At 50.6% G+C, this 43,009-nt stretch carries 43 protein-coding genes and 1 other annotated feature; of the genes, 5 read left to right on the forward strand and 38 right to left on the reverse strand.

Annotation, left to right across the window (positions count from 1 at the left end; translation table 11 throughout):
- Positions 1 to 737 precede the first annotated feature (737 nt).
- Together H8730_RS13730 and H8730_RS13735 are read right to left on the reverse strand one after the other, a co-directional pair.
- Positions 738 to 1,361: a hypothetical protein gene (locus H8730_RS13730; RefSeq protein WP_249289984.1), complete on the reverse strand. Its 624-nt coding sequence runs from the start codon at positions 1,359 to 1,361 to the stop codon at positions 738 to 740.
- Positions 1,362 to 1,506: 145 nt separating this feature from the next.
- Complete coding sequence (locus H8730_RS13735) at positions 1,507 to 1,893, reverse strand: PH domain-containing protein (RefSeq protein ID WP_177714904.1); 387 nt, start codon at positions 1,891 to 1,893, stop codon at positions 1,507 to 1,509.
- Positions 1,894 to 2,203: 310 nt separating this feature from the next.
- Here H8730_RS13735 and H8730_RS13740 point away from each other — a divergent pair, with 310 nt between their 5' ends.
- Positions 2,204 to 2,806: a phosphatase PAP2 family protein gene (locus tag H8730_RS13740; RefSeq protein WP_346726583.1), complete on the forward strand. Its 603-nt coding sequence runs from the start codon at positions 2,204 to 2,206 to the stop codon at positions 2,804 to 2,806.
- 103 nt (positions 2,807 to 2,909) lie between these two features.
- Here the strand turns inward: H8730_RS13740 and H8730_RS13745 are convergent, their stop codons facing one another.
- The 5 genes from H8730_RS13745 to H8730_RS13765 all read right to left on the reverse strand — a co-directional run bounded on the left by H8730_RS13745 (position 2,910) and on the right by H8730_RS13765 (position 7,926).
- Positions 2,910 to 3,923, reverse strand: a complete 1,014-nt coding sequence (locus H8730_RS13745) for a glycosyltransferase (RefSeq protein ID WP_177714908.1) — start codon at positions 3,921 to 3,923, stop codon at positions 2,910 to 2,912.
- A gap of 89 nt (positions 3,924 to 4,012) precedes the next feature.
- Positions 4,013 to 4,501 (reverse strand): VanZ family protein, encoded by a 489-nt coding sequence (locus H8730_RS13750; protein ID WP_177714910.1) that lies wholly within the window; start codon positions 4,499 to 4,501, stop codon positions 4,013 to 4,015.
- Positions 4,488 to 5,657, reverse strand: a complete 1,170-nt coding sequence (locus H8730_RS13755; protein ID WP_177714912.1) for an AI-2E family transporter — start codon at positions 5,655 to 5,657, stop codon at positions 4,488 to 4,490. The genes H8730_RS13750 and H8730_RS13755 overlap by 14 nt, the downstream gene beginning before the upstream one ends.
- A gap of 36 nt (positions 5,658 to 5,693) precedes the next feature.
- Positions 5,694 to 6,857 (reverse strand): zinc metalloprotease, encoded by a 1,164-nt coding sequence (locus H8730_RS13760; protein ID WP_177714914.1) that lies wholly within the window; start codon positions 6,855 to 6,857, stop codon positions 5,694 to 5,696.
- A gap of 229 nt (positions 6,858 to 7,086) precedes the next feature.
- A complete protein-coding gene (locus tag H8730_RS13765; RefSeq protein ID WP_177714916.1) occupies positions 7,087 to 7,926 on the reverse strand; it encodes an Mrp/NBP35 family ATP-binding protein in 840 nt (279 codons plus the stop codon).
- 450 nt (positions 7,927 to 8,376) lie between these two features.
- Here H8730_RS13765 and mgrA point away from each other — a divergent pair, with 450 nt between their 5' ends.
- Complete coding sequence (gene mgrA / locus H8730_RS13770) at positions 8,377 to 9,381, forward strand: L-glyceraldehyde 3-phosphate reductase (RefSeq protein ID WP_177714918.1); 1,005 nt, start codon at positions 8,377 to 8,379, stop codon at positions 9,379 to 9,381.
- Between the two features lie 180 nt (positions 9,382 to 9,561).
- Positions 9,562 to 10,842, forward strand: a complete 1,281-nt coding sequence (locus H8730_RS13775) for an MFS transporter (protein ID WP_177714920.1) — start codon at positions 9,562 to 9,564, stop codon at positions 10,840 to 10,842.
- Here the strand turns inward: H8730_RS13775 and H8730_RS13780 are convergent.
- The 8 genes from H8730_RS13780 to H8730_RS13815 form a co-directional block, all read right to left on the reverse strand.
- A complete protein-coding gene (locus tag H8730_RS13780) occupies positions 10,811 to 11,920 on the reverse strand; it encodes a THUMP domain-containing class I SAM-dependent RNA methyltransferase (RefSeq protein ID WP_177714921.1) in 1,110 nt (369 codons plus the stop codon). The two genes, H8730_RS13775 and H8730_RS13780, sit on opposite strands and share 32 nt — an antisense overlap.
- Positions 11,917 to 12,435 (reverse strand): dihydrofolate reductase, encoded by a 519-nt coding sequence (locus H8730_RS13785; RefSeq protein ID WP_177714923.1) that lies wholly within the window; start codon positions 12,433 to 12,435, stop codon positions 11,917 to 11,919. Before H8730_RS13785 ends, H8730_RS13780 begins: the two co-directional genes overlap by 4 nt.
- The gene (locus H8730_RS13790) at positions 12,435 to 13,226 is read right to left on the reverse strand and encodes a thymidylate synthase (protein ID WP_177714924.1); all 792 of its coding nucleotides are present in this window, start codon (positions 13,224 to 13,226) and stop codon (positions 12,435 to 12,437) included. The genes H8730_RS13785 and H8730_RS13790 overlap by 1 nt, the downstream gene beginning before the upstream one ends.
- A complete protein-coding gene (locus tag H8730_RS13795; protein ID WP_177714926.1) occupies positions 13,223 to 14,113 on the reverse strand; it encodes a metallophosphoesterase family protein in 891 nt (296 codons plus the stop codon). Before H8730_RS13795 ends, H8730_RS13790 begins: the two co-directional genes overlap by 4 nt.
- A gap of 133 nt (positions 14,114 to 14,246) precedes the next feature.
- Positions 14,247 to 15,458, reverse strand: a complete 1,212-nt coding sequence (gene hydF, locus H8730_RS13800) for a [FeFe] hydrogenase H-cluster maturation GTPase HydF (protein WP_249289986.1) — start codon at positions 15,456 to 15,458, stop codon at positions 14,247 to 14,249.
- Positions 15,459 to 15,506: 48 nt separating this feature from the next.
- The gene (locus H8730_RS13805) at positions 15,507 to 17,318 is read right to left on the reverse strand and encodes a MutS-related protein (protein ID WP_249289988.1); all 1,812 of its coding nucleotides are present in this window, start codon (positions 17,316 to 17,318) and stop codon (positions 15,507 to 15,509) included.
- Between the two features lie 16 nt (positions 17,319 to 17,334).
- Positions 17,335 to 17,709, reverse strand: coding sequence for a CoA-binding protein (locus H8730_RS13810; protein ID WP_177714930.1), 375 nt, complete (start codon positions 17,707 to 17,709; stop codon positions 17,335 to 17,337).
- 22 nt (positions 17,710 to 17,731) lie between these two features.
- Complete coding sequence (locus H8730_RS13815) at positions 17,732 to 18,445, reverse strand: DNA alkylation repair protein (protein ID WP_177714932.1); 714 nt, start codon at positions 18,443 to 18,445, stop codon at positions 17,732 to 17,734.
- A gap of 166 nt (positions 18,446 to 18,611) precedes the next feature.
- On the opposite strand from H8730_RS13815, the gene H8730_RS13820 reads away from it, so the two are divergent.
- The gene (locus H8730_RS13820; RefSeq protein ID WP_177714934.1) at positions 18,612 to 19,688 is read left to right on the forward strand and encodes a 6-phosphofructokinase; all 1,077 of its coding nucleotides are present in this window, start codon (positions 18,612 to 18,614) and stop codon (positions 19,686 to 19,688) included.
- 89 nt (positions 19,689 to 19,777) lie between these two features.
- On the opposite strand, the gene H8730_RS13825 is transcribed toward H8730_RS13820, so the two are convergent.
- The 14 genes from H8730_RS13825 to H8730_RS13890 form a co-directional block, all read right to left on the reverse strand.
- On the reverse strand, positions 19,778 to 20,932 hold the full coding sequence (locus H8730_RS13825; RefSeq protein WP_177718240.1) for a GNAT family N-acetyltransferase: 1,155 nt from the start codon (positions 20,930 to 20,932) through the stop codon (positions 19,778 to 19,780).
- 12 nt (positions 20,933 to 20,944) lie between these two features.
- Entirely contained in the window at positions 20,945 to 22,204 is a 1,260-nt protein-coding gene (locus H8730_RS13830; protein ID WP_177718242.1) for an HD domain-containing protein, read from the reverse strand.
- On the reverse strand, positions 22,201 to 22,422 hold the full coding sequence (locus H8730_RS13835) for a hypothetical protein (RefSeq protein WP_177718244.1): 222 nt from the start codon (positions 22,420 to 22,422) through the stop codon (positions 22,201 to 22,203). The genes H8730_RS13830 and H8730_RS13835 overlap by 4 nt, the downstream gene beginning before the upstream one ends.
- A gap of 132 nt (positions 22,423 to 22,554) precedes the next feature.
- Positions 22,555 to 22,998: an ACT domain-containing protein gene (locus H8730_RS13840; RefSeq protein ID WP_177718246.1), complete on the reverse strand. Its 444-nt coding sequence runs from the start codon at positions 22,996 to 22,998 to the stop codon at positions 22,555 to 22,557.
- 26 nt (positions 22,999 to 23,024) lie between these two features.
- Positions 23,025 to 24,299, reverse strand: a complete 1,275-nt coding sequence (locus H8730_RS13845) for a phenylacetate--CoA ligase family protein (RefSeq protein WP_249290001.1) — start codon at positions 24,297 to 24,299, stop codon at positions 23,025 to 23,027.
- A 57-nt stretch (positions 24,300 to 24,356) separates the two neighbouring features.
- A complete protein-coding gene (locus tag H8730_RS13850; RefSeq protein WP_177718250.1) occupies positions 24,357 to 24,932 on the reverse strand; it encodes an indolepyruvate oxidoreductase subunit beta in 576 nt (191 codons plus the stop codon).
- Positions 24,932 to 26,668 (reverse strand): indolepyruvate ferredoxin oxidoreductase subunit alpha, encoded by a 1,737-nt coding sequence (iorA, locus tag H8730_RS13855; RefSeq protein WP_177718254.1) that lies wholly within the window; start codon positions 26,666 to 26,668, stop codon positions 24,932 to 24,934. The genes H8730_RS13850 and iorA overlap by 1 nt, the downstream gene beginning before the upstream one ends.
- 52 nt (positions 26,669 to 26,720) lie before the next feature.
- A complete protein-coding gene (locus tag H8730_RS13860; RefSeq protein ID WP_177718252.1) occupies positions 26,721 to 28,025 on the reverse strand; it encodes a phenylacetate--CoA ligase family protein in 1,305 nt (434 codons plus the stop codon).
- Between the two features lie 115 nt (positions 28,026 to 28,140).
- Positions 28,141 to 29,664: a sodium/proline symporter gene (locus tag H8730_RS13865; protein ID WP_177717269.1), complete on the reverse strand. Its 1,524-nt coding sequence runs from the start codon at positions 29,662 to 29,664 to the stop codon at positions 28,141 to 28,143.
- A 153-nt stretch (positions 29,665 to 29,817) separates the two neighbouring features.
- A complete protein-coding gene (locus tag H8730_RS13870; RefSeq protein ID WP_177717276.1) occupies positions 29,818 to 31,914 on the reverse strand; it encodes an RNA degradosome polyphosphate kinase in 2,097 nt (698 codons plus the stop codon).
- Positions 31,914 to 33,470: a Ppx/GppA phosphatase family protein gene (locus tag H8730_RS13875; protein ID WP_249289989.1), complete on the reverse strand. Its 1,557-nt coding sequence runs from the start codon at positions 33,468 to 33,470 to the stop codon at positions 31,914 to 31,916. Before H8730_RS13875 ends, H8730_RS13870 begins: the two co-directional genes overlap by 1 nt.
- 5 nt (positions 33,471 to 33,475) lie before the next feature.
- Positions 33,476 to 33,988: a tRNA adenosine(34) deaminase TadA gene (tadA, locus tag H8730_RS13880; protein WP_249289991.1), complete on the reverse strand. Its 513-nt coding sequence runs from the start codon at positions 33,986 to 33,988 to the stop codon at positions 33,476 to 33,478.
- Between the two features lie 124 nt (positions 33,989 to 34,112).
- Positions 34,113 to 34,646, reverse strand: a complete 534-nt coding sequence (locus H8730_RS13885) for a spore maturation protein (protein ID WP_177717138.1) — start codon at positions 34,644 to 34,646, stop codon at positions 34,113 to 34,115.
- A 10-nt stretch (positions 34,647 to 34,656) separates the two neighbouring features.
- Complete coding sequence (locus tag H8730_RS13890) at positions 34,657 to 35,235, reverse strand: nucleoside recognition domain-containing protein (RefSeq protein WP_177717141.1); 579 nt, start codon at positions 35,233 to 35,235, stop codon at positions 34,657 to 34,659.
- Positions 35,236 to 35,501: 266 nt separating this feature from the next.
- Between H8730_RS13890 and H8730_RS13895 the strand changes: the two genes are divergently transcribed.
- A complete protein-coding gene (locus H8730_RS13895) occupies positions 35,502 to 35,765 on the forward strand; it encodes an AbrB/MazE/SpoVT family DNA-binding domain-containing protein (RefSeq protein ID WP_177717162.1) in 264 nt (87 codons plus the stop codon).
- Between the two features lie 115 nt (positions 35,766 to 35,880).
- Here the strand turns inward: H8730_RS13895 and fsa are convergent, their stop codons facing one another.
- The 9 genes from fsa to epsC all read right to left on the reverse strand — a co-directional run bounded on the left by fsa (position 35,881) and on the right by epsC (position 42,492).
- Complete coding sequence (fsa, locus tag H8730_RS13900) at positions 35,881 to 36,528, reverse strand: fructose-6-phosphate aldolase (protein WP_177717144.1); 648 nt, start codon at positions 36,526 to 36,528, stop codon at positions 35,881 to 35,883.
- 109 nt (positions 36,529 to 36,637) lie between these two features.
- Positions 36,638 to 36,859 carry a YdbC family protein gene (locus H8730_RS13905; protein ID WP_177717147.1) on the reverse strand — a complete coding sequence of 74 codons (222 nt, stop codon included), beginning with the start codon at positions 36,857 to 36,859 and terminating at the stop codon, positions 36,638 to 36,640.
- A 131-nt stretch (positions 36,860 to 36,990) separates the two neighbouring features.
- Positions 36,991 to 37,926, reverse strand: coding sequence for an SPFH domain-containing protein (locus tag H8730_RS13910; RefSeq protein WP_177717149.1), 936 nt, complete (start codon positions 37,924 to 37,926; stop codon positions 36,991 to 36,993).
- A gap of 39 nt (positions 37,927 to 37,965) precedes the next feature.
- The gene (locus H8730_RS13915; protein ID WP_249290004.1) at positions 37,966 to 38,409 is read right to left on the reverse strand and encodes an NfeD family protein; all 444 of its coding nucleotides are present in this window, start codon (positions 38,407 to 38,409) and stop codon (positions 37,966 to 37,968) included.
- Between the two features lie 114 nt (positions 38,410 to 38,523).
- On the reverse strand, positions 38,524 to 39,159 hold the full coding sequence (sigH, locus tag H8730_RS13920) for an RNA polymerase sporulation sigma factor SigH (protein WP_177717156.1): 636 nt from the start codon (positions 39,157 to 39,159) through the stop codon (positions 38,524 to 38,526).
- Positions 39,160 to 39,175: 16 nt separating this feature from the next.
- On the reverse strand, positions 39,176 to 39,928 hold the full coding sequence (rlmB, locus tag H8730_RS13925) for a 23S rRNA (guanosine(2251)-2'-O)-methyltransferase RlmB (protein WP_249289994.1): 753 nt from the start codon (positions 39,926 to 39,928) through the stop codon (positions 39,176 to 39,178).
- A gap of 4 nt (positions 39,929 to 39,932) precedes the next feature.
- Positions 39,933 to 40,364 carry a Mini-ribonuclease 3 gene (locus H8730_RS13930; RefSeq protein WP_177717159.1) on the reverse strand — a complete coding sequence of 144 codons (432 nt, stop codon included), beginning with the start codon at positions 40,362 to 40,364 and terminating at the stop codon, positions 39,933 to 39,935.
- 14 nt (positions 40,365 to 40,378) lie between these two features.
- Positions 40,379 to 41,776, reverse strand: coding sequence for a cysteine--tRNA ligase (cysS, locus tag H8730_RS13935; RefSeq protein WP_249289998.1), 1,398 nt, complete (start codon positions 41,774 to 41,776; stop codon positions 40,379 to 40,381).
- Entirely contained in the window at positions 41,776 to 42,492 is a 717-nt protein-coding gene (epsC, locus tag H8730_RS13940) for a serine O-acetyltransferase EpsC (RefSeq protein WP_177718095.1), read from the reverse strand. The genes cysS and epsC overlap by 1 nt, the downstream gene beginning before the upstream one ends.
- A gap of 67 nt (positions 42,493 to 42,559) precedes the next feature.
- Positions 42,560 to 42,778 (reverse strand) — a binding site (T-box leader).
- Between the last annotated feature and the right edge of the window lie 231 nt (positions 42,779 to 43,009).

A 43,009-nucleotide genomic window follows, 5' to 3' on the forward strand; every position in this document is an offset into this window, starting at 1 on the left:
TTGTATTCCAGTACCAAAGCCTTGTCAATCCTTCGGCCCGCATCGTGGGCGACAAACTGCCGGACATGGTGCAGGTATTTTTCCATAGTGGCCGCGCTTTTCTCCGCTTCCTGTAAGGCTGTCTCGTATGGCGGTATCATGCTTTCCTGTAGTTTTTGTCGTTTCATTTTTATCCCTCCGGCACTTAATATTACCCTCTTATTGTACCGATCTATTATACCGGATAAATAAACAGATTGTTTTTTGTTCCCACTATTTTCAAGATTTCACAAAACGGCTTGTTGGGGAGCCTCCCCAAACCCGGCACTTCGGACCTCGCCGCCGCTAAACTGCGCTATGCGACTTCGGGCCAAAATCGAGCTGATGACAAACCTTATATAATTTCTTTTCTCTACATAACCCAGTGTTTGTTGGTTGACAACTGACACAAAAAAAGATGCCTCCTGGCATCACTCCAAACATTTTATCATCCGTTTTAGATTTAAAGCCATAGCCGATAAGAGGCAGTGCGTTTCCGCTGCCTCTACCCCTCTCCTATATAGCTTTCTTACATTATGTCTCGCTTTCCGCACGGTAAACCCTGCAGATATTGAATTCCTCCCGTTCAAGGCTGCGCAGTATCAGCTGTTTCCAGGCGGGACGCTCCGCAGAACTTCTAAAATGCTGCTCTGCGGAGCGTATCCAGTTATCGGTTTGCTGTCGCTCCTGCTTGGAATCTTTTCAAAGAAAATTCGGACCTAAAGAACCTGGACCCGGAAGGCCACAGTCTGTGGTGGTATGCTCATTGTCTGAAAATCGGCATGTGTGACTTCAACCAACTGACCTGCGCGTAAGGCCTGCAATGGAATTGGCCTGCCATTTCTGTCTAAAATCACAGTTTCATTCGTGACAGTAAATCTCATTTGCTTGCTGATATCGCGGGGATCTCCTACAAGAAAAACATGATGTCTTGGATCGACATGGACAATCCGGTCCGTCCTTGTCAATCTTGAAGGGGGAGCTGGCGGCTGTGGATTCTGCCCTCTCCGCAGCACGACGATCTGGAAGGCATTGGTCTGCGGCGGACGGCTGTTTGGCAAAAATGGAGAAAAGTCAACATCCAGCCACATCCCAGGGCGGATCTCATGCAGACTCACCGGCAAGCCGATTTGATTCCTGATGAGTGTATTGCTCGTTACATTTAATCTCAGAAGTTCGATATAGGTCATGTTATTTTGTCCTCTGACCGCATAGGAAATGAGTATCGTACCAGTTCTTCTTCCGCTGTCCGTGTTAACTTCCTCGACCAAAGCATTTCGAATGTGCCAGACAAATCTGTCACGCGTTATTGTTCCACGAGAATCTGCGCCTATGGAATTCATGGGCAACCTCCATCCATACTATTGTCATATCTCAGTATATGTCGTGGCTGCGCTATATGTGTCAAATTTCAATTGAACCGCGGAGTATCAACAAAAGAGCGCCCTTCTCCCCTTTGGAAACGAGCGCTCTTCTGTTCTTCCAAACCTATTCGTGCATGTCCAGGTCATCCTCGGCGTCATCCATCAAATATTCGCGGCCCGCGATCCGTTTGCGGTCCCGCTCCTGCTCCACAAGATCGGATAGCAAATCCTTGACAAAAGACGGGCGCTTGACACTTTGAATGTCAAATTCAGGCGTCGACTTATCCGCTGAACAGCAATGAATTGTTCCCACTCCAAAAATCCGCTGTCCAAAGGACCGCTTCAATGTCAAATCCATAATGCGGTACAGGCGTACCTCCTCCTCGCGAATGCTGAACACACCTGTCCGAATCAGCAATTTTTCCACTGTAACCATGTACTTTGTAAAGGACCAGGGCAGGCCGAACAAAGTCCGCTTCCGATCACTCCACTGATATTCCGTCTCCGGCATTTCCTCATCTCCTTCTCATGCCACCGCGCGGCAACTCCACATCCTCTGCCGGCAATGCCTCTATTGACACTGTATCATATTTCGCCCTCATTTTCAATAGCTATGCCTCCGTCTTGTTTCTTAATTTAACCTTAAGTATCTTGCTTTTCAAAGCTGTGTTGTGCTATAATAAGGCATCGAAACATAGATTGCAGTGAGACTAAGAAAGGATTGACGCAGCTTGAAAGAATTTTTTAAGAAGTACCGTCATGCTTGGGTCCTTCTCTATTTTTTTGTATACATGGCTTGGTTTTTAATACTAGAAAACACAGTGACAACACAGTATCACAGCGTTCACATATGGTTGGATGACTGGATTCCTTTTAACGAGTTCTTTGTCATCCCCTACCTGTTGTGGTTTCTCTATATCGCGATCTCCGTGCTGTACTTCTTTTTTGCCGCGCCGCGGGAAGAGTACTATCGATACACGGCGTTTCTTTTCATCGGAATGACCATATGCCTCATCATCTACAGCATATGGCCCAATGGTCAGGATCTGCGTCCGAATCAATTTCCACGGGAGAATCTCCTCACGGATCTGGTGCGGTACCTGTATTCCACTGACACGCCGACCAATGTATGTCCCAGCATTCATGCCTTCAACTCCATCGCAGCCCATATCGCCATCTGCAAAAATAAAAAGTTGGGGACAAACCGATGGATTCGATACGGCTCCCTGGTCTTGATGGTCTCCATCACGCTGTCCACCATGTTTTTAAAGCAGCATTCCGCTTTCGACGTGATCTGTGCGTTGATTTTGAGTGGTATCATGTATAAACTTGTCTACGCAACTGATTACACCATGCTTTTTCGCCGCTTTCACAAAAGGAGAAACAGTACGGGGGTTGAGGCTGATATCCCCCCAAGATTATAGAATTATGTCCGCCCTCGGCGGACTTTCTCCAAAAAAAACTCCTCTAGGATGATGTTGCATCGTTCCATCCTAGGGGAGCTTTTTTGTCAAACTTTCATAGATTTTAATTAAACCCATAGATCTTTTGTGAGATCTTATAGCAGGCCAGCTGAAATTTCCGCCCCGCCTTTCCCTTCAGACTCACCCCGATTCCCATGACCGTGTGCCGAAGCCGCCGGTAGAGCCGAACATCTTTGGCCTTCATATACTCCCACAATTCTTTCTTTTTCGCCATATTTTCCGGCAGATCGGATTTAATCGCCAGGATTGAGGATACTGTGGTAATGATCGCCAGATAATTTAACATATATTTTCGCAGCTTCCGCGGCGCCAAATCCATAATCGGAATATCCATCATCAGTTTATTGACTAAAATCTGTTGGTCAATTCGCTTGATCATAACCTGTTCGTTGACCGACTGATCCTCCCGCCCGATGAAATAGCGGTAGAAATTCACATTTAGATAGTACATCGTCTTGACATGTGGCAGCGGCTCATAGACAAACAGATTGTCCACGTAGAAGGTATGTTTCGGCAGCTCCAGACCACAGTCCCGCAAAAGCTGCGTCCGATAGATAACGGAATGCATTAGAATATACTGGCCTGTGCGGAATAGACGGATATCCCGCCATGTAAAGATCCGATTCTGCGGAAGGGCCGACCGATAGCTCATGACGCGCTTGCGCTTCGCCCCCTGCTTCTCATAGACAAAATTCGAAATCAGCAAATCCAGATTCTTTTGCCCTTGGAGCATAGAGCGCAGAACGTCCAAAATCTGAGCGTAGGCTTCCGTATTCACCCAGTCATCGCTGTCCACAACCTTGAAGTAGGCACCTGTCGCGTTGCGCAGCCCAGCATTGACCGCCTCCCCGTGACCGCCGTTCTCCTGGTGAATCGCCTTGACGATCGTCGGATATTTCGCTGCGTAGGCGTCTGCAATCTGGGCTGTTTTATCCTTAGATCCATCATCGACGATTAAAATCTCAACATCGTCCCCGCCCGTCAGCAGTGTCGATATGGCCCGTTTCATGTACGCCTCCGAGTTATAGCAGGGTATTGCAATCGATAATACTTTCACAGATTTTCCTCCTCACACATAGTGGTTTCAAAATGACGGCCAGGCAAATCGGCTGCCGCTATACAAGGCCGCCGCAAGGCGGCCATCTTCTATTCCCCTGTCTTCATGTGTTGGTTGGCTCGCCGGCGCTGCCTCACACCATGGATCCCAAAGCGGGCTGCCAAATACAACAATAAGCCTGTCGCCGCACCGCATGTGTCAATGAATACATCAAAGGCACGCATCGCCCGGCCAGGCACGAAGTATTGATGGACCTCATCTGTGACCGCGTAGGCGGCCGATAGTAACAGCGCAAGCCCGATCCCTTTTCGCAGTGAGACCCCGGATGCGCGGAACGCGACTGCCAATAAGATGGCGAGAATAAAATAAACGCCAAAATGAGCCCCTTTCCGCAGAATCATTTCCCAAAAGTCCGTCTGTTCCGTTGAAAAATGAAAAAAGGCAAGGATCTTCTCCAGGAGGGATCCACTTAAATCGCCGGACTGCGCCCCATTCTGCGCTGAAAATAAGAAGATAACGACCATCCAAATCAATACAGCGGCCCACGATATGACGGCCCGCACTTTACCCTTTCTCATGACTCTGTGTAATCTCCAATCCATCCTTGATCGAGGATATTTTCTTATCATGCTTGTACTGGATCAGATCGAGCACAATGGTTTTCAGCAGCGCTGCCACAGGGATCGCCATAAGCATTCCCAATAATCCAAAATAGGCGCCGCCGACTGTGATCGCGATAATGACCAGCAGCGGATTGAGCTTTAGCGAACCGCTTAGCAGTTTGGGCTGCACGATATTGCCATCGATCTGCTGCGCCGCGATGAGCAAAATCCCTGCGATAATTGCCGCACTCACCCCGTCAGTCAAGAGGATGACGAGCACAGCCACGCCCCCGGCGATGATGGCGCCAAAGCACGGAATCAAATTTCCAACGCCGACTAGGGGCCCTAGCAGCGCTGCATACTCCACTCCGGCTAAATAAAAGATGACCGTCATAACGGCTCCCAGAAGCCCTGCATCCAACAACTGACAGAGCACAAATTTAGCGAAGTACTCATGGATCTTGCCCATATATCGAATCAATAACTCCTGATGCTTCTTCGGCATCGCCAAATCCAGTAGCATCACTGCCATCCGCTTTAATTGACGGCGGTAGAGCAATATATAGACCGCGGTGATAAATGCCAAAACCGCGTTTACGATAAACCTCGACGCGCCAACCAGCCCTTGTGCGTAGGCGGCGGCATTCTCAGATTTCATGATCGACTGAATTTTCTCTTCGAAGGAGACCCTCCCTAGAAGAGCATCGAGATCAATCTGAAAGTCTAGCAATCGACTGTTGTTGACGGCCTGTACCCATTTTTTGACTTGTCCATAGTATTCCGGCAGTGCGTCAATGACTCCTTGGATTCCCTTCATGACGCCCGGTGCCACGATGCTGACCATCGCGGCGAGGAGTAAGATCAGTCCAACGAGGACAGTCCATACGCTCAGAGTCCGGGCTCGCTTCTTTAAAAATCTATTTGAGGATGCTTGGAATCTCTGTTCAATCTTAATACAAGGGATCTGCAGGAGATACGCCAGCACGAATCCCACTAGAAAGGGTGCGATGATCCTAAAAAACCTACAAACCGCATCCACCAGAAGGGGCATATGACACGCTAACTGATACACTAGTATAAGGCCAGCAAAGAATAGAAACCACCGCACTGGACGCGACCATTTTTTTCCCATCGCTTTAGTTCCGCCTTTCGCTTACAGAATCTAAAGCTAGTATTGCCAATCCTCCTGCGTCCATTCTCGAATTTCAGCGCCCATCCCGGCAAGCATTTCCTTTTCCGCTTCCACTGCCGCGGGATACAGACTGTATTTTGCCGCTCTCCATGCGCTATGCAACATCTTCTCTCCCTGCTCTTTATCCTTTTCAACGAATAAAAGATACGAAGCCAAAATGCGCTTTTTCTCCAATGTTGCCTGCTTTACCAGGTATTCCTCCAGATCGTCGGTAAAGAGTTGACGAGCCCTCTGCCGGTCACGGCGGAGGTAGGCGTAATAAAACAATAGCTCCCCACTCAGCTCCTGCTGGATGAACATGGGAAGAGAGTCCCGCGCGCGGTAGAGCTCCCCTAGGAGTGCCCCTGCTTTCGTATACTCCTTTTGATAGAAACGAATCGAATATTCCATCATCTTGAGTGTCGCTATATTTTCTTCTGAAATATCCGGTGTTTCTGATGGAAGCTGAAAGAGCGAATCCGGAAAATCGGTCAGCGGCTGCCCTTCTGAGAGAAGAACCGCCAATCTTGTCTGGTGGAAAACCGCTTGCCGCACATCCGCGCTGTGTGACATCTTTCGGACGTTCATCCCGTCATTCGCTATTCCACCGATATGTAAAGGGATTCCGTTTAAAAAAGCAAACAAGAAGCCGACGATAGCCATACACAGGAAAAGAGAGGATAGCAGGGATCCCTGGCGATGCGGCAAGAAACCATAGGCCGCCAAAGAAATACCTCCTGTCAGGAGATTACAGAAGCATCCCCCCAAAAAGTAGGCGACAAATGGAGTATTCTCCAGCGCTCTGTCCGGAGGACTCATCAGACATTGACCACTGGTACCAGGCACGTTCAGCCTTCTTATCCGCAGATGCCCGCCTTCCCTCGCGACGGTGCAGGATGCAAAACGAAAAAAGATAAAACGATAGCCGCTAATTTTTCCCCAAAAAAGATGTCCCAGCTCATGAAACAAAATCTGCGCATAGACAGCCACATATAGAGAAGCAACCAGCAGAACAATCTTCCCCAGAAACAGGACAGCCCCGTCCCCAGGCCGATAGCGAAAGGCCACAATATAACCGAGCACACCGCCAACCAGCATATATGACAGATAGATCACTATGTCCAGCAGTCTGCTCTTCCAGCGGCCCTGTTCTCTCTCCATCTCTCCTATCCTTCCTCGCCCTAAGATTCACACCCATATTTATTATAGCACAGCCTGTTTTTTTTCACAACTGTTGCCCCTTTTTTTAATAAATCTTAAGAACCTCAAATAAGGGGGGAACTACGAAAACCCGCGTCAGACCTTCCTATAGGATAAAAACGGACGCCACTGCGATTGTTGCGGCAATAGCAGTGGCGTCCGTTTATCACTCCAGTCAGGGCAGCTTGGCTTATTCCTCCGAAAGCAGACCTTTCAGGGCTGAGACTGCGCCGGGAAGATACTCACACTCCATCGCCTCTATCTCACCTCTGTCACAGGTAGCCGCGAGTTCCGGGTCGATGGGCATTCGGCCCAGAATATCCAGCTTGTATCGAGCCGCCGTCTCATCCAAATGGCTCTCCCCGAACAGTGCGATCTTCTTGCCACAGTCGGGACATTTGACATAGCTCATATTTTCAATCAGACCTAATACAGGAATGTTCATCATTTTCGCCATATTGACGGCCTTGGCCACGATCATCGACACCAGCTCCTGTGGGGATGTCACCACGATGATCCCGTCCAGCGGCAAAGATTGAAAGACCGTCAGCGGTACATCGCCTGTTCCTGGCGGCATATCCACCAGGAGGTAGTCAACGGAATCCCAAATGACGTCGGTCCAAAATTGTTTCACCGTTCCGGCCAAAATCGGACCTCTCCACACGACAGGGTCTGTCTCATCGTTCAACAGGAGATTGACAGACATGATTTGAATACCGCCATTGCTTTTTCCAGGCAGAAGCCCCTCTTCGCAGGCGGCTGCCTCCTTTACGCCAAAGGCTTTGGGAATCGAGGGCCCCGTAATATCCGCATCCAAAACACCGACGGCATACCCCGCTTTCTTCATCGCTACAGCCAGCGTCGAGGTTACCATGGACTTTCCGACCCCACCCTTTCCGCTGACAATCGCAATTACCTTCTTTATGCTGCTTTTTGCATGGGGCGCTTCGATAAAACTCTTCGGGTCTCGGGAGGAACAATTCTCGCCGCAGCTTTCACAATTATGGGTACAATTTGTTTCCTGTTCCATGATCAATCCATCTCCTTCAATTATTTGTCTTGACATCTATTCGTCATGGTTCACTTCGACGGCGCAGGCCAGGTCTGCCCATCCGCTCGTTTCCTTATTCTTCCCATCCTTATGCATTGGATATCATCATACCATTGATAGGAAAAAAATGCAAGTCCCAAAGCACGCCATAAGTCCAATCAATGTGCAAATTCTGTTCCGAAACTCTCCATTATTTCGAGAATCCTTGTCACAGGCTAGCAAATATGGTATAATAATCGCATTAGCGATTATACGCGCCGGCCGCGCGGTGAGCGAAGCGAACAATCCGCTGCGCGGACGTGTGCAAGCTGCGGAGCTATATCATGGCCGGAGGCCATGGTATACTATATTTCAATTGTACCGATTGAAAAACAGGAACCATATCTCAGGGTTGAAGGAATTCAAAATTAAAGAAAGAAGGGATTGCACATGCACTATACTCCCGACGATACCCGCTATGACAGCATGACCTATAACCGATGCGGCGTCAGCGGTCTAAAACTGCCAGCTCTCTCTTTAGGGCTCTGGCACAACTTCGGCCGCGCTGACTCCTTTGAGGTTAGCGCCGCCATCGCTCGAAAGGCCTTTGATCTCGGCATTACGCATTTTGATCTCGCCAACAACTATGGTCCCCCTCCCGGTGGGGCGGAAGAAACCTTCGGCCGCATTTTGAAAGATGACTTTGCCTCTCACCGCGATGAACTTATCATCTCCACCAAGGCAGGGTATACTATGTGGCCCGGCCCGTACGGTGACTGGGGATCGCGCAAATATCTCATATCGAGTTTAGATCAGAGCCTTCTGCGACTGGGATTAGACTATGTGGATATTTTTTATCATCACCGCCCGGATCCGGAAACCCCTCTGGAGGAGACTATGGCGGCACTCGACCATATCGTGCGCCAGGGAAAAGCCCTGTATATCGGAATCTCGAATTACAGCGCAGATGAAACAAAAAAAGCCATCCGCATACTGCGGGATTTGGGAACCCCCTTGCTGATTCATCAAGGTCGGTATTCCATGCTCAACCGTCAACCGGAAGAGGGCCTGCTGGATCACCTGGAAAGAGATGGCGTTGGCTTCATCGCATTCTCCCCTCTGGCACAAGGTCTTTTGACAGAACGATACCTCGAAGGAATCCCGCAAGACTCCCGCGCTGCAAAAACCACCTCTCCCTTTTTGAAGCGGGACGATATTACACCTGGCATGTCGGTAAAAATCCGAACTCTTCACAATATGGCGCTGGAGCGCAATCAGACATTGGCTCAGATGGCCCTTTCCTGGGTATATCGAAATCCTGGCGTTACATCCGTTCTCGTGGGTGCTAGCCGCCCAGAGCAGCTGGAGGATTCCGCAGGCTTCCTTCGCAATCTCGAATTTTCAAAGGAAGAACTTTTGCGGATTGAAAGAATTCTATCTCGAACCGAGGAATAGGATATACCCACAGGGTGTAATTTGTCTATAGGAAAGTCCGCTGTGCGGCGGATCTAGAAAAGTTCGCGAAAGCGAACTTTTTATTTGCGCATTTTTTTGGTTTTATATTGATTTTTGTGTTAAAATATTGTATTATAATCATATTACAACATTTTAACACATCAGGAACTGGAGGCTTCTATGAAAAAACTTCACCTACCTGCGCAAATTCATCAGTTTTTTTGGATCTGTTGGCTCATGTATTTTTGCACCTATCTGGGCCGTCTAAATTTTACCGCTGTCATGGCGGAGCTCATCACAGCACAAGGGATCACCAACGCCCAGGTAGGGCTTATCAGCAGTGCTTTCTTTTTCGCATATGGTTTGGGACAGGTCGTCAATGGCTTTGCCGGGGATCATATAAACCCTAAGCGCCTCGTCTCTCTTGGGCTTAGTCTCTCTGTCGCCGCTAACCTCGGAATGGGGGTATCCAGCTCCTATGTCATGATGCTCGTCGTCTGGGGAATCAATGGCGTTGCACAGTCCATGGTCTGGTCGCCTCTTCTCCGCACTTTGTCGGAATATCTGCGCTTTTGCGACTGCGAAAAGCTGCTTGTCCATATGTCCACCACCTCCCCTGCGGGAACGATTGTCGCCTATCTAATGTGTAGCCTTCTTGTGGCGTGGACCGGCTGGCGCGCTGTCTTTTTCGCAGGCGGCGCTTTTATGCTCATTGCCGTGATTCTGTGGCAGGTGGGACTGTCTCATCTTGAAAAAAAGGCTTCCTTTGTGGATGACGAGGAAATTCTAACTGCCGACATAGAAAAACCGGACCGTCACACGTCCTCCTTGCCGGTCCGGATGCTTCTCATCATACTGGCGGTTGGTCTAGCCGCCGCGCTACATGGATGTCTGAAAGATGGCATTATGTCCTGGACTCCAACCTTCCTGAACAATACGTTTATGACGCCGCCTGCCGTGTCCATCGCCCTAACAATGGCCATTCCGATCATCAACCTGGCCGGCGTTTACGGCGCGCACTATATCAATCAGCGGCTTTTTCGAAATGAGGTGTTAACCGCTAGCTTCTTCTTTATGCTCACGCTGATCAGCGTGATCTTGAATCTAGTATTGGGTCACCTTCATCTCGCCCTCGCGCTTCTGCTCCTCGGCCTTATGACAAGCGCCATGCACGGCGTCAATATCATGGTAATATCCCTGATCCCCATCCGGTTTACCCCCTATGGAAAAGTATCAACCATCACAGGGATCTTAAACTCTATGACATACCTCGGAAGTGCAATCTCGGGCTACGGATTTGGATCGCTGCTGGATCACTATGGCTGGGAAACCACCCAGCTCTCCTGGTGCGCCTTGGCCTTTGTAGGATTCGCGCTGTGCGGCGCAACCGGCGTCTTTTGGGCTCGATTCTTGCGGAGTCCGAAGCCTTTCACCGAAAATACATATACAGATCACATTTAATCATTCCGTTATACAGCTTTCGCTTTTTGTCTGCTTTCCGCCCGAAAAGGACTTCAAAATTTTCATGGGGTGTGATGATATAGTAGGAATGTCTTGGCTTTGGAGCAAAGACCACGCCCATGACACCGTACAGTGTCTCCGCTTCTTTTCGTTCAAACATCCGCTCGCCGTAAGGAGGGTTGCACAGGACCACGGCTTTTTCCGTTCCCATGGCATAGTGGCGCACATCCCTCTTCTCCACGCGAATTTTTGAGGCAACGCGCGCCTTCTTGGCATTTTCCTTTGTCAGGGAAACGCAATGCTCATCGACGTCATAGGCAAAAGCCTGAAAATCCGCATCCTTTTTTATCTGATCTCGAGCCAGCTCTCTCTGCTGCGCAAAAATATGGTTTGGGAAGGAATCCCACTGCTCACAGGCAAAGCGGCGCAGCAACCCTGGCGCAATGTTCATGGCCTTCATCGCAGACTCGATGGCAAAGGTTCCCGACCCACAGAATGGATCACAGACAATGGAATCCGGATGGACCCTTGCCAATTCCACAATTCCAGCCGCCAACGTTTCCCGTATGGGAGCCATGTTCGAATTCTGGCGGTATCCGCGCTTGTGAAGCCCTTGCCCAGATGTATCTAACACAATCAGGGCTTCATCTTTCAGAATAGAAAATTGAACCTGAACGAGACTGCCGGTTTCCTCAAACCAGGACTGTCCGTAGGCCTCTTTCAGCTTTTCCACGATGGCTTTCTTTACAATCTTTTGACAGTCCGGCACGCTGTGCAGCTTTGAATTCAGCGACCAGCCTTTGACGGGAAAGGCATTGTCCCGACCAATAAATTCTTTCCAGTCGATGGCCTTAACCCCTTGAAATAGGGCTTCAAAGCTCTCTGCGCGGAAGCGATTCAGGACAATCTGGACACGCTCCCCGCAGCGCACTTGGATATTCGCCTTTGCCACATCATGAAAATCTCCATCAAAAAAAACCCTGCCATTTTCGGCAACTACTCCCTGAAAGCCCTTCCAGCGCAGCTCGTCCGCCACGATTCCTTCCAGGCCGAACAGGGTGGGAATCACCATCATCATTGGGATTGTTCTCCTCCTTTTACGGGGAGTTCTCTTCTCCGGTAGGTGATAAACTCGTACCTCGTATCATGCTCCTCCATACTTGGCCCTCTGTCGGCCATTATCCAGTGTTCCGGCGAAATCTCTGGAAAGAAGGCATCTGCGTCATAGGTTTTATGAATCCGCGTCAGATAAATCACAGACGCGTAGGGCATTGCCTCCTTGTAAATCTGGCCTCCCCCTATGACAAAGATCTCCTCCTCTTCCGCCTCATAGCGCTCCAAAGCGCCTGCCAAATCCGAAATCACTTGAACCCTTGGATGGGGATTGCAGAAATCGACGTCCCTTGTGACGATAATATGCTGCCGTTTCGGAAGAACTCCTGGCAGGGATTGAAATGTTTTACGGCCCATGAGCATTGTCCTTCCCAGTGTCAGAGCTTTAAAATGCTGCAAATCCCCAGGCAGATTCCAGGGCATCCTCCCATCTTTCCCGATTTCATTATTCTCACCGGCAGCCGCGATCAAGCTAATCATTACACTGCCACCTCCATAGAGATTTTATCATGGCTCTTATATCCTATCAGCTTAATGTCCTGTATCTGAAACGCATAAAAATCCTGAATCTCAGGATTGATCCACAGAGCCGGCGCTTCAAAGGCCTCCGCCCGTCTCGTCAGTTGCAGCCGGATTCCCTCCACCTGATTCTCATAGATGTGGGCATTATTGATCACGTGGGTCAGCATGCCAGGTCGCAAATTCGACACCTGGGCCAGCAAATGTACCAGCACCGCATACTGCGAGGTATTGAACGGAACCCCCAGTCCCCAGTCCCCGCTGCGCTGAACAAGCATACAATTGAGCCGCCCATCTGTCACGTCCCACATGGTGAGAAAACAACAGGGGTAGAGCGCTCCCGTATCCAAATATGGGATTTGCCAAAGGTTTAGCATCATTCTTCGATCCTGTGGATTCGTTTTTAACTGTTCCAACAGTGTATCCATCTGATGAAATTTTTGGACAACCCATCCATATGAGGTTCCGATCGTTCCATCCTCCATCTCCCATTCATCCCAGATATGGACATTCTGTTCCTGCAACCGCTTCACGTCATTGGATTGTTCCTTAAAAATCCAGAGCAGTTCTCTAACGGCGGTCTTAAATGCCACCTTTTTCGTGGTTAGGATCGGAAATTCCCGCTCTAGATCAAATTGCATACTCTGATGGGGCAACTTATAGGTGGAGACGCCTGTCCGATTGGTATCATAATACCCATGATCCAGAATATTCTGTGCAATTGTCAGATACTGTTCATCATATAAACTCATGTAGAAAGATCTCCCTTCTTTGGTTCCTCAATTCCCGTTTCGTAAAAGGCCTGTTCCATGATTGACAGCGGAATCTGGCCCAGTTCCGCGCTCACGCCCGCCTCCTTGGCAATGCGCTGTGCGGCTTTTACCATATGCAATTGGTGGTTGACCCCTGTGCGAAGGCTCTGCACCACCGCTCTCGTCCAGAAAGATCCCTTTTCCATAAGCCCCGATGTCTTGCAGCTCTCGATCACATCCTCAATGTTGTAGGACAGATGGCGCAGCTGGGGAATCCATCTCCCCCCTTCCCACTCAATCGTGGCAAACGAAATACCAGGATCGCCGGATATGGAAAAACATACGGAGCCAGGATTCATCAAAACTTTATCCCCCTGCTGTAGAATAAACTGTTTGTGGGAGTGCCCGCAGATCATATACGGCACCGGCAATTCATTGAGAACCTGCTGCGTCAGCTCCTCCTTCCCCTTCGTATTCAACAAATCCCGCATGGATCTCGGGGAGCCGTGGGTGACGAGTATAGGTTCCGTTCCTTGAATCCGAATTAGCGTCTGTCTGGGCAGACGCTCCATGAAGTCAAAATCCTCCGGCTCTAGAGACTCATAGGTATATAACAGCGATCCGTAGGATGTGCCATATTTCCATTCTTTTGTATCGCAGTCCCGGTAATCCAACATATACTGTTCCCGGTTGCCCCGCACAATCCACGTCCGGTACTGTCCCATGGTCTCCCGAATTCGAGTCAGAACCTGATGGGAATGCGGAAAATCGCTGACATAATCTCCAACGTACACAATTCCGTCGATTTCTTCCTTCTGGATCCATTGTAGGCAAGCATCCAGCGCGTGAATGTTTCCATGGATATCGCTTAGCAAGGCTAAAACCAAAATGTACCTCTCCTTTCCGTCAAGTTTCATTATAGCATTGAATCCATGGAATTGCCAGACCTAAATCACCATCAATAGGATAAAAAAGGCACTGGCAAAGGGCATGCCAATACCTTCTTGGTTTCGAAGTACCCTATGATCGAAAGATCTGCATACTTCTCTCTAAAATTCCCTTGACCTGTGCGATGAAGACCCCATAGTTCACCATGGGAACTCCTGCCTCCTCCGCCTTCGACATCCGCCACTGCATCTCTCGCGGGTTGAGCATACAAGCTCCGCAGTGGATGATGAAGGCAAACTCCTGCAAATTCTGGGGAAACCGGGTGCCGCTGGAAAATTCAAATTCAAAGTTTTTGCCAGTATACTCCTTTAGCATCTTCGGGATTTTCACCGTCCCAATATCATTGCACTGTCGATGGTGCGTACAGCCTTCCGCTATGAGGATGTGGTCCCCCTCCTTAAGGCTGCGAAGCGCCTCGACACCTTCCATGAGCCGGTTCAATTCCCCTTTATGCCGGGCGAACAGGATGGAAAACGAGGTCAGGAGCACATCATCCGGAGTATCCCTCGCCACCTGTTCAAAAGCCTGGGAATCTGTCACCACCAACCTCGGCTTTGTCTTCAGGGAAGCCAGCGTCTGCTTCAACTCCGTGTCCTGGCAGGCCATGGCAATGGCGCCCCGATCCAGAATATCCCGCAGCGTCTGCTGCTGTGGCAGTATCACACGGCCTTTAGGCGCCGCCTCATCAATGGGAATCACCAGAATCACCACATCCCCCGGCTGAATCAGATCCGAAACAATCGGGCGCTGGTGCTCTGCCTGCGGTATATTGGAAATCAGGGCCTCTTTCAGCTTCTCCAGCCCTACACCCGACTGCGCGGATACAAATTGAAACGTCACGCCCAGACGCCTTTCAAACTCCATGAGCGCTTCGGATTTTTCCTCTGACAAATCGGATTTATTAACGACGCAGACCATGGGAATTTTCTTTTCCCGAATTCTGTGGATCGCCTCTTCCTCCCATTTTCCTGGCGTCTGGTTCACATCCGCAACCAAAATTGCGCAGTCCGTCTTATTCAGCACATCGTATGTACGCTGCACCCGCAGCTCGCCCAGAGTGCCCTCGTCATCCAGCCCCGGCGTATCGATGATCACCACTGGCCCCAGCGGTAAAATCTCCATGGCTTTGTACACGGGATCCGTGGTTGTTCCCTTGACGTCAGACACGATGGAGATCTCCTGTTTCGTCAGAGCGTTGATGACGCTGGATTTTCCCACATTTCTTCGCCCGAACAGCGCAATGTGGATTCTGTCTGAACGCGGCGTTTGATTCATAGTACTCATGATGATTCCTCCATTCTGCCGCTTTGCGGCACTTATATGAGCGAAAGTTTAACTGTCTTCTGTTTCTAAAATACCCGCCATCCGCAACAGCTGTTTCGCATTGGTGGTACGGCATCGTCCTTCTTGGATCCGATAGTCAAATCGGATTGTGTCCCCCTCATAATACTCAGTGAAATGGTGATTGACCGCGCGAATCTCCGGATCATTCTCCAAATCACACAGTTCAAAATCATGGGTTGAAATAAGACAGCAAATCCACGGGCGAGACAGCTTCTTTGCCGCCTCCGTGGCGCCTATCACTCTGTCCGCTGAGTTTGTGCCTTTAAAGATTTCGTCCACCAGCGCTAGCATTGGCAACCTCTCTCTGCTATACTCCACCATGGTTTTAATTCGCAAAATCTCCGCATAGAATGTGGAGATCCCTTGGCTCACATCATCCTGAATCCGCATGGAGGTAAAAATTTTCATGCGGGAGGCCGACAGCGCTGTGGCACACACTGGCCCGCCCGCGTAAGCCAATGTCAGATTCACTCCGATGCATCGCAGGAAGGTCGTTTTCCCCGACATATTGGAACCGGTTAGGATGCAAGTTTGGGCGCGAAGAGAAAAGCTATTGGCTACGACCTTATCCTGAGTAATCAGGGGATGCGCCAAATCCACCGCTTCAAAGCCTGGCTCCTGATCCTGTGTGATGGTAGGAAAACAGGTTTGATCTTTAATCCTGCATAGGGTGCCGAGGCTCAACAGCATCTCCGCATCTCCGACAGCTTCCAGCCATCCCTCTAACCGAGCTCCGTAGCACCTTCGCCAGCGCTCCAGCGCCTCCACCATGTGATAATTCCACATCAGAAGACCGCAGGCCAAAGTATACACCACCGGATTATAGCGCAGATAAACCCCCTGGGCGATTCCAGCAAGCTTCTGAATTCCTGCGGTAGCCGATGCGCCGCCGCCGTGCAGCCGTCCCTGCAATTCCCTAAGAGACTCGCTGTCAAAGGATTCCTGCTCTAACCTCCGCAGAATGGTCTCATAGGGCGTGAGGCTATCCTGAAGTGAAAATAAAGGAGTCAAAATTCTGTTGGTCTTTCGGTACCCAACGAAGAGAAATCCCAGCTGAACCACGAAACAAAGACTTCCAGCGGCCAACGGGAGAATGTGACACAGGCCCAGAAGGAAGAGTGCAATGGTGATAGGAGGCAGGCCCCATGTGAAAATCCGCAGGGCTACCGGCCATTGTCCTTTCGGCTGTCTCCGGGCATACTGCAAGAAGCCTTCCATATCTGGATTTTTCTTCGTCTCCGCCACCCGACGGGATAAGGCCTCCAGCTCCATCGCCAGCTCATGCTTCTGGACCAGCTCTGAGACCGCCGCCTGCCGCTTTGCGATCTCCGTCGGCGAGGTCATCCCGACACGCAGCGCCTCCTCCAGCTTCTCCCTCCCCCATGGAGTGTTGGCCGTGCTGATATAGTGATACAGGCTCTTAGGGCCGAACAGATCCAGATCAACCGCCTGGGGAAAATCCGAGGACAGGAACTCTGCTCCAGAATCTGTCTGCTCCTGACGCCATTCCTCTCCCATACGGCTCTGATGCCATTGGAGGACAGCCTTCCGGCTCTTCTGCTGCGCCAACTGTTCCATGCTATCCCCATGCCATTTCATCAGGCAGATAAACAATAGAAGCCCCACTCCGGCACAGAGCACACTCAATAGAGGTTCAATCCTCCACAGCAAGATGCATGCGCCTAGGGATACTATAAAGAGAAGCAATCGGATGGCACTAATCCGGTTGTATCGCTGTTCCCATCGATGAATTTCGCACTGACATGCTGTGATATCGCGCTCAAATCGCTTTTGATCCATTATGCCTCCATTTCCCTTACGGCCATTCCCTCAGGACACAGCCCTGCACGGCCTCGATCCCATTCTGTTCTGCATACTCCAAGATCTCAGGGCTCTCTGCTCCTGGCTGAATCCAAACCTTCTGAATCCCCAGCCGTGCACAGTCCTGTATGGCTTCCATCCCCGCCTTTGGATTCACAATAAGATTCACTGCGTCAGGTTTCTCCGGAAGCTCATACAGTGACGTGTACGCCTTTCTCTCTCCTATAAAGTCATATTTCAATGAAATAGGATACACCGTGTATCCTTTCTGTATAAGATGCGCAAAAACCTTATATCCATATTTCTCTTCATCCGCCGTTGCTCCCACCACGGCCCAAACCTTTACCTTTTGAAAATCTTCTTTTCCCATGAAATTGGACTCCCTTCGCCTTTTAGCGTTTCCAGCGCAACACCATCTCTTTGTCTTCCTTTGATACGCGGTTAGACTCTCGCATCTTCTGAATGGCTCTGTTAATCGTCACATCTGGAAGCTGCGACTTCCTCATACAATCACAAGTTTTGTCTCTGTATTTTGCCCAGGCCGTAGCGAATAGCCATGCCTGCGCCATGCTGACATAATACCGGTCATCCCGAATTGCGTCTATTCTCTCCAGCACCTGATCAATATACCCATCCTGTAAATAATAATTCATCATGAGGATAATGCCAAACCGGCGGACGATTTCTGCCTCCGCCTGTAAATACAGAGGGATATTTTGAAAAAAAGCCTCCCTGTAGCGCTCCACCTGCTTTAAGGATGCACAGACGCTGTCACAATTGGCCCAGTTGGTCAACCGATGACAAAAGCTGTTGGTCCGCCTGATAAATTCATCATAGCCGCAGCGATATCGCCCCAGCACGAATCCCTCCAACAGAATCTCCTCATGACAGTTTCCCTTGGGGATATCTAAAAAGGCGGCGCCATTTCCCTTCGCAATCTCCACCGCCATCTTCCGAAGAACCGGTATCCGAACCCCCAGGGAGGTATCCTCTGTCGGAATTAACTTGCTGTTGAAGAGCCGGTAATCCTCATCCGCCTTTGACACCAGATCCTCCAGCAGCTGTCCATAGAGTTCGTCTGTCCAAGTATCACGGGTCCAGTTCATTCGTTTTCCTCCGTTCGAATATATGTTCGTTTTTAGTATAGCATTCCACCCCTTTTCTGTCAATTCTTTTTCTACTTCTTTATAGGTTTATAAAAAAAATCTAGTCAAAAATTAAAAATAGGTCTATAATAAGGGAGATGAAATCTACAATCGAGGAGGAATTGAAATGAAAAGGCGTATTGGTATTTTGACCAGCGGCGGAGACTGTCCAGGATTGAACGCAGCGATCCGCGGTGTAGCCCGTGCTTCCTACGAACTATTCGACGCTGAATTTGTCGGCATCGCAGATGGATATAAAGGCCTCATTGAGGGCGATTATCGGGAAATGACAGAGAATGATTTTAAAGGAATTTTGACGCTGGGCGGTACAATTCTTGGCACCTCACGACGCCCGTACCGCAATATGCGCAAGATTGAGGATGACAATATCAACAAAGTGGAGGCTATGAAAGCCAACTATAAAAAGATGAAGTTGGACTGTCTTGTCACCCTGGGAGGCAATGGAACCCATAAGACTGCCAATCTCCTTGCCGAGGAGGGACTGAACGTGATTGGTCTTCCCAAGACGATCGATAACGATATTTGGGGAACTGATGTCACCTTTGGATTCCACACGGCGGTGGATATCGCAACCGATGTGGTGGACCGCATCCATACCACTGCCAACAGCCACGGGCGCGTCATGGTAATTGAGTTGATGGGCAATAAGGCAGGGTGGCTGACGCTGTACGCCGGTGTTTCCGGCGGCGCCGATATCATTCTCCTTCCGGAAATTCCCTTTGACCTAGAGAAGGTCATCGCCATGGTAGAAAAACGCACGAAGGAGCGCCAGCGCAGCTTTTCCATCATCGCCATCGCGGAGGGCGCCTTCCGCCAAGACGAAAGCAGTCTAAAACGCAAGGAGCGTCTGGCTCGCCTGAAAGAGCACAATTACCCCTCGACGGCCTATCAGCTAGCGGATCAGATTCAAGGGCAAACCGGTCTTGAGACTCGGGTGGTTGTCCCGGGCCACTACCAGAGAGGCGGGAGTCCCTCTCCCTATGATCGCCTTCTGGCAACACAATTTGGCGTGTACGCGGCGAACCTGATCAAGGATGAAAATTACGGCCAGACGGTGGCAATGACCGGCGGCAAGGTTGGACATAACCCGCTGCCAGACATCGCCGGCAAGACGAAGCTTGTGCCCCCCCATCACCAGATCGTACAGGCCGCCCGGGACATGGGCGTTTCCTTTGGGGAATAAGGAGCCGGCTATAGAAGAATGAAAAGCCTGCTGTCTCGCGAGTGCGGCAATCGCGAGACAGCAGGCTTTTCCATGTCGGGATTCATAGTTTAGAAGCCATCCGGCCCTGAAATATACAAAGGCAGCGGGAACCATCCGGCCGGAAGACGGCTCATATCCTCGCCGTAAGCGCCGTAACCGAAAATTGGCGAGCACAGCAGCCCCATGGCGGATCTCCGCGATAACATCAAATCCGGCATTTCCTCCGTCTTGCTGATCTGAACCCTCTGACCCTGAACCAGGATCTCTATGGGCGCCTCGCCCTCGATCTCCAGCCGAAACCGCCCGTCCTTCAGACCTTCGCTCTGCGCCTTGATCTCGAGAAACATTTGAATGACACGCCGGTAGTCAAAGATCTGAAAACTCTCGTTGGTCTTAAGCTCGTATCGCTCGCAAAACTCGGCCAACACGCTAATTTTCTTCCGCTCGTAGGCGGCCAACGATATCAGGATCGCATCCCGATTCATCTGTTGAAGATAGGCCTTGCACACCTGCGGCAGTTTGGATACGTCTGCCAGTTCAATTTCAGAAAATTGACCTGCATCCCTGGATACAATGGCATAGCCAATACATTCCTGGTGATGATTGATGATGGCGTACAATGTCGATTGCCAGGATTGGCAGATTCGGTAAAAATCCTTCCGCCTGCGCCCTGTGATGGCCCTTCTCTGATATAAGGAATACACCTGATCCAACAAGCTAACATCCGTCTCCTCCACCTGCACAAACTGAATACCTGTCTTGGATGTAAATCCCACATGGTGATGGATATTGGCGGATGTTACGGTGAAATTAAGCTGGACTCCACACGGTTCATATCCGAAATACTCATAGCGCTGCCGTTGCCCGCCTAGGGCACTGAAGGCATATCCCTCCGCCCGCATGTCCGCCACTGCCATCTCCATGAGCTTCTTCATATACCCCCGTTTCCTGGCATAAGGGTGAACGCTGACCGTGCCCAACAGCCCTGCCTTTAACACCTGTGTTCCGCTCTTAAACTCTGTCGGAAGCACACAGACCATCGCTTTAATCTTTCCATTGTCCTTAGCAAGATAATGGTACCCGGCCCCGCCGGCTCCCTTCCCGTAAACTTTAGGTAGGAGCGTCTGAAAATCATGAGGCTGGTGAGCCGCGCTAAACACATAGTTAGCAAAATCTAAGATATCCTCCTCATCCCTGCTCTCTCCCCTGCAAAATTCAACCATCGCACTTCCCCCTCATTTAATATTTATCGCAATCGTCTCCAAATCAAACTGAATCAGTTTGATAAAGCGATCCACCAGGCCTTGCTTGCGGCTCCAATAGCCTCTCGCCGCTTCTGTCTTCAGAGGGTTGTCCTCCCTCATCCGGCCGCTATATTTCAGAATGTGCTCATACGCATCGCCGTACGTGACGTTGGGGTTTGCCCCCTCCGCCATGCAGTCCCACAGGATGGCCAAAGCCCCTGTCTCGTCCAGATGATCCGCCTCCAGAAGAAGCTGGAACTCTAAAGGATTATCTGTGCGGGTTAAGTATCGTTTATCCGAATGCCTGTCGATCATCCACGTGACTTTTTGAATAAATGTCTCCTCATACCCAGCTCTTCTCAGATACTCGGCACAGATTCGACTGCTGTCATAGGCGTGGGCGATGCCATCGCTTGTGACAGAATACCCCACATCATGAAAGATAACCGCCATTCGGAGAGCCTCTGACTCTTGTAGACAGGACATGAGGCGAAGGGCCCACCAATACGCCCGGCACATGTGAGCGGACCGCTGACGAAAAGGAAAAATGATCCCCATGCGGTTGGGAACAAGATCCCTGCCGCGCATGACATCCTCCATAAAAGCAAGAGCCTCTCGGTCCCGGTCAAAGGGCACTTCCATCTCGCTCCCCAGATCCAGGATCAGATGTTCAAGGAACAGCTCCGTAAAGCATTGCCGCTCCCGCCAAAATGCCCTTGCCTCCTCCGTCACCATTGGATTACAGGCCAGCTGGGACGCCCCATTGCTCCGGATGCGACTAAAGGTCTTCTCAAATGATTGACAGGCCTGCTGCCCTTCACAAAAGCAGTCCTTCATGATCGACATAGGGCCACACCCGTCCAACAGGTCCGCTTCCATGAGCAAAATCAGTTCCAAAGGAACCTCTTCACAGGGGATATCCCGCCGTTGTAGCCATTCCTTCCGCGAGTGATTTCGAATTATATATTCTAAATTGAGCAAAAATTTATCGGATTTGTTCTCAAATGAGAAGGATTTCCCATACCTCCGAACCAGTTCTGCGCTATGGAGGCTGTGCCCTTCTCTTTTAACTGAGTATCCAATATCATGTAGGATCGCCGCCGTTACCACAAGTTCCGTGTCCACGACGTCCTGGGATGCACATAGCCGTTGCGCCCACCGTGCGACTCGCAGGCTATGTCTCTGCCGCTCCTGCAAGGGCGGTGCACCGAGAAATCCCTTCATCTCTTGCACTAGGGCTTCATATCTCATGGCGCGCTCCATTTCTGAACTGCGGACAGCGCCTCCGCCATCTCCACAGGGATCTGCGAGTCTTCCCAAGACTCTGATTGCTCCAATCGCTCCCGCTGCTGTTCCCGTTCTCGGTCGAGGAATTGCCCCATGACAAACAGCAGCACCAAAATTGGAATGACCAGCAGCACTTCAATTATCAGATACCCGATCCATTTACGGCCCCTTTTCTCTTCCATCTGCGCCTCCTGCCATCGCCGCCTTGATACCCTTCGACTGTAAGCTATTGTTAGTATAGCAAAGCGCACTTTGTCCGTCAAGTGGCATTTCAAAAGAAAATGCCCCTCATCGCTATGAGGAGCATCTTAGACCTAGACTTTCTTCAACCGTTGCTGTACCTCGATGGCACTCAGCACATCCACATTGCTTTCTTTCAGCGTGTTGGCGGCTTTCACGTTATCATCTGTCTTGAGAATCACCATGGCATGATTGGAAAGCTTTGTTCCAAAGGCATACATATATTCGACGCTGATCCCCACCGAACTCATGGCCTTGATGGCAAATAAAAGACCTCCGGGGGAATCATGTACATCCACGGCGAGGACTTCTGTACACTTCACGATAAACCCTTTTTCCTTCAGAACCTTTTCTCCCCTGGCGGGATCCGACAAAATAAGGCGCAGGATTCCAAAGTCCGTCGTATCCGCGACGGATAATCCGTTTAGATCCAATCCCTCCGCCGCCAGTACCTCCAGAACATCCACCAGACGCCCTGGCCTGTTCTCGACAAAAACAGATAGCTGCTGAATAAACATTGATACCACTCCTCTCCTTTGGCCGATTACGTAAGATGTCGTTTATCGATTACCCGGCTTGCTTTGCCCTCTGTTCTCTTCAAGGATTTCTGCTCGACCAGGTGAATCTTCGCGGAAATGCCGATGGTACTTTCGATCTTCTGCCGAATTTTCTTCTCGATGTCCTCCACACGGCGAACCTCATCGGAGAACATGGACTCCGACATCTCCACATCGATATCCAATGTATCCAGATTATTGACGCGGTCCACTGTCAACATATAGTAGGGGTTCACTTCTCCAATCTCCAACAGCGCGCTCTCAATCTGTGACGGGAATACATTAACCCCTCGGATAATCAACATATCGTCGCTTCGTCCGTCGGGCTTTTCCATGCGGACTGTGGTCCGGCCGCACTGGCATCGATCATACAGCAAGCGGGTGATATCCCGTGTGCGATACCGAATCAGCGGCAACCCGCGCTTGGACAAGGTTGTGAACACCAATTCCCCTTTTTCTCCGGGAGGCAGAACCTCCCCTGTCTCTGGGTCAATGATCTCCGGATAGAAATGATCCTCCTGGACATGGAGTCCCATCTGGGCATCACATTCACAGGAAACCCCAGGCCCGCTGATTTCGCTGAGTCCATAGATATCATGGGCTTTGATGTGGAGACGGCGCTCGATCTCTCTCCGCATATTCAGAGTCCAGGGCTCCCCTCCGAACACTCCATCGGTGAGTTTAAACTGCTCCATGGAGAGACCGGCCTCCTCAATGGCCTCCGCAAGGTAGAGCGCGTAGGAGGGCGTGCAGGCCAGATGGGTCGTTCCTAAATCCTTCATCAGGCGAATCTGCCTTGCTGTGTTGCCCGTGGACGTGGGGATGACCGTGGCGCCTAAATATTCGCCGCCATAGTGTAGCCCCAACCCGCCGGTGAAAAGGCCATACCCATAGGATACCTGTAAAACCGAATCTTTCGTCGCCCCAGCTCCCACAAGGCATCTCGCCACCGATTCCGACCAGCTCTCGATGTCTCCCTTCGTGTAGCCGACAACCGTTGGATTTCCAGTTGTCCCAGATGAGGCGTGAATCCTTTCCATCTCCGTGTTGGGCACGGCGAACATGCCAGTGGGATACGTGTCCCGCAAGTCCGCCTTCGTGGTAAAGGGCAGCTTGGCGATATCGCCGATGGTCTGAATATCGTCCGGCTTAACCCCGATAGCGTCCATCTTCTTGCGATAGTGCTCGACCCGCGCGTAAGTCCATTCCACTAGCTCATGGAGTTTCTGCCCCTGCAGCTTGCGCATCTGTTCCCGGTCCATTGTCTCAATTTCCGGTTGAAAATAGCGATATTCCACAATCCTTTCCTCCATCTATGTTTAATTTTCTTGGTATCCCAGCGCAAAAGCTTTTTTGTTGACCTGGATGAATTTTGGCGCAACAATCTCCCGGAGCGCTGTCACCCACGCTTCCTTTGAAATCTCCATCTCCCTGGCCAGCCGTCCCAGCAGAACCACATTGGCAGTCTTCGTATTCCCCGCTTCCTTCGCAAGGGACAGGGCATCCATCAAGATGACTCCCTCGCACGCCTCCTGCAACTTTTCTGGAAGTCCCGCGGGATATTTCTGACTGCCTGTGATAACCGGCATGGGGGAAAGCTTCTGGGTATTTACGACCATCCGGCCATCCGCTTTGAGGTAGGGTAGCCAGCGGTACGCTTCCAGCTGTTCAAAGGCCAGCAGCAAGTCGACTTGGCCCGGATCGATGATGGGCGAGTATACCTTCTCCCCATAGCGGACGTAGGTGACGACACTTCCGCCCCGCTGGGACATGCCATGGACTTCCGAAATCTTCACATCGTAGCCCTCTGTGAGCAGAACGCGCCCTAGGACACGGCTAGCCAGCAGTGTTCCCTGGCCACCCACGCCTACGATCATAATATTTTTCGTCTCCATCACGCGTCCTCCTTTCCAATGGCGTTAAACGGACAAAGCTTCTGGCACAGCCCACACCCTGTACACTGGGTAAAATCGATCACCGCTTTTTTATCGTCTCCCATGGAGATCGCTGGACATGCGATGGCCATACAGCGCTTACAGGATTTACATTGATCCGGGTTGACCTTGAGCGGTCCGGGATGTTTTACATATTTGAGAAGCGCACAGGGACTCTGTACAATCACAACCGAAGGCTCCGGCGCTGCGACCTCCTCTTTCAGCACCCTCTCAAGCTCCTCCAGATGGAAGGGATTCACCACTCGAACGCGCTCCACTCCGATGGCATCGCAGAGTTTGAGCAGATCCACCTGTTTTGTCGGTTCACCTGTGATGGTTTTTCCCGACAGGGGATTGTCCTGGTGGCCCGTCATGCCCGTAATGGAATTGTCGAGAATCAGCACGGTGGATGTGCCTTTATTGTACACGATGTCGATGAGACCTGTGATGCCCGAATGGATGAAGGTGGAGTCCCCGATGACCGCCACCGTCTTTCGCGCGAACTCGTCCCCACCGGCCTTCTCCATTCCAAAGGCCATCCCGACACCGGCGCCCATGCAGACGACGCTATCGACGGCACTCAAAGGCGCCGCCGCGCCCAGGGTATAGCAGCCGATATCACCTGTCACCGTCAATCCCAGCTTTTTCAGAGTATAGAAGGTTCCTCTGTGGGGACATCCGGCGCACATAACAGGCGGACGCATGGGCACCTCAACAGAAGGATCGGGCACGCAGGCCTTCGGTCCGTCTTCGCCCAGAATGACTTTGCGGATGGCGCTGGACGTGTATTCCCCCAACAGACTGAACAGCTCTTTTCCCTGCACTCGCAGACCCATGGCACGGCATTGCTCCTCAATGACAGGATCTAACTCTTCGATGACATAAAGAATCTCCACAGACTCTGCAAAATCCCGGATCTTTCGCTCCGGAAGGGGATAAATCATTCCCAGCTTCAGATAGCTAGCTCTGTCCCCCAAAGCCTCCTTGGCATATTGATACGCGATGCCGGCCGCAATGACTCCGATTTTTTTATCTCCGTATTCAATGGCATTCAGGTCTGTTTCATCGGAGAAGGCCGCGAGGGCTTCCATGCGCTTCTCCACAACCACATGCCGTCCTTTTGCCATGGCTGGCATCATAACGTTTTTGGGAATTTCCTTCTTGTAGGGCCGAAGATCCCGTTCTTCCCGTTCCTCGACAGAGACGAGGCTCTGTGAGTGGGACACCCGCGTGGAGAGACGCAGCAGAAAGGGGGTATCAAACTGCTCACTGAATGCGAACGCCTTTTTCACAAAATCCTTACACTCCTGGCTGTCGGAGGGTTCCAGCATGGGAAGTTTTGCCGACCTGGCATAGTGCCTGGAATCCTGCTCGTTCTGCGAGCTGTGCATCCCCTGATCGTCCGCCACACAGATCACCAGTCCCGCGTTGACGCCTGTATACGCCGCTGTAAACATAGGATCCGCCGCAACGTTCATTCCCACGTGTTTCATCGCGGTCATCGCTCTGCCGCCAGCCAGCTCCGCGCCCAGCGCAACCTCCATGGCAACCTTTTCGTTTGGCGCCCACTCCGCTTTGATTTCGGAATATTTGGCGGAAAATTCGGTTATCTCCGTACTAGGAGTGCCGGGATAGGAGGATACGACCTTGCATCCCGCCTCGTATGCTCCTCTCGCCACAGCCTCATTGCCTAACATCAACTGTTTTTTCAAAGTATTACCTCCACGCTGCCGCCATCGCGGCATGAATTCAATTGCCTCCGTTTCGCAGGTCGATCACATGCTTTGCCTTTCCAGTCGTCCTCTCGATCGATTTGGGCTCTACAAGCCGCACCTTCGCGTCTAGACCTAGGATCGTGCGCAGCTTATGGCGAATCTCCGCCTCCAACGCTTGCAGCTTCTGGAACTGATCAAGCATCGCCGCATCCGCCAGTTCAACCTGAACCTCCATCAAATCCATATACCCCTTGCGGGTTACGATCAGCTGATAATAGGGACTCACCTGGTTGATATTGAGCAGGACACTTTCAATTTGAGATGGAAAAACGTTGACTCCCCGGATGATCAACATATCGTCGCTTCGCCCCCGGATCTTCTCCATCCGCCTTGTTTTTCGCCCACATTCGCATTCTTCAGTAATGATTCGACTGATATCCTTGGTCCGATACCGCAACATCGGCAGTGCCTCCTTGGATAGCGTTGTAATCACCACCTCACCCCATTGGCCATCCGGCACCGGCTCCAACGTGGCTGGATCGACGATCTCGATGAGAAAGTGATCCTCATTGATGTGCATTCCCTTTTTACAGTAGCACTCGCCCGAGACACCAGGTCCCATGACCTCGCTCAGACCATAGTTCTCCGTGGCGAGAATGCCCCACCGCTCTTCCAATTCCCGGCGCATTTCTTCCGTTGAGCCTTCAGCCCCGAACATACCCAATCGAAGGGAGATCTCATCCTTTGTGACCCCCATCTCTTCCATAACCTCTGCCATATGTAGTGCGTAGGACGGCGTGCTGATAAGAATCGTCGAGCCAAAATCCTTCATCAGCATAATCTGTTTTTCCGTGTTCCCGCTGGACATGGGGACTACGGCCGCTCCCACCTTCTCCATTCCATAGTGGAGGCCAAAGGCTCCTGTAAACAGGCCATAGCCAAAGGAGATCTGCACGATGTCCTGGCTACTTCCGCCAGCGGCGACAATCAGCCTTGCCATACACTCGGACCAATTCTCTAAGTCCTGCTTTGTGTATCCGACAACAGTTGGCTTTCCCGTCGTGCCTGAGGACGCATGGATTCTCGCCAGTTTTTCCTTTGGAACCGCGAACAGACCAAAGGGATAATGATCCCGGAGATCCGTCTTGACCGTAAACGGAAATTGCGCCCACTCCTCAAGGCTGCTGATCTGGGCCGGGTTCATCCCCACTTCATCGAATCGCTCCTTATAAAATGGAACGTTAGCGTAGGCCCACGCCGCCTCTTTTCTTAATTTTTTAATCTGAATCTCCCGCATTTCATCGTGTCCCATGCGTTCGATTGACTCATTGAAGAACATCCTGTTCCATCCCCCTTACTGCCGTAATCGCTCTCAGACCTGTCTTCGACAGGTCTGAGAGCGTGTAATCCTGATTGTCTGACATCCGATACCGCCGATATGTCCGGTCACTGCCCTATAGCTGTCCTTCTTTTTCCGTCATTTCTTCCCCCGGGCCGGCGAAAACGGACTCCAAAAACGCAGCGTCGTACTTTTGTCCAAAACAGCTGGCCACCGGCGTTACCACCAGGGAGATCGCCATGGAAATTACGCCAAAGAGGGGCGACAGCGCTTCATTGAAACCGGAAACCGTCATACAGAGCACAGAGCAAATAAAACCGGCCAACATCCCGACCCAGGCTCCAGTCTTCGTAATCCTTTTGCTGTAGAGTCCCCACAGAAACGGGCCAATAAAAGCTCCGGACACGGTTCCCCATGAGAATGACATCAGCGTAATGATTATCGCTGGCTTCTGCATGGCAATGATCAGGGACACACCGACGAACAGCAAACATAAGATCCGAGTCAAACGCAGGGAACTCTTGTCTTGCATATTCTTACAGAAAAATCCCTTCACAAGATCGATGGAGATGGCAGAACTGGACGTGAGGACGATGGATGCCAGCGTGGACATAGAGGCGGACAACACCAGTACAAGAATCACATTGAAGATGACCTGCGTCGCGGCACCGCCGCTTAAAGCCTGGACTAGGACTGACGGCATAATGGCGTCATAGCCGCCTTCCGGCAATGTATTGTTAAGATATAAGCGCCCAAAACTTCCGACAAAATACGCGCTTGCGGAGATCAGCAGCGCAAAAATCGTGGAAATGATCATAGCCTTTGAGATGGAGCGCTCATCCTTAACTGCATAGTACTTATGGACCATCTGGGGCAACCCCCAGGTTCCGAAACTGGTGAGCATAATCATAGTCAAAAGCGTCTTCCAATTCTTACCGCCAAAAATCGAAGCTAAATTGGCGTCTATCGCCTCCAGCTTTTGAATTCCTTCTGACAGTCCACCGACAACAGGATTCACAATAATGGCCACAACCATGAGAATCACTCCGACGATCATGATGATCCCTTGGACAAAATCATTGACCGCTGTGGCCACATATCCTCCCATGACCAGATATGCCGCCGTGACCACTGCGATGAAGATCATGCAGTAGTTGTACGACACGCCAGGAAATGCTGCGTCAAACAGATAGCCGAGTCCCATGTAGACCGACGCGGAGTAGGGAACTAAAAAGATGAAGATGACACAGGCCGTAAAGATTTTCATCCCCTTGCTCTGATAGCGGCTTTCAAAGAATTCCGGCATCGTCTTGGCGTCCAGGCGATGGGTCATGCGCCTTGTCCGCTTGGCGAGTATTTTCCACGCCAGAAAACTTCCTAAGATTGCATTTCCAATCCCAATCCATGCCCCGGATATGCCGATATTCCACCCATTCTTTCCAGCGTAGCCGATAAATAGGACTGCGGAAAAATACGAGGTTCCATATGCGAAGGCGGACATCCATGCTCCCATTTTCCTACCGCCCAGAAGAAATCCTCCCACCGTTTTCGTCCGCTTCATGCTGAGCAACCCAATCCCAACCATGATAGCCACGAAGGCAACTAAAAAGATAAGTGTGACAATCTGTTTCCCTTCCATGCTTCCATACCTCCGTATATTCAGTTGTCTATATTGGCAATGCTGGGCGGGAAATCCCAGCAGCCAACGTTATCCTATTATAATACATTTGACGTCAAAAAGGAAGAGGCAATTGCTAAATTTGTCAAAAGAGCACAGGATCATGGCGGTCCGCTACTTCATGGGCTGAAAGACAGGCGGTTTATTCTCCACATGATACTTTCTTTCCTCTTCCACCGCCAACGCGTAAAAATACTCCTGGGCATTCAGAGCAGGCTTCCCGCGTCTGTCAACCTTCTCATAGCCGCCTTCCTGATTCATGATCCGCGCCTTCTGCGTGTCCGTCAGCAGCACCTCCAGTATCTTCTTTAGACGCGCCATGTGTACAGCGCCCTCCACGGGAAAGAGAAGTTCTACTCTGCGGTCTAGATTTCTCGGCATCCAGTCCGCGCTGGAGAGATAGATCTCCTCATGTCCGCCATTGGAAAAGTAATAGATACGGCTGTGCTCCAAAAGCCATCCCACGATGCTCCGGACTCGGATATTGTCTGATACACCAGGAATTCCGGGCTTGAGGCAGCAGATTCCTCGAACGATGAGTTCAATTCGGACACCTGCACAGGAGGCGTCGTACAAAGCCGCGATAATCTCAGCATCCAGGAGGGAATTCATCTTTGCCACAATGAAGGCGTCCTGACCCTTTAGCGCATGTTCCTTTTCCCGATGGATCAGCGCTAGAAACCGCTTTCGAAGCCCCAATGGAGCTGTGGCGACCTTAAAGAATTCCGGGGGATCGCCATAGCCGGACAAACTGTTGAATAAAGCCGACGCATCGGCGCCATAGGCCTCTTTACAGGTAAAAAATCCCATATCCGTGTACAGCCTCGCTGTCACATCGTTGTAGTTTCCCGTGCCCATATGGACGTATCGCTTAATCCCATCCTCCTCACTTCGGACCACCAACGTGATCTTACAGTGGGTTTTCAATCCAACTAAGCCGTAGATGACGTGGCAGCCCGCCTGCTCTAAACGCTTCGCCCAATGAATGTTATTTTCCTCATCGAATCTGGCTTTGACTTCCACCAGAACCGTTACCTGTTTTCCGTTTTCCGCCGCTTTGGCCAACGCCCGGATTATGGGAGACTGGCCGCTTACCCTGTACAGTGTCTGTTTGATCGCCAGCACATTTTCATCGCAAGCCGCCTGCTCCACGAATTGGACCACAGGCGCAAAGGATTCATAGGGATGATGTAGCAGAATATCTTTCTTCGCAATGGCGGCAAAAATATCGTCCTCCCCCAAAAGATCCCGGGGCGTACAGGGACGCAGGGGAGCATATTGCAGGTGGGAGAATTTCTCTAGCTTCGCCAGCTTGGATATAAATCCCAGATCCAGCGGGCCCGGTATGCTGTAGACATCCCGCTCTGCAATTTCCAGCGCATCTTGCAGATAGGATACAATCTCGGCCGGTGCGTCAGAGGCGATCTCCAGCCTTACAGCCTGTCCCCAGCGGCGGCGCTTCAAAGACTTTTCGATCTCTTCCAATAAGTCCTGTGCTTCCTCCTCCTGGATGGTCAGGTCTGCGTTGCGGGTTATACGGTAGCAGGCGCTGGCTGTGACGGTTTGCTTTGGAAAAAGGGTATCTAAAAAGATGGTGATAACGTCTTCCAGCAAGACAAAGGCATCCCTCGTTGGGAGCGAAATCAGGCGCGGCAGAACAGAGGGGACTTGCACAGTGGCGAAGATCTGCTCTTCTTTCGTCCGCTCCAAAAAAACTGCAATATTTAAGCTGCGATTTAAGATCAGCGGAAATGGCCGCCCCGGGTCTACCGCCATAGGAGTCAGGACCGGATAGATATTGGTTTTATAATAGCCTTCTAAATATTGCAGATCCTCCTTTTTCAGTTGCCTTTTCGGAAGAATCAAAATGCCTTCCTTCTTCAGCTGGGGCAGTATGGACCGGCTATAGGTATTGTACTGTTCCTCCGCCATCAAATGCGCCCGCTGGGAAATTCGCTTGAGCTGTTGCTTAGGTGATAGACCCGCGGCATCCTCTTTCGTATACCCGGCCTCCACCTGATCTTTTAAGGAGCCCACCCGCACCATAAAAAATTCATCTAGATTGGAGGTGACAATGGCAAGAAATTTGGCCCTCTCCAAGAGTGGATTTTTGGTATCCTTCGCTTCTTCCAGAACTCTCTGATTAAATTCCAGCCAGCTCAGCTCCCGGCTGATGAAATACTCCGGTTTATAAAAGACGTTTCCCTCCATCACATGTTCCCTCTCTTCATCTTCAATTCCGGCTGTAACCCGAAAACCGCCCGAAAAAACTCACTGTGCTTCTGAAACATCCAGTGCTCCAATAAAAAATCCTCCCCCGCCCGGACTCGCAAGATAAAATTTCCTTCCTCCGAGCGAACGGACACTAGATCCAACTTCTGCTTATGGCTGGCATCCAGAGAATTGGCCAGCTGAATGATGGCAATCAGTTTGGCAGCCGCCACTCGATTCTTCTTCCCCAATCCCAGGTAATCCGGGTCGTCCATGGTGGGCTCTCCATTTTCATGATACCGGGCGATGATCATGATCATCGCCTGCTCCTCCTCCGTCAGCCCAATGAGTTCAGAGGATTGAATGATATAGGAAGAACACACGGCATGATTTGTCAAGTTTATATATTTTCCCGTATCATGGAGAAGAATCGCCGTCTTCAGAAGAAGACGGTGGCGGGCACCCAATCTCTGAGAACGAGCCAGATGATCAAAAATCATCATCGCCTTTCCATCCACATCCGCCACATGATCTCTGTCGTAATGGTATTGTTCCGCTAACACGCGGGCATAGGACAAGATCTCATGATCTAGGTTCTCCTCCTGTTTCGTCCCGTACTGGACATTTAACTCCCACAGAATCCCATCCAGCAAGCCGGCATAGGGACAATACAGCTTTTGAGACTCGGTCATCTTCCAGAAGGTTTTCAGCAGCATCATCGTCGGAATCAGCATTTCTGCCCGCTCATATTCCAACCCATATTCATCCGCTATGGCCCTTGAAGATTTGTACAGCATTGTCTCATATAAGGCATCAAATTGATCCCGGTCGATGGAAGCGATGTCCAAATCCGCTTCCTTTCCCGGGCAGAGCCGCCGCACCATCTCCATCTCTCCTCCGGTGGCGATGAGATAGTGGTAATTTTCTTTTACATTCTGTCGTTTCAGCTGATCGATGTGACTAATGATATATTCCTCCAGGACTTTGGGAAATTGAAGGGAATTCTCTTCGACAGAAGAAAGTAATTGCCGGATCCGAAGGGAGCCAAGCCTAATATTTTGGTTGTAGACGAGACCGCTGTCATCGTAAGCCGCGATCTGTATACTTCCCGATCCAATGTCCATGGTCAAGAGACCCGCTGCCTTCAATTTTGCATACTCTGGAATCACATGGCGTACCGCCAGCTGCGTGAGATACCGCTCTTCGGAGTTATGGAGCACCTCCAGGCCGATTCCCGTGCGGACCTGGATCTGATCCAACACATAATCGCGGTTTTTCGCCTCCCGCACCGCGCTGGTGGCAACGGCTCGAAAGACTCGAACATGATAGTCCCGCAGCAGTTGCCGGAATCCTGAGAGCACGTTGCAGATCTCATCCACCATGGCAGGGCTCAGTTTTCCAAGTGAAAAGGTGTCCCGGCCTATGGCGAGGGATTTGACCACATCCTCAAGGACCTGAAATCGGCCGCCCTCCGTCATCTGGACGATTTTTAATTCCATAAACCCGCTTCCTACGTCGATAACCCCGGTAACAGGGACTTTTCTTGGCTTATTCATTTTGCTCACTCTTCCCTATGTTGTTCCGTCTGTTCTTTTGAATGCCGCTGACGAAGTGCAGCAAAAAAGCTCTTCATCATCTGCATACTTTCCATCTCCCGAACCCCATACTCCACTTCCACTTGATGATTGAAGCTCGGTTCCTGTAAGAGATTGAGAATCGATCCGGCGCATCCCGCCTTCGGATTCATGGCGCCGATCACCGCGCGTGGAATTCTCGCCTGTACAATGGCGCCGGCGCACATGGGACACGGCTCCAGCGTCACATAGATCGTACACTGTTCCAGCCGCCAGTCCCCCAGATAGCTCGCCGCCTCACGGATCGCGTCGATTTCTGCATGCCGCAATGGGTTGCCTGCTGTATTGCGCAGATTATAGCCTCTTCCGATAACCGTATCTCCATGCACGATCACTGCACCGATGGGTGTCTCCTGTTGTTCATACGCAAGCTTTGCCAGAGCAAGCGCTTCATCCATATATCGCTCATCGCGGAGCTTTTGTTCCTGATCATCGCCCATACATTTGCTCCCTCGTATCTTTTTTATTTTTCTTATTCTAGCAAATAAAAGCGTGTAAATCAATAGCGTTTCGAATTAATTTACAGGAATGCCATTCTTATTTAACATATGGCTTGCCCGCTGTCTATGCGCCGAACAGTATGTAAGTCAAGACCACCGAAGCGGCAATACCTGCTAGATTGGAAACGATAGCTCCAGATAGTGTATACCGGGTATCCTTTACCTTGATCACCATAAAATAAACCGACATCGTATACAGGATCGTCTCCGTTGAGCCTATCATAATCGATGTCATGCGTCCTTCCAGGGAATCCGGGCCAAACACCTTAAATAAATCCAGAATCAGCCCTGTCGCCGCCGACGAGGAGACGAATTTTGTCAGGGCTATGGGGATCAGCGACGGCGGGAAATGCACCCATTCACTGAAAGGGCTCAAAACCATGGTAATAAGCTCGAGAGCCCCGGATGCCCGCAAAATTCCCACCGCCACCACCAATCCCAAAAAGGTCGGCAATATTTTCACGACGACTTGAAACCCATCCATAACCCCTTCCAAAAAGCTTTCAAATACATTGACACGCTTTGCCAATCCATAGGTAATAATTCCAACGAAGATGAGAGGAATCATTAAGTCCGATATCATATTAATCACTCGCATCGTATCCCTCCTACCGGACAACCCGTTCCATAATTTTTGCAAATGCGACGCCCACCAGAGTGGAAATCAGCGTGGCCAGGATCGCCGGACCCACGATTTCCGATGGATTGGCAGAGCCGTACTGCGCCCGATAAGCCAACATATTGATCGGAATCAGCTGCAGGGACGACATATTCACAATCATAAATGTACACATAGCTTTGCTGGCTCTTTGCTTATCAGGATTCAGCGTCTGGAGACTTTTCATCGCTTCCAGCCCGGGAGGCGTAGCCGCCCAGCCCAGTCCAAGAAGATTGGCGATAAAATTCGTTGCGATATGCTTCTGTGCGGGATGGTCATCCGGCACATCCGGAAACAGCCAGCGGAGCAACGGCTTCATTTTCTTTGCCAATCCATCCATCATACCGGCATCCTCACCGATTCGCATCAGCCCCGTCCACAGAGAGATGACACCTAAAAGTGTCAACCCTAGGGTGATTGCCTCCTTTGAGGAAGTAATCGCAGCCGTCCCAACTTCGCCTATATTGCCTGTAAACGCGGCAACAATAACACTAAGCAAAATCATCCCCGACCATATCTTGTTCAACATTAAGGCACCTCTTCAACACGTTCTTTTCCCATTATATGAAAGAGTCGAGAGGATTATTTGCTTTTCCAGGTAGGAATGGTGGTCAAATTTTCGTCGAAAGAAATTCCAATTTGTCGAATATTTTCCAGAAAAATGGAAATTATTCGTTGACATTTTTTGACATTTAAGATATAATGACAACTGTATTCAAAACCATCAGCTGACAGTTCGCCTCACTGGTCAGTGGATGATACGATAAATGGCTTAGATAAGGAGTTGTCGAGATGATGAAACCAACGGGAATTGTTCGAAAGGTTGATGAGCTAGGACGAGTTGTACTTCCCATCGAAATTCGTCGCACCTTAGGAATCGACGTAAAGGATTCACTGGAAATTTTTGTTGATGACGGAATGATCATACTTCGCAAGTATGAACCCGCCGATATTTTTACCGGCGACCTTGAAGATTTGATCGAATTTAAAGGGCATAAGGTGTCAAAGAAAAATATAAAGGAAATGGCAGCTCAGGCAGGATTAAAAATTGCCGACTAAGCTGATTTCCTTATACTGTGACGGAGAGCAAGTTGTCCTATTCACAGAAAAAGGGTTATCTCAAGTCGATTTTTATATCGTTCTGAGACAACCCTTTTTTATATCGCATTTCTCTTTATTTGGTATATACGGAGTTCCAATCCGCCATAAATTTGTCGATTCCGGCCGTCGTCAACGGATGCTGGATCATCTGTTGAAAAACCTTGTAGGGCACTGTTGCAATATGGGCGCCAAGCTTCGCACACTCGATAACATGCATGGGGTGACGGATGCTGGCTGCGATGATCTGCGTCTCAATTTCGTGGACAGAGAAGATCTCTGCAATATCCGCGATCAACTGTAGACCATCCGTACTGATATCATCCAACCGTCCTAAAAAAGGCGATACATATGTTGCGCCTGCACGAGCCGCCAAGAGCGCCTGCGTCGAGGAAAAAATCAAGGTCACGTTCGTTTTAACTCCTTCTCTTGACAAAACGCTGACCGCCTCAAGCCCTTCTTCTGTCATGGGGATTTTGACTACCATATTGGGATGGATCTTAGCGATCTGCCGGCCCTCCTCGATCATTGCCGCCGCATCCAGGCTTATGACTTCTCCGCTGATAGGCCCATCTACGATCTGCGTGATCTCCTGGATCACCTCAGAAAAATCTCTCCCCTCCTTCGCAATCAGGGAAGGATTCGTCGTGACGCCACAGATAAATCCCATTTTGGCCGCCTTCCGGATTTCTTCGACGTTGGCTGTATCAATAAAAAAACGCATATTCATCCTCCTCAAATGATGGATCCAATTTCTCTCCTAATTATACTCCAAAATCGTCGGTTGTCAAACGATTTCTATGTGCTCTCACTTCCATACAGGCACACGCTTTCTATAGATCCATTCGGTCCAAAATCTCTTTTAGTGCAACCAAATCCTCTTTTGATAAGGTGATTCCCTTTCCCATCTTCTCTCCGTCCGGTGACCATTCTCTCAGATCGTATTTGGGCGCCCGGTCATTCCAGCTGATCAAATTCAATTCTTTGCGCCATCCGCGCCCAGATTCTGTCAAGACCCCAATTTTTTCAAGAATTTCATACTTAATCTCTGCCATTGTTACCTCCACACTGCTATTTTAGCGGTAATAAAATCTCAAGCCCTCTCCTCTTCCTGTGTAAACCACAGAGGATCAAAAAAGAGGATGTCAACCGACTGTGCCGCCAACATCCTCTCCGCAAATTGCAATTACGCGTTCGGTACATCCTCCTTGCCGACTTCCACAACGGACTTAACCAAGCCTGCCAGCCCCTGAATCTCCGACGGGATAATGATCTTCGTCGCTTTTCCATCCGCTGCTTTTGCGAATGCCTCCAGGCTCTTGATTGAAATCACACCCGTGTCCGGCTGGGACTCTTTAATCATCCGAAGTCCCTCCGCCGTAGCGTGCTGTACTTTCATGATCGCCTCCGCTTCACCTTCCGCTTCGCGAATCTGCGCTTCCTTTTTGGCTTCCGCGTGAAGAATGGCCGACTGTTTATCCGCTTCCGCCTCCAGGATCATGGCTTCCTTCTTACCTTCCGCCACAAGGATCTGGGATTGTTTCGTACCCTCAGCGCGAAGGATGGATTCTCGCTTCTCGCGCTCCGCCTTCATCTGCTTTTCCATCGCCTGCTGGATCTCCGCTGGCGGAATGATATTTTTCACTTCCACACGGTTGACTTTGATTCCCCATGGATCCGTTGCCTCATCCAAAATCGTGCGCATCTTGGTGTTGATGATGTCACGGGATGTAAAAGTTTCGTCCAACTCCAAATCACCGATAATATTTCGGAGAGTCGTCGCGGACAGATTTGCGATAGCCATCATGGGCTTCTCCACGCCGTAGGTATAGGCTTTCGGGTCTGTAATCTGGAAAAAGACTACCGTATCAATCTGAATTGTCGCATTATCCTTCGTGATAACCGGCTGTGGTGGGAAATCCGCAACCTGTTCCTTCAGGTTGACCTTGCGCGCGATTCGGTCAAAAAATGGCATCTTGAAGTGCAATCCGACGCTCCAGATTCCTTTGAACGCCCCCAGGCGTTCGATTACATATGCATTCGCCTGTGGCACGATTCTCACATTTGCCGCCACGATAATGATCAACAGCAACAGAACACCGATAATAATATAAATTTCCATGCTATATCCTCCTCTTTATTTGTCTAGCAGAGCGTACCCTTATTCTTCCGCCGTCTTCGCCCTGACAACCAACTTGACGCCTTCAACTCGGAGCACCTCAACAAGCGAGCCAACAGGCAGATTGACATCCGTATTCTCCACCTTGGCCGACCAGATCTGGCCATCAACCTTCACTTGACCGGTCCCCTGGATCGGCTGAATCTCTGTGACCACCTTTCCCTCTCTGCCTGCCAGGGCATCGACGTTGGTCGCAACCTTCTTCGGTTTCAAATATTTAACCGCCAAAGGCCTTGTGAAGGCCAGCATCAATCCAGACACTACGACGAAACACAGCCATTGCAGCCATAGTGGGCCGCCGCACATGGCAATGATCCAGGCAACCAGCGCTCCAAAGGTAAACCAGATGGAAGTCAACCCCATGGTCGCAGCTTCTGTCACGACGGTCAGGACGATAACGCCAATCCATATATAGACCCAAATCATGTCCACTCACGTTCACTCCCTTCTTTGTTAGCACTGATTCTATTATACTATAGGAGGCCCGAAAGTCAAGAGCTGTGGGATGGTTGGTATCGGGGTGGGATACTTGGCGGCCTTTCAGCTATTTTGATCTCGAAGGATCCCTTCAACCTTATGTTTGATCCTCTGCAGCGCATTGTCAATGGACTTTGAATTTTTTCCCATTGTTATGGCAATCTGCTGATAATCCAGCCCTTCCAGGTAGTAGGTCAAAACCTTCTTTTCCATGCCGCTCAATCGCTTATCCATCTTTCTCTGCATCTCCGCCAAATCTTCCTGACCGATCAGGATCTCCTCCGGGTTGACGATCTCTTTGGCGGTTAAAAGGTCGAGTATGCTTGTCTCTTTCTCGTCCTCCTCGTTGACCGTCTTGTTCAAAGAGACATACATATTCAGCGGCGCATGTTTTTGCCGGGTTGAACTTTTCACTGCTGTGATAATCTGCCGGGTCACGCACAGGTCCGCAAAGCTGCGGAAGGAGGTATGCTTGTCCGGCTCATAACTGCGGATCGCTTTATACAAGCCGATCATTCCCTCCTGAATCACGTCATCCCTGTCAGCGCCAATGAGAAAATAGGGTCGTGCCTTGATTCGAACGAAATCTTTGTATCGTTCCAGCAGAGTGCTCATGGCATCCGCATCCTGATGACAAGCCAGCACAATGAGCTCCTCATCTGATTTTGCTGTTAGTAGTTCCGCTTTGGATGACTGCATGCAGGTTATACTCCCTTTACTGGTTTTGATGCCAATCGCGCTGCCGCAAAGCTTCGTAGAGCAATACGGCTGTGGCCACCGATGCGTTTAATGAGCTGATAGCCCCCTTCATAGGAATTGAAACGACAAAGTCACATGTCTCCCGGACCAGGCGACTGACGCCCTCATGTTCTCCTCCGATGACTAGGGCCAGCGGCCCCGTCAGATCTCTCGCGTACATGGGGTCCCCGTCCATATCCGCACACGCGGTCCAAATGCCTTTCTTCTTTAGCTCCTCCAGTGTCCGGGAGATATTTGTCACCTGGGCCACTGGAACATATTCCAATGCCCCCGCCGCTGTTTTGGCCACCGCCGCTGTCAGTCCCACCGCCCTGCGCTTTGAAATGATAACGCCGTGGATTCCCGCCGCATCAGCACTCCGCAGAATCGCCCCCAGGTTGTGAGGGTCCTGAATGCTCTCCAGGACTAACAAAAATGGGGGTTGCCCCTTCTTCTCTGCCAGTGCCAAAATATCAGAGACATCCGTGTAGGCGTAGGCCAGAGCCAACGCCACAACCCCCTGGTGATTCTCTCCTCCGGCCAACTGATCCAGCTTGTCCTTTCCAACCTCCCGAACCCGCACGCCTCCCTCTCTTGCCAGCGCCAGGATCTTGTTCAGCGACCCCGTGTGGGGTGGCCGCTGAACGTAAATCTGATCCAATTGATGCCCGGCGCGAAGGACCTCCATCACAGCGTTACGGCCAACGATGGTCTGGTTCATGTTCTCCATGCATCTACTCCTTTCTGTCCATACTGGCGATAGCGGCTTCAATAATCTCCGTCAGTCGCTGATCCCGTCCTTCCAAAAACAAATATCCAAGGACCGCCTCGAAACCGGTTGCCACCTTATAATCTGAGAGCTTCGCATTTTTGGGGACACTGAGAGGTTTTGCATTGCGCCCACGGCGATATATTCCATGTTCCTCCGGCGTTAAGCGCTCCTCAATGGCATGCATCATCCTTGCCTGAGAGGCCGCCTTCGCATAAGAAGATGCCTTCAGGTGCATGGCGTTGGCTGAGACACGGCTTGTCAAAACCAGCTTTGTCCGAAGATAGAGATCGAATACCGTATCCCCTAGAAAGGCCAATGCAATGGGAGAGCATTGCTGCGCTTTCCAATTCTGAGGTGCTTCCTGTTCTCGAATCGTATTAAAAAATTCGTCCAACCCTGTCGTCTCCCCTATACTCGCTTGTATCGAACGCCCTCTCGCGTGTCTTCCAGGACAATGCTCTTTTCCTTCAATGTATCCCGAATTTCGTCTGCCAAGGCAAAATTGCGCGCTCTGCGCGCCTGCTGACGCTGCTCGATCAGCGCCTCAATCTCCTCATCCAGCAGTTCTTCCTTCACCTCCACTGTAAAACCAAGCATCTCCATAAGCCTTCCCAGCTGCTCTGCGAGAGCTGCTAAAAATTCTGGACTGGAGGATGCTTCCGCCTTCGTATTGGCAAACCGGACGAGCTCAAAGATAGCCGCCAGTGCATCCGCCGTATTAAAGTCATTGTCCATGGCCGCTTCAAACTTTGTTTGATATTCCGCAGCATCTGTAATCCACTGTTTTTCCTGCTCTGTCAGCGGCCGGTTCTGGGCTGTTGATTCCAAATACTTTAGGTTTCCGTAGCAGCTCCGGATGCGCTCAAGCGAGCTGCATGCGGCTTCCATCAGCTCTGCGCTGAAATTGACAGGGCTCCGATAATGGGCGTTTAACATAAAGAAACGAATGGCGTCATAGCCATAGCGTTCCGCAACCTCCCGCACGGTAAAAAAGTTTCCGAGGGATTTCGACATCTTCTGGTTGTTGATGTTTAAAAACCGATTGTGCATCCAGTATTTAGCAAATGGTTTTCCCGTCGCTCCCTCGCTCTGGGCGATCTCGTTTTCATGGTGGGGAAAGACTAGATCTTCTCCTCCGGCATGGATATCAATGGTATCCCCCAAATATTTTCGGGCCATGACAGAACACTCGATATGCCAACCGGGCCGTCCCTCTCCCCAGGGACTGTCCCAGGCAGGCTCACCCGGTTTCTTCGGTTTCCACAGAACAAAATCCATGGGATGTTTTTTAACCTCATCCACGGCGATTCTCGCGCCAGCCTCCAGTTCCTCCTGGTTTTTCTTCGACAGCTTTCCATACCCGGCAAAGGCGCTGGTGTCGTAGAAAACCGTTCCCTCCATTTCGTAGGCAAACCCTTTCTCGATCAACTGCTGTATCATCTGGATGATCCCCTCGATCTCGCTGGTCACTCTGGGATGAATTGTAGCCCGTTTGACTCCAAGTCCGTCGGCATCGGTAAAATACTCTTTGATATAGCGGTTGGCCACTTCCTCCGCGGAGATCCCCTCTTCGTTGGATTTAGCGATGATTTTATCGTCCACATCCGTGAAGTTCTGCACATAGGTGACCTCGTATCCTTTGTACTCCAGGTATCGCCGTACTGTGTCAAATACAATCATCGGGCGGGCGTTGCCGATATGCACATAATTGTACACCGTTGGACCGCACACATACATTTTGACCTGTTTCTCCTCCTGGGGCTGAAAATCTTCCAGCTGGCCTGACAGGGTATTGTATACTCTCATTATGCTTCCTCCTTTTTTCTTTCCTTCATCTTTGCGTGACCGCAGTCCTCCACAGGCAGCGGGTCTCCTTCAAAGAGTCCTTTCTCCTGCAGCTGCTGCTCTAACTTGGCCAGCTGGTTTCGCAGCCGGCAAATCTCCATCTCCACCGGATCGGGAAGGCTGACCTGATCCAACATTTTCGCCGGGTCCACGCGCTTATTTCCCCGCTTGACGATATGACCTGGGATTCCGACAACGGTACAGTCATCCGGCACCTCCGATAGGACAACGGAACCGGCTCCAATCCGCGAGTGACTGCCGACCCGGAACGAACCTAGAATCTGGGCGTCAGTGCTGATTAATACACCATCTCCGATGGTCGGATGCCGCTTCCCCTTTTCCTTTCCGGTGCCTCCCAGCGTAACCCCCTGGTAGATCGTCACATCATCCCCGATCTCCGCCGTCTCTCCAATGACGACACCGGCACCGTGATCAATGAATAGACGCCGCCCAATGGTTGCCCCGGGGTGTATCTCAATCCCCGTCTTATGCTTGGCGCGCTGGGAGATCCAGCGAGCCCGAAAAAAGTGTCCCTTCTGGTAGAGTCTGTGGGCTCTACGATGGCTGAGCTGGACTCGAAAGCTTGGGTACAGCCAGACCTCCAGCGGCGACCGGATCGCGGGGTCCTTTTCCTTTATGACCGCAAATTGTTCATGCAAAAATTCTCGCAGTTTCATCCCCATGCCCTCCTTTAACACGATTATGTCCGCCCTGCGGCGGATTTTCGCAAAAAAAACCGCCTCATAAAGAGGCGGTTTCACCGCGGTTCCACTCTTCTTTCCGGCACAATGTTCACCGGATGCTCCTGCGTCACAACGGCCGCCGCCGTGTCCGGCTTGCCATCGCTCACCAGACCTGTTCCAGGGCGCACTTCCCATATCGGCCTCCCAAAGCTGCTTACAGCCGGTGGCAGCTTCTCTCTGATGGATTTGGATATGGTACTCTTCCTGTCACTACATTTCTCCTCTATGTCTCGCACCATCGCTGCGAGCAAGTTCTATTATCTGTGATAGTTTATTATATACTATTTTTCCTTAAATGTACACACTATTTTTAAAATTTTTCTTCATCCTATTGTAGCGTTACAATAGATGTGAGACCAAGGGTATAGAAAAAGGCGATAGAGTTTGTTAGAATAGAGTCACCACAACAACACCCTAACGAAAGGTCTCAATCGCCATGGACATTGTAGCA

Source organism: Bianquea renquensis (genome assembly GCF_014384895.1).
GTDB classification, from domain to species: Bacteria; Bacillota; Clostridia; order Lachnospirales; family Bianqueaceae; genus Bianquea; species Bianquea renquensis.

What these genes read in the sequence shown, in the direction of transcription:
- H8730_RS13730 (WP_249289984.1), bottom strand. Translation starts at nt 1,361, where the DNA reads ATGAATTCCATAGGCGCAGATTCTCGTGGAACAATAACGCGTGACAGA.
- H8730_RS13735 (WP_177714904.1), bottom strand. Translation starts at nt 1,893, where the DNA reads ATGCCGGAGACGGAATATCAGTGGAGTGATCGGAAGCGGACTTTGTTC.
- H8730_RS13750 (WP_177714910.1), bottom strand. Translation starts at nt 4,501, where the DNA reads ATGAGAAAGGGTAAAGTGCGGGCCGTCATATCGTGGGCCGCTGTATTG.
- H8730_RS13755 (WP_177714912.1), bottom strand. Translation starts at nt 5,657, where the DNA reads ATGGGAAAAAAATGGTCGCGTCCAGTGCGGTGGTTTCTATTCTTTGCT.
- H8730_RS13760 (WP_177714914.1), bottom strand. Translation starts at nt 6,857, where the DNA reads ATGGAGAGAGAACAGGGCCGCTGGAAGAGCAGACTGCTGGACATAGTG.
- H8730_RS13765 (WP_177714916.1), bottom strand. Translation starts at nt 7,926, where the DNA reads ATGGAACAGGAAACAAATTGTACCCATAATTGTGAAAGCTGCGGCGAG.
- mgrA (WP_177714918.1), top strand. Translation starts at nt 8,377, where the DNA reads ATGCACTATACTCCCGACGATACCCGCTATGACAGCATGACCTATAAC.
- H8730_RS13775 (WP_177714920.1), top strand. Translation starts at nt 9,562, where the DNA reads ATGAAAAAACTTCACCTACCTGCGCAAATTCATCAGTTTTTTTGGATC.
- H8730_RS13780 (WP_177714921.1), bottom strand. Translation starts at nt 11,920, where the DNA reads ATGATGATGGTGATTCCCACCCTGTTCGGCCTGGAAGGAATCGTGGCG.
- H8730_RS13785 (WP_177714923.1), bottom strand. Translation starts at nt 12,435, where the DNA reads ATGATTAGCTTGATCGCGGCTGCCGGTGAGAATAATGAAATCGGGAAA.
- H8730_RS13790 (WP_177714924.1), bottom strand. Translation starts at nt 13,226, where the DNA reads ATGAGTTTATATGATGAACAGTATCTGACAATTGCACAGAATATTCTG.
- hydF (WP_249289986.1), bottom strand. Translation starts at nt 15,458, where the DNA reads ATGAGTACTATGAATCAAACGCCGCGTTCAGACAGAATCCACATTGCG.
- H8730_RS13805 (WP_249289988.1), bottom strand. Translation starts at nt 17,318, where the DNA reads ATGGATCAAAAGCGATTTGAGCGCGATATCACAGCATGTCAGTGCGAA.
- H8730_RS13810 (WP_177714930.1), bottom strand. Translation starts at nt 17,709, where the DNA reads ATGGGAAAAGAAGATTTTCAAAAGGTAAAGGTTTGGGCCGTGGTGGGA.
- H8730_RS13815 (WP_177714932.1), bottom strand. Translation starts at nt 18,445, where the DNA reads ATGAACTGGACCCGTGATACTTGGACAGACGAACTCTATGGACAGCTG.
- H8730_RS13820 (WP_177714934.1), top strand. Translation starts at nt 18,612, where the DNA reads ATGAAAAGGCGTATTGGTATTTTGACCAGCGGCGGAGACTGTCCAGGA.
- H8730_RS13825 (WP_177718240.1), bottom strand. Translation starts at nt 20,932, where the DNA reads ATGGTTGAATTTTGCAGGGGAGAGAGCAGGGATGAGGAGGATATCTTA.
- H8730_RS13830 (WP_177718242.1), bottom strand. Translation starts at nt 22,204, where the DNA reads ATGAGATATGAAGCCCTAGTGCAAGAGATGAAGGGATTTCTCGGTGCA.
- H8730_RS13835 (WP_177718244.1), bottom strand. Translation starts at nt 22,422, where the DNA reads ATGGAAGAGAAAAGGGGCCGTAAATGGATCGGGTATCTGATAATTGAA.
- H8730_RS13840 (WP_177718246.1), bottom strand. Translation starts at nt 22,998, where the DNA reads ATGTTTATTCAGCAGCTATCTGTTTTTGTCGAGAACAGGCCAGGGCGT.
- H8730_RS13845 (WP_249290001.1), bottom strand. Translation starts at nt 24,299, where the DNA reads ATGGACCGGGAACAGATGCGCAAGCTGCAGGGGCAGAAACTCCATGAG.
- H8730_RS13850 (WP_177718250.1), bottom strand. Translation starts at nt 24,932, where the DNA reads ATGGAGACGAAAAATATTATGATCGTAGGCGTGGGTGGCCAGGGAACA.
- iorA (WP_177718254.1), bottom strand. Translation starts at nt 26,668, where the DNA reads ATGTTAGGCAATGAGGCTGTGGCGAGAGGAGCATACGAGGCGGGATGC.
- H8730_RS13860 (WP_177718252.1), bottom strand. Translation starts at nt 28,025, where the DNA reads ATGTTCTTCAATGAGTCAATCGAACGCATGGGACACGATGAAATGCGG.
- H8730_RS13865 (WP_177717269.1), bottom strand. Translation starts at nt 29,664, where the DNA reads ATGGAAGGGAAACAGATTGTCACACTTATCTTTTTAGTTGCCTTCGTG.
- H8730_RS13870 (WP_177717276.1), bottom strand. Translation starts at nt 31,914, where the DNA reads ATGGAGGGAAACGTCTTTTATAAACCGGAGTATTTCATCAGCCGGGAG.
- H8730_RS13875 (WP_249289989.1), bottom strand. Translation starts at nt 33,470, where the DNA reads ATGAATAAGCCAAGAAAAGTCCCTGTTACCGGGGTTATCGACGTAGGA.
- tadA (WP_249289991.1), bottom strand. Translation starts at nt 33,988, where the DNA reads ATGGGCGATGATCAGGAACAAAAGCTCCGCGATGAGCGATATATGGAT.
- H8730_RS13885 (WP_177717138.1), bottom strand. Translation starts at nt 34,646, where the DNA reads ATGCGAGTGATTAATATGATATCGGACTTAATGATTCCTCTCATCTTC.
- H8730_RS13890 (WP_177717141.1), bottom strand. Translation starts at nt 35,235, where the DNA reads ATGTTGAACAAGATATGGTCGGGGATGATTTTGCTTAGTGTTATTGTT.
- H8730_RS13895 (WP_177717162.1), top strand. Translation starts at nt 35,502, where the DNA reads ATGAAACCAACGGGAATTGTTCGAAAGGTTGATGAGCTAGGACGAGTT.
- fsa (WP_177717144.1), bottom strand. Translation starts at nt 36,528, where the DNA reads ATGCGTTTTTTTATTGATACAGCCAACGTCGAAGAAATCCGGAAGGCG.
- H8730_RS13905 (WP_177717147.1), bottom strand. Translation starts at nt 36,859, where the DNA reads ATGGCAGAGATTAAGTATGAAATTCTTGAAAAAATTGGGGTCTTGACA.
- H8730_RS13910 (WP_177717149.1), bottom strand. Translation starts at nt 37,926, where the DNA reads ATGGAAATTTATATTATTATCGGTGTTCTGTTGCTGTTGATCATTATC.
- H8730_RS13915 (WP_249290004.1), bottom strand. Translation starts at nt 38,409, where the DNA reads ATGATTTGGGTCTATATATGGATTGGCGTTATCGTCCTGACCGTCGTG.
- sigH (WP_177717156.1), bottom strand. Translation starts at nt 39,159, where the DNA reads ATGCAGTCATCCAAAGCGGAACTACTAACAGCAAAATCAGATGAGGAG.
- rlmB (WP_249289994.1), bottom strand. Translation starts at nt 39,928, where the DNA reads ATGGAGAACATGAACCAGACCATCGTTGGCCGTAACGCTGTGATGGAG.
- cysS (WP_249289998.1), bottom strand. Translation starts at nt 41,776, where the DNA reads ATGAGAGTATACAATACCCTGTCAGGCCAGCTGGAAGATTTTCAGCCC.
- epsC (WP_177718095.1), bottom strand. Translation starts at nt 42,492, where the DNA reads ATGAAACTGCGAGAATTTTTGCATGAACAATTTGCGGTCATAAAGGAA.